This is a genomic window from Azospirillum brasilense, from assembly GCF_005222205.1.
Taxonomy (GTDB): domain Bacteria; phylum Pseudomonadota; class Alphaproteobacteria; order Azospirillales; family Azospirillaceae; genus Azospirillum; species Azospirillum brasilense_G.
The window spans coordinates 1,531,840-1,588,842 of the sequence record NZ_CP032346.1 but is presented as its reverse complement, the minus strand read 5'-3'; the positions used below and the strand labels follow the sequence as shown (position 1 = coordinate 1,588,842).

Here is a 57,003-nt window from a genome sequence, read left to right as displayed (position 1 = left end):
GTCGCCGGCCTCTGAGGCCGGACACTGTATCGTCGCCGGCCTCTGAGGCCGGACACTGTATAATGAGAGCGCAGGCGGAGACTCCCATGCACACGCCGGACGGCCTTTACGTCTTTCTCGGCCCCACCCTCCCCCGCGCCGAAGCGGCCCGGCGTCTGGACGCCACCTATCTGCCGCCGGTCGCCCAGGGCGACATCATCCGGCTGTGCGCGCGCCAGCCGCGGGCGATCGGCATCGTGGACGGCTACTTCGAGAACATCCCGTCCGTCTGGCACAAGGAGATCCTGCACGCCATCCACCTGGGGATCGCGGTGTTCGGGGCGTCCAGCATGGGCGCCCTGCGCGCCGCGGAACTGCACCCCTTCGGCATGATCGGCGTCGGCGCCGTCTTCGAAGCCTTCCGCGACGGGCGGCTGGAGGACGACGACGAGGTGGCGGTGATCCACGGGCCGGCCGAACTCGGCTATCCCGGCCTGTCCGAGGCCATGGTGAACATCCGCCGCACGCTGGCCGACGCCGCGCAGGAGGGCGTCGTCCCCGCCGCCACGGCGCGGCGGCTGGAGGCGATCGCCAAGGGCCTGCCCTACCGCGAGCGCGGCTATGGCCGCCTGCTCCGTCTGGCCGCCGCCGAGGGGCTGCCGGAGGAGGAACTCGCCGATTTCCGCCACTGGCTGCCCAACGGGCGGTGCGACCAGAAGCGGGAGGACGCGCTGGATCTGCTCCGGACCATGCGCCGCTGGGCCATGGACGGCAGGCGGGCGCCCGAGGTGCGTTTTCATTTCGAGCACACCGCCCTGTGGGACCGCGCCCTGCGGGACGGAGCGCATCGCCAGGCGGGGAATCCGCTGGACTGAACGTCCGCCGGGTGCCATCAACGGTCCAACGGAACTCAACCGGGACCGCGAGCGCCATGGCCTTACTGAAGGACGTCGCCGGCATCCTGCGGCGCAACCGAATGTTGGGCGTTCTCGACGACGCCCGGATGCAGGAGCTGGTGGCGCTGGGCCGGGTGTCGCGGTTCCACGAAAACCAGACCGTTTTCAGCAAGGGCGATCCCGGCGATTGCCTGTACGCCATCATGAAGGGGCAGATCGCCGTCTCGACGTCGTCGGAGGACGGCAAGACGATGCTGCTCAACATCCTGAACCCCGGCGACGTGCTGGGGGAAATCGCGCTGATCGACGGCAAGGACCGCACCGCCGGAGCCACCGCGCTGCGCCCGGCGGAACTGTTCCGCATCGACCGCCCGGAGTTCATCTCCTTCCTGGAACGGCACCCCTCGCTGTGCATCCGCATGATGGGCGTGCTGTGCGAGCGGCTGCGCTGGGTGTCGGAAAACATCGAGGATGCGGTTTTCCACGACGTGCCGCGCCGGCTGGCCCGGCGTATCCTGCTTCTGGCGGACACCTATGGGCAGAAGACGCCCGCCGGCGTCCGCATCAACCAGCCAGTGTCCCAGGAGGCGCTGGCGTCGATGCTGGGTGTCACACGCGAGATGGTGAACAAAAGCCTGCGTGCATTGCGCAGCGCCGGGGCGATTACCTATAACAAAGGTTTTATCGTCATCACCAATCTATACATGCTTAAGGATATGGCGGGAGAGTCGGGCGACGTGCCCTAAGGCCACTCAGCACATCCGCCGAGTTTTATCGTCGCAAATTTTTTCAATCGCGCTATATTGGCTGCACGACAGAAAACACGGCTGACAGTCGAGGAATACAGGGCTATGTCGGGTCAGGATTCACAGGCGTCCAACGCGCCATCGCCGCTGAACGCCATCCCGCTGGTGGCACGCACCGTCAAGCTGTTCGGAAACCCGACGCAGCTTCGCCTGGAGCCGTCCTACTGGGAAGCGTTGGACGACATCTGCCACCGGGAAGACCTGACCGTGGACGAGCTGTGCAGCGACCTCAAGGACCGCCTGGATTCGCAGTCCCGCCGGTCGCGCGGCAACGCGGTGTCGCTGGCCAACGCCGTCCGCGTGTTCATCGTCGGCTACTACCGCAAGGCGGCGACCGAGAAAGGTCACGACCGCGCCGGTCATGGCCGCGGCGACCCCTTCGTCAGCACGCCCTTCGACCTTCCTCCGGCCCAGCCCGCCAAGGAAGGCTGATTTTCCGGCGGTGTTCCCGCTGACCAGCGCGTGTCCCGAGGACAGGACGGCGGGCATGCATTCCCTGTGAGGAATCGCCGCGTCCGCTGAAGAGGCTCAACGTCCGGCTTGCACCCCGACGGGATTTGGTGTGTTGATCGGTCCAGCGGCATCGCACGGTCGACCGACCAGGCCGTCCGTGGGTCGCTTCACCCGTCCACCGCGGAGCCGACCGTTCATGAGCGGGACCCAGCCGTCCGCCATCAAACCGACCTTTACCCGCTGGCTCCGGGACCGCGCCGTCCTGTCCGGCCTTGCCGCCCTGCTGACCCTCACGGCGACGCTGGCCATACTGGCCCATCACAACTACTTGCTGTTCCATCTCTGCGTGGAGATGTTCGCCGTCGCCATCTCCATGACGATCTTCACGATCGCCTGGAACACGCGCGACACGAACCAGTCGCCCTTCCTCGCCTTCGTCGGCCTGTCCATGCCGGGCATCGCGCTGTTCGACCTGCTGCACGCCATCACGTTCCCCGGCATGAACGTCATCGGCGAGGCCGGCGCCAACCAATCCACCCAGCTCTGGATCGCCGCGCGTGGCCTTCAGGCCGCGGTCTTCCTGGCCGCCCCGCTGCTCACCGAGACTCGGCTGCGCGCGGGCGACGTGCTGCTGCTCCAGGCCGCCGTCGTGGCCTGCACCCTGCTGTCGATCTTCACCTTCGGCATCATGCCGGACAGCTTCGTGCCGGACATCGGACTGACCCCTTTCAAGATCGGAGCCGAATACACCTTCAGCGCCGCGGCGGTCGTCGCCTGTCTGCTGCTGTGCGCCAAGCGCCGGCAGTTCGAACCCAGGGTGTTCGGCCTGACCTTCGCCGGCATCGCCCTGCTGGCCCCGCAGGAGCTGATCTTCACGCTCTACAATCATCCCCACGGGGCGGTCAACGCGCTGGGGCATTTCATCAAGATCCTGTCCTTCTACCTGCTCTACCGGGCGATCATCGTCACCGCCCTGCGAAACCCCTACGACCTCGCCTTCTACCGGATGCGCCGCAGCGAGGAGGCCCTGCGCGACCATCTGAGCGGGCTGGAGTCGCTGATCGCCACCCGCACCGCCGAACTGCGCGAGAGCGAGGCGCGGTGGCGGGCGCTTCTGGAATGCTCCAACGACTGGTTCTGGGAAACCGATGAGCGCGGGCGTTTCACCGCCCTGTCGCCGCGGGCCCAGGAGTCCACCGGGCGTGGCGGGTCGGAGCTTCTGGGATTCACCCACGCCGATCTTCTGGACCGCAACCGTCCCGAGGAGGATTTCCCCGCCCTGATCGAGGCCCTGCACCGCCGGGAGCCCTTCCGCCGCCTTTCCTTCCCGCTGGCCTCGCCGGGAGGGGCCGCGCGCTGGGTGATGGTCAGCGGCACGCCGCGCTATGACGGCAACGGCACCTTCCTCGGCTACCGCGGCACCACCAGTGACATCAGCGCGCGGCGCCAGTCGGCGGAAGCGGCGCGGCAGAAGCAGACCATGGCGGCGCTCGGCAGCCTCGTCGGCGGCCTCGCCCATGAGATCAACAACCTGCTGCAACCGGTCATCAGCCTGTCCGATCTGGCCCGAGGCCGCGCCGGGGAGGATCGCAAGCTCCAGACCTACCTGAACGCCATCCACGACAGCGGAGTGAAGGCCCGCACGATCATGCGCGACGTCCTCCAGTTCGCCCGCGTCGAGGTGGCCGAGTCGCCGCCGGGCAACCTTGAGGAGGCCGTTCATTCGGCCCTGGAACTCGCCGCCCCCTCGATGCCGCCGTCCATCGGGACACGGACGCCGCTGGAACCCGACCTGAAGGCGGTGACGATCACCGCGACCGAACTGACCCAGGTCCTCCTCAACCTGATCCAGAACGCCCGCGATGCCATGCCGCAGGGCGGCACCCTGACCATCGGCGCCCGTTCCCTGAGCCTGAAGGAGCGGGACGCGTCCCGCCGCCAGCTCGGCGAGGGCGACTATGTGCGGCTGACCGTGACCGACACCGGCACCGGAATGGACGAGGCGACCCGCCAACGCGTGTTCGATCCCTTCTTCACCACCAAGCCGGTGGGCAAGGGGACGGGGCTTGGGCTTTCGGTGGTGTATGGTATCGTACGGAACGGGGGTGGCGACATTCTGGTCGAGAGCGCCCCCGGACGAGGAACGTCCTTCATCATCGACCTGCCCACCGCCCTGACCGGCGGTCCGGGCCAAACGACACATGGGATGCTGGTTCATGGCGAAGGTGCTGGTCGTTGAGGATTCGGCCGCCGTGCGGCTGGCGGTCACCGAGGTGATCGAACAGGCGGGCCATGAGGTCGTGGAGGCGGAAAACGGCCGCGTCGCCATCACCCTGCTGGAGGGCGGCGCCGTCTTCGACCTGATCGTCACCGACGTGCTGATGCCCGAAGCCGACGGGGTGGAGGTCATCAAGGCCGCCCGCACCCGCAACCCCGGCGCTCAGGTGCTCGCCATGTCGGGCGGGGCGCCGAACCTGCCCGCCGGCTATGCCCTGAAGATGGCGGAGATGTTCGCGGCGGACGCCGTGCTCTACAAGCCCTTCCTGAACGAGGAGCTGCGCAAGGCCGTCGCCCGCCTGCTGTCCGCGGCGGGAGAGTCCGCCGCCGGCTGACCGAAGACGGCGCCGTCCCGATGTGTCCTCCGATACACACTGTGTCCGGGATGCATCGCGGCGGCCATCGGTTCTCTTGACCGAAGTTATCCACAAAAAAGTGCATAAGATGGTGGATAAGGCTGTTGAACCTTCGGTTCCGCCTGCCCGCCGCGGGGGTCCTGGAAAAAGCCCCTGAAACGGCACCGATTCGGGGGACGCCACCCCGAACGGCCAGGACCGGCGCATCCCTTGCGCCCTCCGCTACCCCTAAGATGGTCTGGCCCGTTCCGCGTCGCCTCACCACTATGACACCATGCATGGCGATGGTGGAAAGGACGGCGCATGGCCCATTATCTCGTGACCGGCGGCTGCGGATTCATCGGATCGCATCTGGCCGACCGGCTGATCGGCGACGGGCACCGGGTCACCATCCTGGACGACATGAGCACCGGCCGGCTGGAGAACAAGCCGCTGCTGGCCAAGCTGGTGGTCGGCGACGTCGCCGATCCGGACGCGGTCCAACAGGCGATGCGGGGGGTGGACGGCGTGTTCCATCTGGCCGCCGTCGCGTCCGTCCAGCGCTCGCGCGAGTTGTGGGCGGAAACCCACCGCACCAACCTGTCGGGCACCGTCACCGTCTTCGAGACGGCGCGCAGCGCCCGCAACGGCAGCCCGGTCCCGGTGGTCTACGCCTCCTCCGCCGCGGTCTACGGCGACAACACCGCCACCCCGCTGCGCGAGGACGCCGCGACGCGCCCGCTGTCCGCCTACGGCGTGGACAAGCTGGGCTGCGAGCTGCACGCCAACGTCGCCTGGGCCATCCACGGGGTGCCGACGACCGGTTTCCGCTTCTTCAACGTCTACGGGCCGCGGCAGGACCCGTCTTCGCCCTATTCCGGGGTGATCTCGATCTTCGCCCGCCGGGTGGCGCAGGGCGAGGACGTGACGATCTTCGGCGACGGCGAGCAGGTCCGGGATTTCGTGTTCGTCGGCGACGTCGTGCGCTTCCTCGTCAAGGCGATGGAGCGTCAATCCCAGGGGGCGGAGGTCTTCAACCTGTGCACCGGCCGCCCGACCTCGCTCCTGATGCTGCTTGAGGTTCTGCAGGAGCTGTGCGCCAGCCGGGTGCGCCGCCTGCACCAGCCGGCGCGTGCAGGCGACATCCGCGTGTCCATCGGCGACCCGGCCCGGCTGCGCGCCACCTTCGGCGAGGGCTGCCGCTTCGGCCTGCTGCAGGGTTTGAGCGCCACCCTGACCGGGGAGATGCCACGGTAACGCTGCGGCCCCCTTCCCCTACACGTCGCGGCTTTCCAGCCGCGGCAGCCCGACCACCTTCAGGCGGCTTTCGCTGAGTTCGCCCACCTGATCGAGGATCGGCAGCGCGATGGCGGCGACATGGGCGTTGATGCGCTTCAGGTCGCGCAGGATGTCCAGCACGAGGGCGCTCGTCTCGATGCTGGCGGCGTCGCCGCGGCGCACGCGGTCGAGGTGGCGGGCGGTGGCGGTGCGCTCCAGCGCCCGCACCGCGTCCTTGCCGGCGATGAGCTGCCGGGCCAGCCGCCGGTCCTCCCCGATCAGGATGCCGAGCGCCGTGCGCAAATTCTCCACCGTGCGGCGGTGCAGTTCCTCGACCTCCCGAAAATCCTCCGGGGCGAAATGCAGGTGGTGGCGGATGCGCTTGGCGGCGAGTTCCATCAGGCTTTTGTCGATGATGTCGCCGATGTGCTCCAGGTTGATGGCGAAGGCCATCAGGTCGTCGACCCGCCGGGTCTCCTCGGCGTCGAGATGGCGGCGCCCCAGCTTGGCGAGGTAGAGCTTGAGCGCGGTGTGCAGCCGGTCCACCCGGTCGTCGGCGCGGCTGACCTCGGCGATCGGGCGTTCGTCGTTCTGACGCAGGGCGGTCAGGCTGCGGCGCAGCATGTCCTCCACCAGATCGCCCAGCCGCAGCGTCTCGCGCACCGCACCGGCGATGGCGACGGAGGGCGTCTCCAGAGCCGATTCATCGAGATGCCGGGGCGTCGCCGCATCCTCCCCCGCGTCCTCCGGCTGGGGCAGCAGCCCTTCTGTCAGCCGGGCCAGCGGCGTCACCAGCGGCAGGAAGAGCAAGGCCAGCGCCGCGTTGAAGGCGACATGCGCGCTGACCACCGCCGTCAGCGGGGCCATTCCGGCCAGGAGGGCCGCCGCCATCGGCACCAGCGGCAGGGCCAGCAGCGATCCGGTCACCCGGACCAGCAGATTGCCCAGCGGCACCCGCCGCGCCGCAGCACCATCCGCCGAGGTCGCCAGCACGGCCGGCACCGCACCGCCCAGGTTGGCGCCCAGGACCAGGGCCACCGCCGTCTCGGTCCCGATCACCCCCGCCCCGGCCAGCGACCCCGCCAGCATCACCGTGGCGAGGCTGGAATGCACCGCCGCGGTCAGCGCCGCGGCGACGATCAGGGCGAACAGCGGCTCGCCGCCCAGCGCCTCCAGCATCGCCTGGACCAGCGCCGACTCCCGGACCGGCAGGGTGGCCGCGCCGAGCAGCTTCAGGGCGAGCAGCATCAGCCCGATGCCGACCAGGATGCGGGCCAGCGCCCGCCGCCCGCGATGCTCGCCGCCCAGCGCGTGCAGCGCCCCGCCGAGCAGCAGCAGGCTGGGCGACAGCCAGTGCAGGTCGATGGCGAGCAGCCGGGCGACGAGGCTGGTCCCGACGTCGGCGCCCAGCATCACCGCCAGCGCCATGGGGGTGGTCATGAAGCCCTGCCCGGCCATCGAGGCGGTCATCAGGGCGGTGGCCGTGCTGCTCTGCACCGCGATGGTGGCGGCGACCCCGGCCAGGAAGGCGGCCAGACGGTTGCGCGTGCCGTAGCCGACCCAGCGGCGGACCGCCGCGCCGCCCCACCGGAAGACGCCCGTCCGCACCAGCCGCAGCGCCCACAGCAGCAGCGCCACGGCGCCGAGGATGTCGATCAGGACCAGGGTGGGCGAGACGGCGATGGTCGAGATGGTGGGCCTCCCGGCGTGTGGGCCTCAACAACAGGACGATGGAGAGTGGGGCGTCATGAAAACGTAACAATCGCAGGGCGCAACCTGATCCCCCGCGAAAGGCGTATCCCTTTTGCCGGGATGCGGCCCTTACCCCCGCGTCACCAGCCGGATGCCCAGCGCCACCGGCAGGATGCCCAGCAGGTCCCAGGGCTGCACCGTTTCGCCGAGCAGCGCCCAGCCGAACAGCATCCCGAGGGGCGGCATCAGGAAATGATAGGCGCTGGCCTCCGTGGCGCTCGTCCGTTGCAGCAGGCGGAACCACAGCAGATAGCCGCCGATCGACACCACCAGCGCCTGATAGACCAGCGACCCGGCGAAGCCGGCGGTCAGCCGGATCGACCCGGCGTCCTCCAGCAGCAGCCCGAGGGGCAACAGCGCCAGCCCCGCCGCCAGCACCTGCACCCCGGTGCCGGCGAGCAGCCCGGTTCGCGGCGCCAGCCGCTTGAACAGCAAGGTCCCCGCCGACAGCGCCACCAGAGCGCCGACCGCGAGCGCGATGCCCAGCGGCGCGTCGGTCCCGCTGCCCAGCCGTCCGCGCACCACCAGCGCCACCCCGGCCACCCCCAGCGCCAACCCCACCGCCTTGCGCCGGGTCATCGCCTCGCCCAGCAGCAGGGCGGCCAGCGCCGCGGTCAGCACCGGGTTCGCGCTGACGATCAGCGCCGTCAGGCCGGAGGACACGTGGGTCATGCCGCTGTAGCTCAGCCCCAGATAGAGCGCGTGGTTGAGCAGGCCGAGCAGCGCCAGCAGGCCGAGGGTTCGCCCGCCCATCCCCCGGTACTCGCCCCGCCACGCCGCAACGGCGGCCAGCAGCGCCCCGGCGATCAGGAAGCGGAAGGCCAGCAGCAGCAGCGGCGGGCAGTCGGCCAGCCCGATCTTCCCGGCGGCGAAGGCCGAACTCCAGGCGAGGCAGAAGGGAACGACCAGGGCGAGCGGCGCCGCCCGCGGGTCGGTCAGGGGTAAGGAATGCGTGGCGGCGTGCGTGGCGGCGTTCGTGACGGCGTTCGTCATGGCCGGTCCTCTCCCATGCGGAAGGCTGTGCGTCGGAGAGAGGATGGCGCGGAGCCTTTCCATTTGGAAATTGGATGATATCATCCATTGCATTCGAAATCTGAATGGTTGGTCCGATGCGCGAAATGGATCTGGGCCTGCTGCGCACCTTCGTATCGGTGGTGGATGCCGGTGGCTTCACGCGGGCCGGGGAACGGGTGCACAAGACGCAATCGACGGTCAGCCAGCAGATCCGCCGGCTGGAGGAGCAGGTCGGCCGGCCGCTCCTCGACCGCAACAGCCGCGCCGTCGCGCTGACCGACGACGGGGAGCGGCTGCTCGGCTACGCCCGCCGGCTGCTGGCGCTGAACGACGAGGCGAACGCCGTGCTGTCCGGACGCCCGGCGGCGGAGGTGGTGCGGCTCGGCGTGCCGGAGGATTACGCGGTGGAGCGGCTGCCCCGCCTGCTCGCCGACTTCGCGCGGGCGAACCGGCGGCTGCGGCTGGACGTGCGCTGCGACCTGTCGGTGCGGCTGCGCGCCGACGTGGACTGCGGCGACCTCGACATCGCCCTGGTCAAGCAGGAACCCGGCCACCCCGGCGCGCTGCGCGCGTGGCGGGAGCCGCTCTGCTGGGTCGGCCCGGCGGCGGAGGACCTGCACCGCGAGGACCCGCTGCCGCTGGTGCTGTTCCCCCAGGGCTGCGTCTACCGCAACCGCGCGGTGCATGAGCTGGAGCGCGCCGGACGGCGCTGGCGGGTGGCCTATTCCAGCCCCAACCACGCCGGGGTGCGCGCCGCGGTGTCCGGGGGGCTGGGCGTCAGCGTGCTTCCCCACAGCGCCCTGCCACCCGGCGCGCGCTTCCTCGGCGTGGCAGACGGCCTGCCCGCGCTGCCGGAGACGGAGCTGGCCCTGCTGACCGGAGGCGCGGCGCGGAGCGCGGGGGTGGAGATGGTCACCGCGCTGCTGACGGAAAGCCTTCCCGAACCGGTGTGGGCATGACGGGCCGGCGGGACGGGGCCAGGGACGGGTTACCTCTTTCACGCACCCCAAAAAGGTCACGCCCCTAGCGGCGGTCGGATGGATGAAGACGTCGCCCCCGGATGTTCATTCGGGTGAGACGTATCCTGGAGCCATCATGACGCACATTCGCTTCACCCCCAAAACCCTCGCCATCGCGCTGCTGGCCGGTGTGGCGGCCTTGGGCGCTGGAGCGTCCCCGGTCCTCGCCGACCCGCCGGACTGGGCGCCGGCACACGGCTGGCGCGCCAAGCAGGAGCGCCATCACGAGCGCGACCGCCATGACCGCGACCGGCACGAGCGGGCCCGCTATTACGAGCATGGCTACATCGACGGCGGTTATGGCGACGGGCGCGTGGTGATCGTCCGCCGGCCCCCGCCGGTGGTGGTCTACGAGGAGCCGCCGGTCGTGCATTACGCCCCGGCCCCCGTCTACATCGAGGAGCCGCCGCCGGTGATCGTCCAGCAGCGCCCGCGCGTGGTCCGCGCGGCGCCGCAGGTGGTGGAGTGCGGGCCGCTCGACGGCGACCTGATCGGCGTGCTGGGCGGTGCGGCGGTCGGCGGGCTGGTCGGCTCGCAGTTCGGGCGCGGCGACGGCAAGCTGGCGGCGACCGCCGCCGGCACGCTGGGCGGCGCCATGCTGGGTGGCGCGATGACGCGCGGCGGCGGCTGCTAAAGCGAACTTCCGTTCGCTTTAGACTCACATCGCCTCATTCGCCGGCGGGCTCCGGTCGCATGCGCGACCGGGACCGCCGTCGCGGTCCAAAGCGGATTGCAATCCGCTTTAAGCCCTTACAGAGGTCAACCGACGCCCCAGCCACCGGTGTCCGGGAAGGGGACCGGCGGCGGCGGGGCCGTGCTCGTCGCTGAGGGCGCCACCAACCCCGTGGGCAGCGGCGGCGCGTCCGCCGGGGTCGGCAGCAGGCGGGCGGCCCTCGTCCACCAGCGCGGCTGCGCCGCCTGGATCGACCGGGCGGCGGCGGCGGCGCGCTCCGCATCGGCGTAGAGGCCGAAGCAGGTCGCCCCGCTGCCCGACAGGCGGGCCAGCAGGCAGCCGTCCGTGCCGTCCAGCGCCTCCAGCACCGCGGCGATCACCGGAGCGACGGTCAGCGCCGGCTCGGTCAGGTCGTTGCGCCGTTCCTTCAGCAGCGCGGCCAGCGCCGCGGCGTCGGCGGGCGCTTCGGTGAAGCGGGCCGGGGCGGAGAAGCCCCCCCGGCGTGCCTTGAACACGGCGGGGGTCGGCACCGGCACGCCGGGGTTGACCAGCACCGCGAAGGTCTCCGGCAGGGCCGGCGCCTCCTCCAGCACCTCCCCCACGCCGCTGAAATAGCAGCTCCGCCCGGCGACGCAGACCGGCACGTCGGCGCCCAGCGACGCCGCGACCTCGTAGAGGCGCTGGTCGGCCACCGGCATGTCCCACAGCCGGGCCAGGGCGCGCAGCGTCGCCGCGGCGTCCGCCGAGCCGCCGCCGATTCCGGAGGCGATGGGCAGCATTTTCTCCAGCGCGATCATCGCGTCGGCCTCACGCCCCAGCCGGGCGGCCAGCGCGTAAGCGGCGCGGATGACGAGGTTCTGTGCCGGATTCTCGCCCATCAGCGCCGGGCCGAAGGGGCCGGAGATGGCCAGCCTCGGCCCGACCGGCGGCAGGTCGGCCCCGCGCAGCGCGATCCGCGCCACGCCCGGCTGCACCGTGACCCGGTCCGCCACGTCGGCGAAGGCGACGAGGCTGTCCAGCTCGTGATAGCCGTCGTCGCGGCGGCCCACCACATGCAGATAGAGGTTCAGCTTGGCCGGCGCGGCTTCGGCGATGGCGCTCATGGTCGGGTCCCCGCAAACGAAAAACCCTTCCTCCCGACAGGGGGAAGACGGGCTTTATGCGGCATGGGTGCGGCGAGCGCCAGACCCCACATGGCCGGCCACCGGACAAAGGATCGGCACCGGCGCGTCATCCACCCTTGACGCCTCGCCCCCGCGCGCCTAGCTTTCCGGCCATGACGACGCGCACGCACCATTCCAGCCGCTATTATCCGCTGCTCCCATAGGGCGGCGCGTTCAGTCTTGACCATATGAACCATGCCGCCGCGGACCGGCGGCATGTGCTTCGACAGATGATCTCCGGGACGCGGCCCTTCCCTTCCGGAGATCAGCACCATGGCGACCCCCGCCGCTTCCAGCCCCTTCCAGTCCGACTTCCTGCGCGTGCTCGACGAGCGCGGATTCCTGCACCAGGGCAGCGACCTGTCGGGCCTCGACGCCCTGCTGCGCCGGGGGCCGGTTGGCGCCTACATTGGCTTCGACGCCACGGCGGACAGCCTGCATGTCGGGCATCTCGTGTCGATCATGGTGCTGCGCTGGTTCCAGAAGACCGGCAACCGGCCCGTCGTGCTGATCGGCGGCGGCACCACGCGCATCGGCGACCCCAGCTTCCGCGACACCAGCCGCCCCATGCTGGACGACGCGCAGATCGCCGCCAACATGGGTGGCATCGGCCGGGCCTTCACGCAGTACCTGTCCTTTGGCGAGGAAGCGAACGGCGCGGAGATGGTCGACAACGCCGACTGGCTGGACGAGCTGCGCTACATCCCGATGCTGCGCGACATCGGGCGGCATTTCACCGTCAACCGGATGCTGAGCTTCGACTCCGTCAAGCTGCGGCTCGACCGCGAGCAGCCGCTGACCTTCCTGGAGTTCAACTATATGATTCTCCAGGCCTTCGACTTCCTGGAGCTGTCGCGCCGCCACGGCTGCCGGCTGCAGATGGGCGGGTCGGACCAGTGGGGCAACATCGTCAACGGGATCGAGCTGGCCCGCCGCGTCGACGGGACGGAGCTGTTCGGCCTGACCACGCCGCTGCTGACCACTGCGTCGGGCGCCAAGATGGGCAAGACGGCGGCGGGGGCGGTGTGGCTGAACGCCGACCGGCGCAGCCCGCACGATTTCTGGCAGTTCTGGCGCAACACGGAGGACGCCGACGTCGGCCGCTTCCTGCGCCTGTTCACCGAACTTCCGCTGGACGAGATCGCCCGGCTGGAAGCCCTCCGGGGCTCAGAGATCAACGAGGCCAAGAAGATCCTCGCCCATGAGGCGACATCCCTCTGCCACGGCGCGGCCGCGGCGGCCGAGGCCGGGGAGACCGCCCGCCGCGTCTTCGAGGAGGCCGGGGCCGGCGATGGCCTGCCGACGGTGGAGGCCGCCCGCGCCGACCTCGCCGCCGGCGTCCGTCTGGCCGACCTGCTGGCCGCCGCCGGGCTCGCCGAATCCAAGGGCGCGGCACGGCGGCTGATCCGCGACGGCGGGGCGCGGGTGAACGGCACCCCCGTCACCGACGAGGCGGCGCTTCTGACCCTGGCGGACCTCAACGGCGAGGGGCTGATCCGCCTGTCCGCCGGCCGCAAGCGCCACGCGTTGGCCCGGGTTCGGTGAGCGGAGCCGAAGCCGGGCGCCCTCAGCGGCCCCCGGCTTCGGCCACCACCTGCTTCAGGTGATGGGACGACACCGGCTTGTGCAGGATGGCGAAGCCGCTGCGCTGGGCCTCGACGATGCGTTCGGGGGCGGTGTCGCCGGTCAGGATGATGCTGGGGATCGCCGCCCGGCAGTGGGCGTGGATGGCGCGCAGCGCCTCCGGCCCGGTCTTGCCGTGGCGCAGCCGGTAGTCGGCCAGGATGACGTCCGGCCGCCGCCCGGCCTCGTCGAGCAGGCGGATCGCCTCGTCCCCGGCGGTGGCGGCGATGACCTCGTAGCCCCAGCCCTCCAGCATGGCGCGCAGTCCCATCAGGATGATCACCTCGTCGTCGATGATCAGGACGAGCCGGCTCCCACCGCCCTCCGTCCGGCCGACCGCGGGAACGGTCGTCACCGGGGGGCGGGGCGGCTCGGCGGCGGGAACCGTGACCAGGAAGGACGACCCGCTGCCCGGCCGCGACCGCAGGGTGACGGAATGGCCGAGCAGAGCGCACAGCCGCCGCACGATGGCCAGACCGAGGCCCAGCCCCTTCTCGCGGTCGCGCTCCGGGTTGCCGAGCTGGGTGAACTCCTCGAAGATGTCCTCCTGGCGGTCCGGCGGGATGCCGGCGCCGCTGTCGCACACGGCGATGTGGAAGCGGCGGCGCGACCGCCGCACGCCCAGAACCACCCCGCCCCGCCCGGTGTAGCGCAGCGCGTTGTCCAGCAGGTTGCGCACGACGCGCTCCAGCAGCATGGGATCGCTGCGCGCGTGGAGCGTGGTCGGGGCGACGCGCAGGGTCAGGCCGCGCCGCGCCGCCTCCGGCGCGTATTCGGCGGCGAGGCGTTCGAAGAGGGGCTGGATCGCCACGGTGGTGATCACCGGCTCGACCACCCCGGCGTCGAGCTTGGAGATGTCCAGCAAGCCGTCGAGCAGACGCTTCAGCGCCTCCAGCGCCTGCTGCATGGTCTTCAGCGTGCCGTGGGCCGGGGTGCCCAGCGTCTGCTCGCCCAGCGCGGAGGTGAGGAAGAACAGCGACTGCACCGGCTGGCGAAGGTCGTGGCTGGCCGCGGCGAGGAAGCGCGACTTCGCCCGGTTGGCCCGCTCCGCCTGCTCCTTGGCGCGGCGCAGCGCCGATTCGGTGCGCTTGCGCTCGGTGATGTCGCGCAGGATGGCGGTGAAGAAGCGGTCGCCGCCGTCGCTCCAGGCCGACAGCGACAGCTCCAGCGGCACCGCCAGCCCGTCGCGCCGCCGCCCCTCGACCTCGCGCGCGACGCCGCCGGCCAGCCGGTCCGTGCTGAGAGGCTCCGAAACGAGGCCGTCCGGGATCAACCGGCGCACGTCCGTCCCGACCGCGTCGGCCGGGCGATGGCCGAAGATGCGCTCCGCGCCGCGGTTGTAGGTGTGCACCGTGCCCCTGGCGTCCACCAGAAGGATCGCGTCGGCGGCGGTTTCCAGCAGGGAGCGGTGGCGCTCCACGGCCCGCCGGATCGCCCGTTCGTCCTCCTTGCGGCGGGTCACGTCCTGGGCGTAGACGGCCAGCCGGTCGCCGGTGGCGAACAGGCGCAGGGCGTACCAGTCGCCACCGCTCCCTTCCTCACCGCCTTGCCGTTCGACGCCGCCCAGCCGGATTTCGAATTCCTCCGGCTCTCCCCGGTCCAGCGCGTCGCGGAAGCGCGCGGTGAAGGGCTCGGCCACGCCGGGCGGCAGCAGAGCCACGAAGACATGGCCCACGAGGTCCCCGCCGTCGCCGAACAGGCGCGCCGCCTTCTCATTGGCGAAGGTCACGCGGCCCTCATGGTCCAATTCCACCACCGCGTCGGTCGAGGCGGCGAGGATCGCGGCCATGCGGTGTTCCGCGGCGTGGGCGGCGTCGCGGGCCAGTTCCCGCGCCTGAAGCTCCTGCGCCATGGAGTCGAAGGCGCGGCCCAAGGCACCGATCTCCGACCGGTCGGCCGGCCGGCCGATCCGCGCGCTCCGGTCCCCGGCGCTCCAGCGCTCCACCACCCGCTTCAGCCGGGCCACCGGGCGCAGCACGAACAGGCGCGCGCCGACCCAGGCGGCGGCCAGGGACAGCGCCGCCGCCAGCGCCAGCAGGAAGGCGCTCCGCTCGGCCGCGGCGGTGACGGGGCGCAGCGCCTCCGTCCGGTCCAGCCCGACCGCCAGGAACAGCTCGCGGACCTTCTGGTCCACCGGCGCGTAGGCCATGATCCGCGGCTCGCCATCCAGGCCGGCGACCTCCGCCACGCCGTCGGACGGCGCCCGCAGCAGAGCCATCAGCGGCTCGGGCAGCGGCTTGCCCACCCGCTGGTCGTCGCTGCCGGGGAAGCGGCCCAGCACGGTGCCGTTGCGGTCGGCCAGCACCAGCATGGCGTTCGGCGGCAGCGGCTTTTCCGCCAGATACTCGCGCAGCCATCCGGCGTCGAGCGCGATGGACACCACCCCCGCCATGCGGCCCGTCCCGTCGGCGTAGGGGGCGGCGAAGGGCAGCACGGGACGCCCGTCCGTCCGCCGCACCGCGTAGTCGCCGACGACGAAGCCCTGCCCGTAGAGCGCCATGCGGATGTGCGGCAGCGCCGCCACCATCAGGCCGTTCAGCTTGGCGTCGCTGGCGCAGCGGACCGCGCCGTCGAGGTCGGTCAGCGCGATTCCCTTCACCCGCGGCAGCCGGTCGCGCAGGCGGTTCAGGGTGGAGGAGCATTGCTGCGGGTCGACGGCCAGCCGCGGCGCCAATTCGGCCACCGTCACCAGCACGCCGCGCATGCCCTCCACGACCCGCTGCTGCTCGTCCTGGATCAGGGTCAGCAAGCGGCGGGCCTCCGCCTCGGCCTGCCGCTCCCCCGCCTCGATGGCGGTCAGGCTGTTGTGGGCCAGGATGCCGATGGCCGGCAGGCTGGCGAGAAGAACGAGCAGGACAAGGCGTGTGAGAATGCTCATCGGCGGCCCGGGAACAGCACGGCGGAAGGGAACGGCAAAACCCTGCACTTCCCAAGGGACGAACGGCACCCCGGGTCCGATGCACGCCGTCATACCCGCGGCAACGGTGTCCCGCTACCCCGCCGGCCACATCCTTACCTTGCGTTTACCAAAAGGAGGGGCCGCGCTCAACCGACTATTTCGCATACGAATTATAGAGGCGCCGGAGGAACGGGCGTCCGACACCCCGGCGCCACGGGATTGTCCGCCCGTCCTCAGGCGGAGTCGGCGATGGATTCGACGCTGCCGTCGAGCGCCATCAACAGCAGTTCCACCTTCAGGTCGGGGTGCCGTTCCTTGATCGCGGCGCCCAGCGCCCGGAGCTGTTCGGCGTGGACGGCGGTCTCCTTTTCCGGGTCCGCCATCAAGTCCGCCGCCAGATCCGTCCCCAGGAAGACGCGGTAGGCGCCGCAGTCGCGGTGGTCCATGACCATGACGCGCCTGATCCGGTGCAACTGCCTGGCGACCGCCACCTGGTCCCAGAACGCCTCGCCCCACGCCTTCTTCCGGTCGGTCAGGGCGCCCAGCGACGCGCCGGCCAGGATCACATGGTCGTAGCGGTTGGTCAGCCCGCGCCCGTCCATGTAGCGGCCGATGTCGTCGATCAGCCGGTAATCCATGCAGGAGAGCAGAAGCGCCTCCACCTCGCCGGTGGGCTGGGCGGCGCGCGCGGCGCCGGCGGTCAGGGGCGCCATCAGCGCGGCCCCGGCGCCCAGCGCGGCGATCTTCAGGAAGGTCCGGCGGGAGTCGTGCCGAAGGCCGCCGCAGCAGGTCGAGCCGAAGTCGATTCCGGAGCTTTGTCGGTGTTGCATGAGGTCTCCACGTCGTTGAGGTTTCGTGGGGCCGAACGCCCATGGAGACCGCAGTACAGCACCGCTTCCGAGACAGCATTATTCGTGAACGAATCTTTCATGGACCAGAAGGGCACAACATGATGACAGGACGATCTGGATAAATTGGAACGAGAACCTTCGGTCCGTCCACTGGACGCCAAAAAGAAACGGGCCGCTTCCCGGATGGGAAACGGCCCGTTCGGCATGGTGCTGCCGGTGTTGCGTTGCTGGTATCAGCCGCGGGTGCTGCCCGAAGCCCGGTCGCCCGTGGCGACCGTGTCGCTGGCAGGCTTCTGCGTGCCGGCGCTGGCGCTGTGGCTGGAGGAGCAGTCCGCGCTGGCGACCCCCGCCGTCAGGAGGGCGGCGAGACCGAACAGAACGGCTACCGGCTTGGCTCCATGAGACATTGGATCACCTCCTTTCAAATCTGTTGAACACCGCAACAGCATGTGAGGACGATCCGACGCGAGTCAACGCCTTATACCGCCCGTACAGGGTGCGGCGCGCGACGGAGACCGCCTCAGTTCGCCGTCTCCAGCGCCTCCCGCATGGTACGGAACAGCTCCGCCTTGTCCTCGAAGCCGATGCCCGGCAGCTCCGGCAGGCGGACGCGCCCGTCCTCGACCGCGATGCTGTCGGCGAAGCCGCAGAAGGGCTTGAACACGTCCGGATAGGACTCGTTGCCGCCCAGATGCAGGCCGGCGGCGATGTTCAGCGACATCTGGTGGCCGCCATGCGGCACCACGCGGCGGCTCGACCAGCCGTTCTCCGCCAGCATGTCCAGCGTGCGCATGTACTCGACGAGGCCGTAGCTGAGCGCGCAGTCGAACTGCAGCCAGTCGCGGTCCGGGCGCATGCCGCCGTGGCGGATCAGGTTGCGGGCGTCCTGGTGGCTGAACAGGTTCTCGCCCGTCGCCATGGGACCGTCATAGTGGTTGGCCAACTCGGCCTGGAGCGCGTAGTCGAGCGGGTCGCCGGCCTCCTCGTACCAGAAGAGATTGTAGGGCTTCAGCGCCTCGGCGTAGGCGATGGCGGTCTTCAGGTCGAAGCGGCCGTTGGCGTCGACGCAGAGGTTCCGACCGTCGCCGACCACCTCCAGCACCGCCTCGATGCGGCGCAGGTCGTCCTCCAGCGAGGTGGCGCCGATCTTCATCTTCACGACCTTGTAGCCGCGGTCGCGGTAGCTGCGCATCTCGTCCTGGAGCGCCTCCACCCCCTTGCCGGGGTAGTAGTAGCCGCCCGCGGCGTAGACCCAGACCGACTCGTCGGCCACGCCGCCGCGGTAGCGGTCGGCGAGCAGGCGGTAGAGCGGCTTGCCGGCGATCTTCGCCACGGCGTCCCACACCGCCATGTCGATGGTGCCCACCGCGACCGAGCGTTCGCCGTGGCCGCCCGGCTTCTCGTTGGTCATCAGCCGCGCCCAGATCTTGAACGGGTCCAGGTTGCCGTTCGCCTCGTCGATCAGGCTGTCGGGCGTGGCCGAGGTCAGGCGGGGGATGAAGCGCTCGCGCATCAGGCCGCCGGCGCCGTAGCGTCCGTTGGAGTTGAAGCCGTAGCCGATCACCGGCTTGCCGTCGCGCACCACGTCGGTGATGACCGCCACGGTGGAGCAGGTCATCTGGCTGAAGTCGATGTAGGCGTTGGCGATGTCGGACTTGATGCCGACGGTCTTTTCCCGGATCTCCACGATGCGCATGGCGCTGCTTCCCTTTGGCTTTTCCGATGCCCTGGGCCGCAGGATAGGGATGGACGGGACCGCCGGGCCAATGCCAGTTTCCAATCGCGTGATGCGCGTCCGGCATGGGCTGATGAGTCACCGATGGAACTGAACTGGCTCGAGGACTTCCTCGCCCTCGCGGAGTGCGGCAACTTCTCCCGCGCGGCGCAGCGGCGCAACCTGACCCAGCCGGCCTTCAGCCGCCGCATCCGTGCGCTGGAGGACTGGACCGGCACGCCTCTGTTCGACCGCAGCACCCAGCCGGTCGGGCTGACCGAGGCCGGGCGCCGCTTCCGCCCCTTCGCCGACGAAACGGTGCGCCGCCTTCTGCAAGGGCGGGAGGAGGCGCGGCTGGCCGGCGGGGCGGCGGCCACGGCGCTGCGCTTCGCGGCGACCCACGCGCTGTCGCTGACCTTCTTCCCGACTTGGCTGAGCCGGCTGGAGGGACAGGCGCGGCTGGGCGCCATCCATCTGCTGTCCGACAGCATGCAGGCCTGCGAGCAGGTCATGACCCAGGGGCAGGCGCAGTTCCTGCTGTGCCACGCCCATGCGGCGGCCCCCTCCCGGCTGGAGGGCGGGGCCTTCCGCTCGGCCGCGGTGGGGAGCGACCGCTTGGTGCCGGTCTGCGCACCGGACGAGGCGGGCGCGCCGCGCTATCCCTTGTCCGGCGGTGGGTCCGCCCTGCCCCATCTCGCCTACAGCCCGGAATCGGGCATGGGACGCATCGTCACGGCGGCGCGCGGCGGCTTTCCGGCGCCTCTGGCGCTCGATACCGTTTTCACCTCGCACCTCGCCGCGGTGCTGCGCACACTGGCCCGCGACGGGCGCGGCGTGGCGTGGCTGCCGGACAGCCTGATCGGTGACGACGTGGCGCAGGGACGGCTGGTGCGGGCCGGCGGGACGGGTTGGGAAATCCCGGTGGAGGTCCGCCTCTACCGCCCGCGCGCGCGCCAGAGCCCGGCGGCGGAAGCCTTTTGGGCTTTGGCGGCGGAACAGGCACCCCAGGATGGGAGGGATCGGGAATGAGCGGAGCGGGCTACAGGCTTTACGGCGCCCCCGGCTGGGGGTCCGTCCTGGCCGAAGCGATGCTGGTCCAGTGCGGCGCGCCCTTCGTCTTCAAAAATGTCGAGGGCTTCGACGCGCCGGGCGAGGCGCGGCAGACGCTGCTGGCGCTGAACCCGCTGGGGCAGATTCCCACCCTGGTCCTGCCGGACGGGACGGTGATGACGGAAAGCGCGGCCATCGCGCTGCTGCTGGCCGAACGGCATCCGGAATCCGGACTGGCCCCGCCGCCGGACTCGCCGGAGCGCGCGGCCTTCCTGCGGCTGCTGGTCTGGCTGGTGGCCAACGTCTACCCGACCTTCACCTACGGCGATTACCCGGAGCGCTGGGTGACGGAGACCCCGGAGGCGCTCGGTGCGGCGATGGTGGAGCACCGCAAGACGCTGTGGCTCTGGCTGGAATCGCAGTTGGGCGAAGGCCCGTGGGTGTTGGGGGAGCGCTTCAGCGCGCTCGACATCTACGTCGGGGCAATGGTGCATTGGCGCCCCCGCCGCGCCTGGTTCACAGAGCATTGCCCGAAGCTCTCGGGCGTGGCGGAGCGGGTCCTGGCCCTGCCGACCCTGGAACCGGTCTGGAACCGGAACTTCACGCCGGCGTCCTGAACCGGGACGCACCGCGTTGATACAGCACGGGGGCGACCGCTGGGCCGCCCCCGTTCAACATTCAGCGTTCGTGACCCGGCGCTCGCCAATCAACGCTCGTTGATGGAGCGATACACGATGTAGGCCGGCGTCGCGCGCAGCCAGGCGGCGAGGAACTCGCGGACGGCCTGGAGGGCGGAGGACGGGGCGCGGTCGCTGCCGATGTGGGTGTAGGTCGAGCTGTTCATGATGGTCTCCAATCGTTGGGAGGCGTTATCGGGGGCGTTGTTCGTTGAGACCAATATGCTCTGGTATACCTAATACCACACGCGCGCTTATTGCAGGGCAGACCCCAAAAAACGCAACGCTTTCAATGCTTTAAATAACTGACGTTCAGGTTTGCGAACTGTTTCGCTGACGAACGCCGCGTTCCTGCCGCATCGCGGAAGACGGCGGTCTAGCCAAAGCCGCCGCACCACCCCACTTCTCGTGTCATGCCGCGCGACGACAGCCAGCCCCGCTTTCCCGCCGTTCCGTCCGATCACTGGGACGGGCGCCGTTTCTTCAACCCGCACGCCGACACGGACAAGGGCCCGCGCGATCTGTGGCGGCTCTACAAGGCGCGCGGCCCGCGCTGGACGCCGCCGGACCCGGAGCCGCCCCGCCCCTTCCGCCCTGTCACACCGGCGCGCGGCGAGGTCGCGGTCACCTTCATCGGGCAGGCGACCTTCCTGATCCAGATCGGCGGAGCCGCCTTCCTGACCGATCCCGTCTATTCCGACCATGCCGGTCCCTTCGGGCGGCTGGGGCCGAAGCGGGTGCGCCCGCCCGCGGTGCGGATGGAGGATCTGCCGGCCATCGACGCGGTGCTGCTCAGCCACAACCACTACGACCATCTCGACGCCCCGACGCTCCGCCATCTGGCGCGGCGGCGCGGCGTGCCGCAGGTGATGACGGGGCTCGGCAACGGCCCGATGATGCGCCGCGCCGGCTTCGACGCGGTGCATGAGCTGGACTGGTGGGACAGCCTGCCCGGCCCGCACGGCACCCGCATCACCTTCGTCCCGGCGCAGCACTGGTCCGCCCGCAGCCCCTTCGACCGGCGCAAGACCCTGTGGGGCGGCTTCGTGGTGGAGACGCCGGAGTCCGCCGTCTATTTCGCGGGCGACAGCGGCTATTGCCCGCATTTCCGGGAGATCGGGCGGCGGTTCGGCGCGATCGACGTCGCCCTGCTGCCGATCGGCGCCTACGAGCCGCGCTGGTTCATGGCCGCCCAGCACATGAACCCGGCCGACGCCGTGCGGGCGCACCGCGACCTGGGGGCGCGGCACAGCGTCGCCATGCATTTCGGCACCTTCCAGCTCACCGCCGAGGGCATCGACGCCCCGATCCGGGCGCTGCACCACGCGCTGGCCGAGCAGGCGGTCGATCCCGCCCGTTTCGCCGTCCCCGGCTTCGGCGAACCCCTGCGCTTCCGCCGCCCTCCGACCTAGTTCCCTGCCGAGTGGATGGGGGGATTCGCCCTGCGGCCTATGGCGCAAGCGTCATGGACGGGACCGCGCGGATCGGAGTAACGCCTTCAGGGGCAGCACCCACCACACAGGCGGAGCCGGGCGCAAATGCAGTTGGAAATCAGTGCCTTCGTCAGTTCTCTCGACAGCGAATCGGACCATGGTCCCGACGCGCTGGAGCGGGTGCGGGACAGCATGCGATCCTTGGTGGACACGCTCGCCGCGCTGAACCTGGGCATCGTTCTGGAAGTGCGCGACGTGCAGCGTCTGCAAACCGTCGCACGCATCGTGCAGGCCGAGGCGCCGAACCGCTGACCGCCCGGTTATCGCCGCAGCGGGCAGGCCCGGCGGGCCAGCCGGGCGTTCAGGTCGCCGGTGTCCACCACCGGCTCGCCCTGGCTGCGCATCACGAAACCGAAGGTGTCCATCACGCGGTCCAGGACGATCTCCTGGTCGTCCGGGCGGCGGCTGACCATCACCACGGCGTAGCCGGCGGAGCGGGCCACCGCCGGCTCGCCGCGCAGGCCGCGCACGCCCCAGCCGGCCAGCGCGCTCTTGCAGCGGAACAGCTCCACCGACAGGCCGGCGCCGCCGGTCGCCCCGGCCACCACATAGCCGGCGGCCACCGCCAGCGGGGCCAGCAGCCCATCCCAGTCCAGGCAGTCCTCCCGCGACACCCACATGCCGCCGACCGAGCAGGGGGCGGCGCCGATGGCCTCGCCCAGCCCGGCGCGGAAGGCGCGCAGCACCTCGACCGCCTCCGTTGCGGGCATCGGCTCCACCCGGTCGCCGTCCGGCATCAGCATCAGGCGCCCGGCCCATTCGGTGGAGGGGGGAAGCTGCTCGGTGAGGCGGGCGAGAAGGGCTTCGCGCGCCTGGGCGAAGGGAACGACCTTGGACATGGCGGACGGGGACCAGCGGCAGGGGATGGAGACGGGAACCGGCGCCGGAAGGAAGCGAAAGCCGCGCCCCCTGTCAACCGGCGCGCGAGGCTTTCGCCACATTTCCGCCCCATTGTCACGGCCCTGCATCGCCGCCGCGGGCGTCGCTCGAAAAATTCTGCCGACAGTCCGTTTTCCCCTTGCCAGCCCCCGGAAAGGGGCTTATAAGCCGGCCTCCGTTCCGGATTAGCTCAGTCGGTAGAGCAGCGGACTGTTAATCCGCGTGTCGCTGGTTCGAGTCCAGCATCCGGAGCCATATTGCGGGTGTAGCTCAGTTGGTTAGAGCGCCGGCCTGTCACGCCGGAGGCCGCGGGTTCAAGTCCCGTCACTCGCGCCACCTTCCCTCCTCGGTGGCTTTCTCCTCTTCCCTCATCGCATCACGGTGACCGTGGCAGCCTCCGTCCGGCTGATGACCACCTCGTCGCCGGGCTTCACCGTCTCCAGCCCCTGCACGTCCGGCGGCACCGGAACCGTGCGCGTGCGGCCCTGCGGCCCGCGCAGCGTGACCGTCCGCCGGTTGAGGTCGATGGCCTCGACGACCTCGGTCACCTGGGTCGTGGTGATCGCCGACGCGCGCGGCATCTCGCCGACCGCGGCGCGGTCCGTGCTGCTCCGCTGAACGGCGCCCGGCCCGCCGCCCGGCGGCTGGGTGACGATGTTGGTCAGGCGGGCGTACTCGATCTGCACGGTGTCGCCGACCTTGATGCGGTCGAAGTTCCGCACCCCGCTTCCGGCGGTCACCGCCTCCTCCCGCCCGTCCTGGAATTGCAGGATCACCGTCCGCGCCGCCTTGTCGACGCCGCGGACCTTGGCGGTGGAGCGGACATTCTCGACCATGGACAGGCGCGGCGTGGGATCGGCGCTCGCCGGGGCCATGGCGGCGGACGGCGGCGCGGTTTCGGAGGCCGGCGCGCAGCCGGCCAGGACCGCGCCGGTCAGGAACACCGCAAGGATGGCACGGACTCGGCGCTTCATGGATCGTCTCCGCCTGTGTTTGGGTCGCTTGGATGGTTGGGTCGTCCGGACGGCAACGTTACACGGGCGCCCGGCGTTCCCGACACGGCAGCGGGCGTAAGTTACCGTATCCCTCCGCAACCGTCGCAGCGGATGGCGGCGCCCCGCCGGCCGCGGCACGCTTCAGGGGCGGATGCGTTGCCGGAAGGCCAGGAGTTCCTGCCGGTCGAGCGTGGAATCGCGGTTGGTGTCGGCGATGAGGAACGCCTCGTCGATGACCGTGATGAACTCCAAGCTGTCGATCCGCCCGTCCGGCCCGGCGGCGGCGGTGAACACCTCGGGCCTCAGCGGTGTCTCATCGGGTGTCAGCACGAGGTCCCGGTTCCGGTCCCAGACATAGAAGACCAGAATCTTGTTGTTCTGAAACTCCGCGTTCGAAATCCGCCCGTCGTGATTTTCGTCGAACAGGTCGAACACATCGGCCCCCTGCGCCGCCCGATCCGGCATCTCGGCGGCCATGGCCGGCGCCTGCAACCCAACCGGCAAGGCGAGAATTGCGAGGAGGAAGGCCGGACCGGTGCTGCGGAACATGCTGCTGCGCCCCTGTGCATCATGACATTCGCAACCATGCCGCCAAAGGAGGGGGCCGGCGCAGGTACCGTACCGAAACATACCCATGGCCCATCAGAACTTGAACACCGCCTCCATCCCGACGAAGTGGATCGTCTTCGCGGGGCCGGTGTCCTGAAGGAAGGAGCCGGGCCGGAACAGCGAGTAGGACAGCAGCCCCTCGACCGTGCGCCCGGCGGCGTAGGACAGCACAAGCTCCCCCTGCGTGCCGATGTAACGCGACCGCGATTCGGCGCCGGAGCGGAGCAGGTTTCCGGACAGGTCGTAGACGCCGTCCTCCAGGCTCATCCGCCAATAGGCGATGGCCGAGGCGGAGAGGCTAAAGTCGTCCGACAGCGCCACATCCACGGACGGATGCAGGTTCATCAGGTTCAGCGGCCCGACCGGGGTCAGCTCCCCGAAATACTTCGCGCGGGGGAAGAGGGGGTTGAAGGTGCCGAGCCGCCCGTCGCCGGGATCGCGGTCGCCGCTGGCGATGTTGGCCTTCAGCCCGAGCCGCGGGCGCAGCGGCAGGCCATCCCAGCGGTGACCGGTGTCGCTGGCGACCGACCATGCGGCGATGGTATCGCCGTCGATCCGGCCGGTCTGGAGCATGGCCTCCCAGTTCCAATCCCAGCCGTCGGCCTTTCCGAACAGGCGGGTGCCCAGCGTGTGCCGCTCCTCCCGCCCCTCCCCGCCCTCGAAGGACGCCGCCCGGTTGCCGTAGCCGATGTAGTAGGCGTCCAGTCCGGTACCCCAGCCCTCGCCCGCGCCGCGCGTGGCGTACAGCCCCCAGGCGGAGCGCCCGCCGTCGCGCCGGTCGTCGAACAGGTCCGGCGCCGCGCGGACCGGGCGGCCGAGGAAGCCGTCCACCCGCCAGGGGCCGGCGTTCACGATCCCCGTCACCGCGTCGAAGGCGCGGGGCACGTTGGCGCCGTAGCGCAGGCTGATCAGCCGCTCCGACCCGTAGGCGAGCATCTGGCGCCCGGCCCGCAGCGTGCCCTGCGCGCTCCCCAGCGGGACGGACAGATCGGCGAAGCCCTGCAGCAGGTCGGCGCGGTCGACGTCCGGCGCCCCCTCCGGCCCGAGCTTGCCCGCCGAACCGGCCATGATCAGTTGCCCGAAGACGCGCAGGGCCGACCCGGCGCGCAGGTCGGCATAGGGCAGCAGCCGCCACAGGCCGTAGGCGTCGTTCCTCGGCTCGTCCTGCCCCCAGCCGCTGTTGCGCACGGCCTCACCGCGCAGCCGCGCCTCCAGCCCGGTGGACAGGGAGACGGTGCCGCCGGGGGTGAGCGGGATCGCCTTGAAGCGCTCCCAGAAGGCGCCGCTGCCCGCCGCGGGGTCGAGGAGGTAGCGGTAGTCCTCGTCGTAGCGGCTGTTGGTCAGGGGCGGCGGCGTCTCCGCGAGGGTCTCCGCAGGGGCCGGGGCGGATTGGAGCAGCAGAGCCGCGACCAACGCCCCGCGCCACCGCCTCACGACGCCTTTCCCGCGCCGTGCTCCAGCGCCAGGAAATGCGACACCCGCGGCGGCCCGTCGCCGCGGTGGAAGGCCAGCGCCTCCTTCTGCACGTCCGCGTCGGCGTGCGACACCCGGCGGTGCTGGCGCTGATGCTCCGCCCAGGATTCGACGAAGAACCACTCCAGCACCCGCTCCGGATCGCCGGAATCCTGGCTGACGCCCCAGGCGTAGGCGCCGTCCCGCCGCCGCGCCTCCGACAGACGGCGGAGCGCGGCGTGGAAGGCGTGCTGGTCGGCGGCGGCCACCCGGTACTCGATGGTGATGAGGACCGGACCACGGTCGTTGCGCACCGGCTCGGCGGTCAGCGGCTCCGGCCAGTGGTTGGACGGGGTGAGGTCGGCCTCGCCCTCCGGCAGCGGCACCGCGCGGGACAGCACCGCGACGGCCAGCAGCCCGGCGGCGCTGACCCACAGGGTGGCCGGCACGCCGATCGCGTCGGCCAGAGCCCCCCAGCCGAGACTGCCCGCCGTCAGGGCGCCGTTGAACACGGTTAGGTAGAGCGCCAGCCCGCGCCCGCGCACCCAGTTGGGCAGGATCGCCTGGGTCGTCGCGCTCAGCGTCGTCAGCACGGCGATCCAGGCCGCCCCGGCGCCCAGCAGCACCGGCAGCGCCAGCCAGCGCGGCGGGGCCAGGGCCAGGATGCCCATGACGACGGCGGTGACCAGCGCCGCCGCCAGCATGAGGCCGTCCGCGCCCAGGCGCTCGCGCAGGCGCGGCAGGACGGTCGCCCCGCCGATGGCCCCCGCCCCCACGGCGCCGAGCAGCAGGCCGTAGAAGCCCGGTCCACCGCCCAGCATCGGCCCGGCGACGATGGGCAGCAGAGCCCACAGGGCGCTGGCGCAGGCGAAGAACAGGCCGGCGCGCAGGAAGACGCGGTGCAGCTCCTTGCTGGCGCGGGCGTAGCGCAGCCCGGCGCGCAGCGCGCCGCCGAACTGCTCCGACAGATCGTCGCGGGTGTCGGGGGTGCGCCGCCACCACAGCAGGGCGGCGATGACGATGATGTAGGAGGAGACGTCCACCGCGTAGGTGGCGGCGGCCCCGGCGGCGGCCAGGATCGCGCCGCCCGCCGCCGGGCCGATGGCGCGGGCGATGTTGATGCCAAGGCTGTTCAGCGCGACGGCGCCCTTCAGCTCGCCGCGCGGCACCAGCTCCGGCACGATGGACTGCCAGACCGGCGCCATCAGCGCCGCCCCGACACCGCCCAGGAAGGTCAGCCCGGCGATGGAGGCCACGCTGGCGACGCCCAGCGCCGCCTGGATCATCAGCGCGGCGCTGACGCAGGCGAGCAGGCACTGGATGACGATCAGCATCCGCCGCCGGTCCATGATGTCCGACAGCACGCCCGCCGGGATCGCCAGCAGGAAGATGGGCAGCGAGCCCGCCGCTTGGATCAGCGCGACGGTGGACGGCGATCCAGACAGGTCGAGGACCAGCCACGCGCTCGCCACGTCGCGCATGAAGGTGCCGACGTTGCCCAGAACCGCCGCCACCCACAGCACGGCGAACAGACGGTTGCGCAGCGGCGCGAAGGCCCCGGCCGGCTTGGTCCCGGGGGAGGGCACGGTCTCGGCGGTCATGCGGACCCTCCCCGGCGGTGGGAGTCGCGGTGGGTGAGCGCCGCCGCCGCGGCGAAGCCGCCGACGATGGCGAGATGCTCCAGGAAGGTGGCGGTCTGGCGGGCGCGGTCCGGCCCCTCATAGGTCCAGAAGGCGTGGGCGAGCAGCGTGGCGACCACCGTGAAGCCGGCGAGAATCCCGGCGCCGAGCCAGCACCAGCGCCGTGTCAGAAACAGCGCCGACCCGCCGAGCTGGGTGACGATCACCGCCACCGCGACGAGGACCGGCAGGCCGAGCCCCAGCCCCGCCGCCTCGGCCACCGCACCGTTGAAGTCCGTCAGCTTGACCAGCCCGCTGACCAGGAAAGGCGCCGCCAGCGCGAGGCGGGCGAGCCAGGCGGTCCCCGGCCAGTCGAGCAGGGCGGCGACCGGCGCGGCGGCGGCGTCCTTGCGCGTGTAAAGGCTGTCGGCCATCGTTCCGCTCCCCCTCACACCGCCCAGCAGCCGCAGCCGAACACGCCCCAGAAGCTGCGCGCGTCGGACGAGGGCACGTCGGCGCCCAGCGCCGCCGCGTGATCGTGGCCGTGCACGGCGCAGCCGGAATGGCAACCGCACTCCGCCGCCTGCTTCTGCACCGTCTTGGGATCGCGGTAATAGCCGCCGACCGTGGCGACCGGCGACCAGTCGGGCATCGGCTTGGGCAGCGGCGGGGCGAGCTTGCCGAAATCGCCCTCGCCATGCACCACGGCGCCGCCCAGCAGGGTCAGGACGGAGCGGATGTGGGGGATGCGGTCCTCCGGCACCGCCATGTAGTCGTCGCTGAGCAGCGCCGCGTCGGCGAGCTGCCCGGCTTCGATCCTGCCCTTCTTGCCCTGCTCGTTGGAGAACCAGGTGTTGGCCTCCGTCCACAGGCGCAGCGCCGTCTCGCGGTCCAGCCGGTTGGCCATCGGGTAGAGCGACAGCCCACCCACCGTCTTGCCGGTGACCAGCCAGGACAGCGAGACCCAGGGGTTGTAGCTGGCGACACGGGTGGCGTCCGTCCCGGCGCCCACCGGCACCCCGGCGGCCATCATCTTCGCGATGGGCGGCGTGGCCTCGGCGGCCTTGGCGCCGTAGCGCTCCACGAAATACTCGCCCTGATAGGCCATGCGGTGCTGCACGGCGATGCCGCCGCCGAGCGCCGCGATGCGGTCGATGTTGCGCTCGCTGATCGTCTCGGCGTGATCGAAGAACCAGTTCAGCCCCTGCAGCGGGATGTCGCGGTTGACCTTCTCGAAGACGTCGAGCGCCCGGCCGATGGTCTCGTCGTAGGTGGCGTGCAGCCGCCAGGGCCAGCGCCGCTCGGCGAGCAGGCGGACCACCGGCTCCAGGTCCGTTTCCATGTTCGGCGGCATCTCGGGCCGGGCGACGCGGAAGTCCTCGAAGTCGGCGGCGGAATAGACCAGCATCTCCCCCGCCCCGTTCAGGCGATAGCGGTCGTCGCCGTCGCCCGGCTTGACCTTGTCCGACCAGGTGGCGAAGTCCTTCAACTCCTCCTTCGGCTTCTGGGTGAACAGGTTGTAGGCGATGCGCAGCGTCATCTCGCCGTCGGCGTGCAGCTTCTCGATGATCGCGTAGTCGTCGGGGTAGTTCTGGAAGCCGCCGCCGGCGTCGATCACGCTGGTGACGCCCAGCCCGTTCAGCTCCCGCATGAAATGGCGGGTCGAGTTGACCTGATACTCCTCCGGCAGCTTCGGCCCCTTGGCGAGGGTGGAGTACAGGATCATCGCGTTGGGCAGGGCGAGCAGCAGGCCGGTCGGGTTGCCCGCGGCGTCGCGCTGGATCTCGCCGCCCGGCGGGTTGGGCGTGTCCTTGCCGTAGCCCACCGCCCGCAGCGCAGCGCCGTTCAGCAGCGCGCGGTCGTAGAGGTGCAGGATGAAGACCGGCGTGTCGGGGGCGGCGGCGTTGAGCTCCTCCAGCGTCGGCAGGCGCTTCTCGGCGAACTGGTGCTCGGTGAAGCCGCCGACGACGCGCACCCACTGCGGGGCCGGCGTGCGGGCCACCTGGGCGCGCAGCATCGCCATGGCGTCGGCCAGCGTCGGCACGCCGTCCCAGCGCAACTCCATGTTGTAGTTCAGGCCGCCACGGATGACGTGGATGTGGCTGTCGATCAGGCCTGGGATCAGGCGGCGTCCCTTGGCGTCGATCACCGCGGCGTCGGGAGATGCTGCGGCGCGCACCTCGGCCTCCCGCCCCACGGCGAGGAAGCGCCCGTCGCGGATCGCCACGGCGTCGGCCTGCGGGTTGGCGCGGTCGAGCGTCGTGATCTTGGCGTTGACGATCAGAAGGTCGGAAGACGGCATGGCGGCATTCCCAAGGCGGGTGAGCAGGGGCGAGGCGAGCAGGGCGGCGGCGGCGCTTCCGGCGATGGCGCCGCGGCGACCGATTCCGGTCCCGGTCATGCCCGGCCCCGCGGGGGTGCGTCGGCGGCCGGGGCCGGCGGAGTCGCGGCATCGGGAGCGGCGCCGGCCTGCGGCCCCAGGATGTGGCGGGCGCAGTCGTTCTGGATGAAGGCCAGCACCGGCTGCCCGGCGATCAGCCGCTTGACCACCGGCACGGCCTGCTCGCCGACCAGCATGCCGAGCAGGCCGATCAGGGCGATGGTGGGCGGTGCTGGGGAGCGGACGCCGAGCAGCGCGTAGAGGACGCCGACCAGGATGCCGGCGCCGAGGGAAAGCAGATAGGGCATCATGGCGTGCCTGTTCTTCGTCCGGATGGGCGGGAAAAGGCGGACCGGCCCCGGGGAGGGTCGGGACCGGTCCGCCGCGGCGCGGGGCATCGCGCGCCGCAAGCTGAGCGCTGCGGCTCAGCGCCGCAATCAGGCGGCGGCGCTGTGGCCGCCTTCCGACGCGCCGAACATCGTCTTGGCGTAGATGATGCCCAGGCCATAGGCGCCGCCGTACTTCTTGGCGATGCCGGTGGTCATCTCGTAGGTCTCGGTGCGCGCCCAGTCGCGCTGCAGCTCCAGCATGTACTGGAGCGAGGTCATCGGGCGGACGCCGGCCTGAACCATGCGGTCCATGGCGCGCTGGTGCGCCTCGACCGAGACGTCGCCGCAGGCGTCGGCGATGACGTAGACCTCGAAGCCCTGGTCGAGCGCCGACAGGGTCGGGCCGACGATGCAGACCGAGGTCCACAGGCCGCAGAAGACCAGCCGGGTCTTGCCCAGGCCGTTGACCCGCTTGATGACGTTGGCGTCCTCCCAGGTGTTCATGGAGGTGCGGTCGGTGACCTCCGCCCCCGGGAAGGCCTCGGTGATCTCGGAGAAGATCGGGCCGGAGAAGCTCTTTTCCGCAACCGTGGTCAGGATGGTCGAAACGCCGAAGCCGGCGGCGGCGTGGGCGACCAGCGCGGTGTTGGTGCGCAGCGTCGTGGCGTCGATCGAATGGGTCGCGAAGGCCATCTGCGACTGATGATCGATCATGATCAGCGCGTGGTCCTTCGGCGAAACAAGCAGTTTGCCAGGAGTCGCGGTGGCGGTGATGGTCATGTCTCTATCCCCGTTGTTTTTGGCGCCGGTGCCAATGGCGATGGCCGTGTGGCGATGGCCGTGGCGAAACACGTGACGATGTCTGTGGCCCGGCGGTGTGTCGAAGCATCGGTCAGGGACGGAGGACGGCGACATTGAACTTGCGTTTGCGGGCCCTATACCTTGGTATATCAGGCCAAGGCGCCGCTCGCCGCCGGTGCCGGACAGGATAAAGGACAGGGTTCGAGGCTTGAGGGTTGAGGGCGGACGTGACCGGACGGGCGGGCGAGCGACGGTGATGCGCACGAGCGATGACCCCGGAGACCAACGGTTTCTTCTGGCGACCCTGCCCCCGCGGGCCGGTCAGACGCGGCTGGCCGTCGGCACGGTGGCCGGGCTGCTGGTCGCTCTGGCCATCGCGGCGCCCTTCGCCCGCCTGACGCTGGACGGGACGGCGGTCCTGCTGCCCGCCTACGCCACCGCGGTGCTGCTGACCGAGCTGATGACCGCCGTCCTGCTCTTCGCTCTCTACGCCACGCAACGCTCGCCGGCCCTGCTGGCGCTGGCCGCCGGCTATCTGGTCACGGCGCTGCTGATCGTTCCCTGGGCGCTGACCTTCCCCGGCGTCTTCGCGCCGACCGGGCTGCTCGGCGCCGGCCTGCAGAGCACGGCCATCGTCGCCGCAGGGCGCCGCCTCGGGCTGCCGCTGTTCATCCTGGCCTACGCGCTGCTCAAGGTCATGGAGGCCGGCCCGCGCGAGGCGCACCGCCCGGTCCTGCCCGCAATCGCCGGCGGCATGGCGCTGGCGACGGCGCTGGCCGGGGGCCTCACCGCCCTCGCGCTGGCCGACGACGCCCTGCTGCCGCGGCTGATGGTCGACACCATGCGGGAAACGCCGCTGTGGCGGGTCGTGCCGGTGACGGCGCTGGCGCTCTGCGCCGCGGCGCTGGCCGTCCTGTGGCGGCAACGCCTCTCGGTCCTCGACCTCTGGCTGATGGTCGTGCTGGCCGCCTGGGCCATCGAGACCTGCCTGCTGAGCTTCATCAGCGGCGGGCGCTTCAGCGCCGGCTGGTGGTCGGGACGGCTGTTCGGGCTCGCCGCCTCCAGCGTCGTCCTGCTGGTCCTGCTGGCCGAGATGACGACTCTCTACGGGCGGCTGGTCCGCTCGGTGGCGGCGGAGCGGCGGGTGCGCGACGCGCGGCTGGCCAGCCTGGAAGCGCTCTCCGCCTCCATCGCGCACGAGGTCAACCAGCCGCTGGCGAGCATGGTCACCAACGCGGGCGCCGGGCTGCGCTGGCTGGACCGCCCGTCGCCCGACCTGGTGGAGGTGCGGGCCGCGCTGAAGCGGATTTCCGAAGACGGGCACCGCGCCGCGCGGGTGATCGCCTGCATCCGGGATTCCTTCCGCAAGGCGCCGCCCCAGCGCCGCCGGCTGGACATCAACGGCGTGATCCGCAGCGCGCTGGACCGCACGGAGGGCGAGCGGCGCCTGAACCGCATCGCCGTGCGCACCGACCTTCAGCAGCGCCTGCCGCCGGTCAACGGCAGCACGGTGCAGCTCGAACAGGTCCTGCTGAACCTGATCGCCAACGCCGACGATGCGATGAGCGTGGTCGCCGACCGCCCGCGCGTTCTGAGCATCCGCTCGCGCCGCCGCGGGCTCACGGACGTCGTCGTGTCGGTGGAGGACACCGGCACCGGCCTGCAGGCGTCCCAGGAGGAGCGGCTGTTCGAGCCTTTCTTCACCACCAAGGAGCATGGGATCGGCATGGGGCTGACCATTTGCCAGTCGATCATCGAGGCCCATGGCGGCCGGCTGTGGGCGGCCGCCAACCAGCCCCACGGCGCCGTCTTCCGCTTCACCCTGCCCGTTGACGACGAGCCGGAGCGGTCGGAGGGCGGGGCGGCGCTGGAGCGGACGCGATGAGCGACCGGCCCGCCTCCGACCGCTCCGCCACGGCCGTGGACGCGCCCTTCGTCGCCATCATCGACGACGACCCGTCGATCCGGGACTCGCTGGTCAGCCTGCTGCGCTCCGTCGGGCTGACCGCCCTGCCCTTCGCCTCGGCGCAGGAGTTCCTGCAGCAACGCCTGCCCGACGCGCCGGGCTGCCTCGTGCTGGACGTCCGGCTGCCCGGCCAGAGCGGCCTGGAGTTCCAGCGCGAGCTGAACGGGACGGACATCCACCTGCCGGTCGTCTTCATCACCGGCCACGGCGACATTCCCATGTCGGTGACGGCGATGAAGGCCGGCGCCGTCGAGTTCCTGGCCAAGCCCTTCCGCGACCAGGACCTGATCGACGCCGTCCACACCGGCATCGAGCGCGACCGCGACCGCCGGCGCGCCCTGGACGCGCTGTACGACCTGCGCGAGCGGTTCCGCAGCCTGACCCCGCGCGAGCGGGAGGTGATGCGGCTCGTCGCCGCCGGCCAGCTCAACAAGCAGATCGCCGCCGAGCTGCAGCTCAGCGAGATCACCGTGAAGGTCCACCGCGCCAACGTGATGCGCAAGATGCAGGCGCGGTCCCTGCCCGATCTGGTGCGCATCGCCGACAAGGTGACCCTCGCCGGCGATGCCTGACCGGCCCCCCGCTTACGCCCCCTTGATGAAGGCCAGCACGTCGGCGTTGAAGCGGTCCTGGTGGGTGGCCGTCAGGCCGTGCGGCGCCCCCTCGTAGACCGTCAGCGTCGCCTGCGGCGCGATCTCCACGGCGCGGCGGGCGGCCGCGTCGATGGGCACGATCTGGTCGTCGTCGCCGTGGATGAGCAGCGTCGGGACGGCCATTTTCTTCAGGTCCTCGGTGAAGTCGGTTTCCGAGAACTGCTGGATGCAGTCGTAGGCGCCCTTGATCCCGGCCATCATGCCCTGAAGCCAGAAGGACTGCCGCAGCCCCTCCGACACCTTGGCGCCGTCGCGGTTGAAGCCGTAGAAGGGCATGCTGAGGTCCAGGAAGAACTGCGACCGGTCGTCGTAGGTGCCCTTGCGGATGCCGTCGAAGACCTCCATCGGCAGGCCGCCGGGGTTGGCCGCCGTCTTCAGCATGATCGGCGGCACCGCCCCGACCAGAACGGCCTTGGCGACCCGCCCGGTGCCGTGGCGCCCGATGTAGCGGGCGACCTCGCCGCCGCCGGTGGAATGGCCGATCATCACCGCGTCGCGCACGTCCAGCGCGTCGAGCAGTTCGGCCAGGTCGTCGGCGTACTGGTCCATGTGGTTGCCGGTCCAGGTCTGGTCGGACCGGCCGTGGCTGCGCCGGTCGTGGGCGATGACCCGGTAGCCCTGCTGGCCGAAGAACAGCATCTGCCCGTCCCAGGCGTCGGCGCTGAGCGGCCATCCATGCGAGAAGACCAGCGGCTGTCCGCTGCCCCAGTCCTTGTAGAAGATGCGGGTGCCGTCCTTGGTCGCGATCGTGCTCAAAACCCCCTCCATTTTTGGACGCGCGAAAGAGCCGCGGCGCGGGGGGAAGGCCGACATCGGCCTTTCCATGGGCGTCGCGGAACCTCCTCTTCGCCACAACTGTGCCGGAGGCGGGCCGGCCTGAACACTATACGGAGGTATCGGTGGCCTGAGGGGGTGTATGGGAAGGGGCCGGACATCCGTCGGCCAGCACGCCAGCCAGCACGGCGGCCAGCACGGCGGAAAGGATGCGCTCCAGCGACAGCCGGTCGAACACCCAATCCCGATGGGCGGCCCGCAGCCGCGCCCGGCGGTCCGGATCGTCCCGCAGCGACGCCAGCCGCTTCACGGCCTCCTCGCCGTCGCCGAAGGTCAGGTCCGCCTCGACGGGGCCGAACAGCTGGCCGCTGTCGGCGTGCCGCCAGCTCACCAGCAGGCCGTCGCGCTTCATGATCTCCAGGGTGCGCGGGAAGATGGCCGTGTCGTAGGCGAGGCTTCCGAAATCCAGGCAGGCCGCGGCCTCGTGATAGAGGGCCCGCGGCTGCGGGGAGACCGGGTGCGCCGCGATGCCGTACCGGTCCCAGCCGTCCCCCCACAGGGCGAAATCATCCCCGAAGGCGTCGCGCAGGGCGGTGGCGAAACGCCGGCGGTTCTCCACCGCGAAGACCGCGGCGAAGGCCCGGTTGAACGCCAGCGTCCAGGCGGGATCGGCGGACGGCCCGGCCAGACCGCACAGGTCCATCGCCGCCGTCCGGTGCAGCGCCGGCCGGGCGCGCATCGCCTCGGCGACGGCCTCGGCGGCGCGCCGGACCGCGGGATCGCCAGGCTCCGCCGGCGGGCAGCCCTGGCCGAGATAGACGAAGCGCCCGGCGACCAGCGGCGTCTCGTCCCGGTCCCCCGCCTCCCCCGTCATGGCGCGGTAGGGATGGCGGACCAGACCGGGATCGCCCTGGGACATCCAGCGCTTGTAGAGATGCAGCGTGCCGTCGCCATCCCGCAGGGCGCAGATCCAGGGATGCACCCCCAGCGGGGCGTGGAACACCCGCGTCAGGCCCAGCCGCCCGCACTGCTCCGCCACGCTGGGGCACATGCACCACATCCGGACGTTCCAGCGTTCCATCCATCGATCCGCCTCCGCCACCGCGGCGGGGGTGGCGGCGCCGATCTCCTCCAACGGGTGCTTCAGGCAGATGTGGACCAGCGCCGGACGCGTGCCGAAGGACGCCACATAGGTGGTCAGCATCTCCACCGTGTCGCGCGGGATCTCGAACAGGTTCAGCGCGAGGATGGCGTCGATGGGCCGGTCGATCACCTCCCGCGAGATGTCGGGAAGCGCCAGCACCGATTCGTGCCCCAGCGCGATCAGGGCGGCGTGGATGGACCAGAGGATTTCCGAGGTTCCCTGCCCGCAGAGAAGCACGCGCATCGCCGTCCTCACGCCCTCTGCCGGTGCAGGGCGACCGCCTCGTCCAGCAGCGCGGCGAGACGGGCGGCGTCCCCGCCCTCCCCCTGGACCGCCGCGAAGCGCGCGCGGGCGGCGGCGCGGGTCTGCTCCAGCCGCTCCGGACAATCCGCCAGCGCCACCGCCCGCGCGATGAAGGCCTCCTCGTCCGTCACCAGGAAATCCGGCCCGGCGACGCTCGCCACGTCACCGCCGGGAAAGGACAGGATCGGCACGCCCGCGGCCAGCGCCTGCGCCGCGCTCGCCCCGCCGCCGGTGCGGCGCGGGTTCAGGCAGAGGCCGCACAGCCCCAGCAACCCGTCCATCCGCTCCACCCAGCCCAGGCTGCGCAGCCGTCCGGCGTGGCGGGACGCGGCGAGCCGTCCGGGCAACGTCCCGGCGTCCCCGGCAAAGAGCACGACGGCGCGCGGGATCGCGTCGAGAAGCCGCTCCAGAAGGGCGAGGAACCCCGCCCCCACCTCGGCGTCCAGACGGTTGCCGATCACCACGCAGGGAAAGGCGTCCTCGGGAAGGCCGAAATCCGCGCGGGCGGCGGGAGACGCGCCGTCGTCCGGACGCAGCGACAGGCACAGGCGGAACGGCCGCCACGCCCGGGCGAAGCGTCCCCCTTCCGGCGGCGGGGTGGTGCCGCCGAAGTCCAGCGCGATGTCCGCCAGGGTGACCGGCGTGCCGGTGGTCGTCGGGATGCACAGCAGCGGCCGCACCGCCCCCAGCAGGTCGGCCAGCAGCACGGAACCGCCGAAGCCGATCACCACGTCCGGGTCGAACGCCTCGACCGCCGCCAGGAAACCCTTGAGCTTGCCCGCCGTCAGGCCCGGCTCGACCGAGGAGATCAGGCGGAAGCGCTGCTCCTCGAAGGCGATGAGCTGCTCGCCGTCCAACTGCGCCTCGATGGCCGCGGCGAAGGGCGGGACGAACGGGCTGTGGTAGCGGTCCGGCATCATGTTGGTGTTGAGGATCAGCACCTCCCGCCCGGCGCCCCCCTGCAGAAGGGCCGCCTGCCGCAGCAGGTCGCGGGACGGCTGATGATAGGCCGACAGGAGCTGGTTGGTGACCATCACCACCCGTCCGTTGGCCGGCGCCCCGGCGGGCCGTGGAGCCGGGTGGAGGTCCAGGCGCCGCGCCACCTCGCCCAGAAAGCGTTCATAGAAGGGGAAGAGCCGGGCGGTGAAGAAGCCGGGCATGGTCGCGGCGTCCATGCGCGCCAGGAAGATCTGCCGCTGCATCGACCAGTAGATCTGGTTGATGCCGTCCAGCGGCGCCAGGTCCAGCACATGCTCGACCATGTCCAGGATGCGGGCGAAGCGCCGCAGATCGCCCGAGATGTGGGCCAGCGCGGATTCCCGCAGGATCGGGTCGGCGCCCGCGGCGGCGGTTTCCAGCGCGGCCATCAGCGCCGCATCGGCGCCCAACCCCGCGGCCCGCGCCTCCTCGCAGACATCGGCGATGGCCTTCAGCTCCTCCCCCGTTCCAGCGGAGCCGCACAGGCGCGCCGCAACCGAGGGCAGAAGATCGGAGGCTCGGCTGGAGTCGTTCGGCATCTCGGCGCTCCGGATCGGACAGGGACCATGAAGGGCGGGGTGGCGGGAGGCCGGACACCGGCCCGGCGCATCGTCGCGCCATGGGCTTTGTTATCACCAACGCGGAAAAGACGCGAGACACCATGGGCCCTCTTCGCTCAGCGGTGGAAATATTTCGTTTTTTCAATCAGTTCCGGTGCATTTGTCGAGAATTTCGGGCCCTTTCCGTCTTCCGGACAGGCGTGGCATCGTTTATCTTTGGCCGGCGGTGGGCAGAAAGCCTAGCCATCTGGGAAATAAAAAGACGGTTTCTTGGAGGAGTAGAGCTTGCAGATGCTCATCGCCGCGACCGATGGACTGCGACGGCAATGCCGCAGCGTCATCATCCGTCTTATGCTGTTTGGACTAATTCTGGTCTTCGTCGGTGCCTGTGCGCGCATCTGGGTCCTGTCTTCCTTCTTGGAGGGCAAGATCAACAACCTTACCTCGTCCCAGCAGCAATCGACGGCGTCCTACGTCGCCCACGACATCGACGAGAAGATCAAGGCGCGGCTCGATCTCCTGCGCCGCGCCGCCGGAAGCCTCCCATCGGCGGCGCTCGACGATCCCATGGTCCTGCGGGACTGGCTGAAACGGCATCAGGAGATCGCGCCCCTGTTCTCACGCGGGCTGATGGTCGTCCGGCTGGACGGCCGGGGGGCCATCGCCGATTATCCGGAATGGCGTCGGTCGCCGGATTTCGACGTCTCGGATCGCGACTGGTTCCGGGCGGCGCTGGAATCCCGCGAACCGGTGATCGGGCGTCCCGCCCGCTCCTCCATCGACGGGGAGCCGATGGTGGTGATGGCGATGGCGGTCACCGGTCCCGCCGGAACCCCGATCGCGGTCCTGGCCGGTGCCACGGCCCTCTCGTCGCCCGGCTTCCTCAACCTGGTCCAGGGAAACCGCATCGGGCGCAGCGGTGGGTTTCTCCTGGTCTCCCCCCGCGACAGGCTGTTCGTGTCGGCCAGCGATCACGGCATGATCCTGACCGCCACCCCGCCGGAAGGGGTGAATCCGCTGCACGACCGGGCCATGGCCGGCTACCGCGGCACCGGGATCACCGTCAATGCGGCGGGGGTGGAGGAGTTGTCCGCCATCGCCTCCGTCCCGACGGCGGGCTGGTTCCTGGTCGCCCGGCTGCCCACCGCGGAGGCCTTCGAGGGGGTGCGCGACCTCCAGACCTTCATCGCCACGAACAGCCTGATGATCGCCGCCTTCGCCGCGATCGTTCTGTTCTTCGGGATGCGCCGCTTCTTCCGCCCGCTGACCGAAGCGGCGCGGCGGATGCACCAGATGGCCGACGGGCACGTCGAACTGTCGCCCCTGCCGGTCCGGCGCATGGACGAGGTCGGGGAACTGGCGCAGGGTTTCAATTACCTGCTGGGCAAGCTGCGGGAGCAGGAGGCCGCCCTGCGGGCGAGCGAGGCGCGCATGGCCCACATGGCCCATCACGACGCGCTGACCGGCCTGCCCAACCGCACCATGTTCCACAACCGGCTGCAGCAGGCCATCGACCGGGCCGAGCGCGGCGGCACCCCGTTCGCCCTGCTCTACATCGACCTCGACGGCTTCAAGCCGATCAACGACACCCACGGCCACAGCCGGGGCGACGAGGTGCTGCGCGAGGTGGCGCGCCGTCTGTCCGGCCTGCTGCGCAAGTCCGACCTGATCGCCCGCATCGGCGGCGACGAGTTCGCCGTCATCCTGGAAGTGGAGGTGACTCCCGCCGGGGCGGAGACGGTGGCCGACAAGTGCCGGGCGGCGCTGGAGGCCCCCATCCTGATCGACGGGCTGCGGCTGCCGCTCGCCCTGTCGATCGGCGTTGCGGTCTACCCAAAGGACGGGCGGGATGCCCAGCAGCTCATCGTCCACGCCGATCAGGCGATGTACGCGGTCAAAAGGGGCGCCGTCCGGGTTCCGGCCCTCTAGCAGGGTGCGGAAAAACGAACATATTCCGGCCTTTTTCCTCCGCTGAGGCTGAGAATGCGGGTTTCAGCGGGCGATTTGGTCGGGACGGAGCGTTTTTCCTCGCTCCGAGGCTCCCAGAACCGCCGTTCAGGCGGATTGCGGGCGTGATTATGCCGCAGCCAGCAGCTTGGGCAGGCGGATCAGGTTGTAAGCGGTGGCGGTTAGGGTGAACATCCAACCGACACGGGCTGCTCCGCAATGGCGCGTCTTGCGCAAGCCGGCTCCCTTGATCCAGCCAAAGACCTCTTCGATCCGCTTGCGGACCCGCAGGCTGACGGCGTAGCCGGGATGGCGGGTGGTCCGGCCGTCGATCGCCGAGCGGCGGTTGCTGGTATTTCGGGCAACATGCGGAGCCACGCCCAAGTCGCGCATGTCCGCCACGAAATCCTTGGTGTCGTAGGCCTTGTCAGCGCCGACCGTGATGCGGTGGCGGCCGGGGATGGCCTCGATCATGGCCACCGCCGCCGCACGTTCGGCCAGGCCGCTGGCCGCGGTGAGCCGCACGTCCACCACCAGGGCGTGGCGGTTCTCCATCAGCGCGTGGCCCATGAAGGCCAGCTTCGCCGGCTGGCCGTTGCCCTTGCGATAGAGCCGCGCCTCGGGATCGCTGGTCGAGGCATGCGTCTCGTTGGACCGCTTCTCGCCATGGAAGTCGCGCTCGCCGTTGCGCCCCGGCCCCGGCGGCTCGCCGCTGCCGTCTTTGGGCCGGAAGCTCTTCACCGACGCCCAGGCTTCGATCAGCGTGCCGTCCACCGAGAAATGCTCGTCCGACAGCAGCGCCTTGACCTTCGGCTGACCCAGCACGGTCGCCAGGAACTTGGCCGCCACATCGCCGGCCAGAAGACGCTCGCGGTTCTTGGTGAACACGGTGACGTCCCACACCGGGGCGTCCATGGACAGGCCGACGAACCAGCGGAACAGCAGGTTGTAATCGAGCTGCTCCATCAACTGGCGTTCCGAGCGCACCGAGTAGAAGGCCTGGAGCAGCAGCGCCCGCAGCAGCTTCTCCGGCGGGATCGAGGGGCGCCCGATCTTGGAGTACAGCCCCTCGAACGCCGGCGACATCACCTCCAGCGCCTCGTCCACGATGGCCCGGATCGCTCGCAGCGGGTGGTTGGCTGGAACCCGCGCCTCGCAGCTCACGTAGCTGAACAGACCCTCGCTGCGTTCGTCCGAACCCCGCATCGTCCCCTCGTCGGTCGCGTTCTTCTCAACCGAAAAGAATCACGACCAACCGCCCGTGCACAGCCCTTTTTCCGCACCCTGCTAGACGCCCCCGCTCAGTGGCAGCCTGAGCCGCCGCCGGCCGGGCCGCAGCCCTTGCACCCGCCGCCGCAGCCAGAACCCCTCGGCGCGGTCCTGCCCAGCAGGCGGGCGCGCAGCCCGGCCGGCAGGATCACCCGCCACACCGTCCACGCCGCGGCCAGCGCCACCACCACCGCGACCAGCAGATCCTGCCACATGGCCGTGCCCTCCCCTTCCCTTACAGCAACGCCGAGGCGACGCGGTAGGTGATGAAGCTCGCCCCGTAGGCCAGCGTGATCATGTAGGCGAACATCACCGCCGGCCAGAACCAGCCGTTGGTCTCCCGCTTCACCACCGACAGGGTGGCGACGCATTGCGGGGCGAAGACATACCAGGCGAGCAGCGACAGGGCGGTCGGCAGGCTCCAGGAGGCGGCGAGCGCCCCGGCCAGCGAGGATTGCAGCGCGTCGCCGCTCTCGCTCAGCGCGTAGATGGTGCCCAGCACGCCGACCGCCACCTCGCGCGCCGCGATGCCCGGCACCAGCGCCACGGCGATCTGCCAGGTGAAGCCGATGGGCGCCAGCAGCGGTTCCAGCGCGTGGCCGATCATGCCGGCGATGGAATACTGGATGGCCGGCTCGGTCGCCCCCTCCGGCGCGCCGGGGAAGCTCGCCAGGAACCACATGACGATCATCAGCGCGAAGATCGTCGTGCCGGCCCGCGCCAGGAAGACCTTCGCCCGCTCGAACAGGCCCAGCGCGATGTCGCGCGGGTTGGGCAGGCGGTAGGCCGGCAACTCCATCAGCAGCGGCTCACGCGCACCCTTGAACACCGTGCCCTTCAAAACGAAGGCGACGGCCAGCGCCGACAGGATGCCGGCGGCGTAGAGCGCGAACATCACCAGCCCCGGCAGCCCGACCAGACCGCCCAGCAACGGACGGTCCGGCACGAAGGCCGCGATCAGCAGCGTGTAGACCGGCAGCCGGGCCGAGCAGGTCATCAGCGGGGCGATCATGATGGTCGCCAGCCGGTCGGCCCGGTTCTCGATGGTGCGCGCCGCCATGACGCCGGGCACCGCGCAGGCGAAGCTGGACAGCAGCGGGATGAAGGCCCGCCCGTGCAGACCCACCCCGCCCATCAGCCGGTCCAGCAGGAAGGCGGCGCGGGCGAGATAGCCGGTCGCCTCCAGCACCAGGATGAAGAAGAACAGCACGAGGATCTGCGGCAGGAAGATGACCACGCTGCCCACCCCGGCGATGATCCCGTCGGTCAGCAGGCTGCGCAGCGCGCCGTCCGGCAGGGTGGCGGCCACCCAGTCCTTGAGCCCGCTGACCGCGCCGTCGATCAGGTTCATCGGCGCCTCGGCCCAGGCGAACACCGCCTGGAACATCAGGAACAGCACGAGGAACAGGAAGGCCAGCCCGAACACCGGGTGCAGCAGCACGGCGTCCACCCGCCGGGTCGCCAGCGGCGGCAGGCCGGCGTCGGCCACGCAGCCGGCCAGCAGCCCCTCGACCTCCTGGTGGTAGGCGCGCAGGTCGCGCGAGGAGGGCTCGCTCCAGCCGCAGGGGGCGGCGTTGTCCGCCGCGTCCGCCGCCGCATCGGACGCCATGGCCATGGCGCCGTCAATCTGCTCCAGCAGCGGCTGGACGCCGCCGCGGCGGATGGCGACGGTCGGCACCACCGGCACGCCGAGCGCGGCCGACAGGGCCGCCGCGTCGATGCGGCAGCCGCGCTTCTCCGCCGCGTCCATCATGTTCAGCGCCAGGATGATCGGGCGGCCCAGCCGCTTCAGCTCCACCACCAGCCGCAGGTTCAGGCGCAGGTTGGTGGCGTCGGCGACGCAGACCAGCAGGTCGGGGCTGTCCTCGTGCGAGAAGCGGCCGAGCACGACGTCGCGGGTCACCTCCTCGTCGGGGGAGCGGGCGCGCAGGCTGTAGGTGCCCGGCAGGTCGATCACCTGAACGCGGCGGCCGAGCGGGCTGACGAAATGCCCGATCTTCCGTTCCACGGTGACGCCGGGATAATTCGCCACCTTCTGGCGGGAACCGGTGAGCGCGTTGAACAGGGCGGTCTTGCCACAGTTCGGGTTGCCGACCAGCGCGATGCGCGGCGGCAGGGCGGAGTCCAGGACCGACATGGCCGGATGTCCTTGCAGGGGGTCGTTCTGAAAAAGGAAGCGGCGCCTCGCGTCAGGCGGCGGGCGCCACCAGCACGGCGCGCGCCTCGGCGCGGCGGAGCGCCAGCGTGTGCTCGTTCACGCGGATGGCGATGGGGTCGCGGCCCGGAAAGGCTTCGTGCAGGACCTCGACATGGGAGCCCTCGACCAGCCCCATCTCGATCATGCGCCGCTCCAGCTCCCCTTCGGGAAGGGTGGTGACGACCCCCCGCTCATCGACGCCGGTCACGCGGGCGCGCTCGCCCTTCTTCAACTCGCCCAAATGCCGTCCGCCGGGCGACGAGCCCGTTTCGGGGGTGGGATGACCGCTCATGGCTGCACCTGATCGCACCGGGAGGTGGGGGGCGCGCGTTGCTGTCCGCCCCTCTTCGACGCGAATGATCCTGCGAAGCGTTCGCATCCGTCCAGCCGGCCAAATGTCGCAGGAGCCTTGTGAAATGAGCGTAACGACCCAACAGAAACTAGGGCTTTGCGGGGGCCGCCGCGCCCTTCGCGTCGCCCTTGGCGGCGGGAGCCGGCGCCCTGGCGGAGCGGTCAAGGTTGGCCTGCGCCGTCTTCGCCGCCGCGCTGTTCGGCGTGTTGCGGACGATCTGGCTCCAATCCTCCCGCGCGCCCGGCAGATTGCCGGCCTGCGCCTTGATGTTGGCACGCAGCAGCAGGGCGTCGGGATCGCCGGGGCGCAGTTCCAGCGCGCGGTCGATGTCGGCGACGGCCTGCCGGTCGTTGGCCAGGGCCTTGTGGGCGGCGGCGCGGTAGAGATAGGCCTCGGCCCGCCGCGGGTCCTTCGCCAGCGCCGCGTCCAGGTCGGCCACGGCGTCCCAGAAGCGCTCCGTCTCGGCCCGCGCGATGGCGCGGTCGATCAGCAGGTCCACGTCGTCCGGCTGGAGCGCCAGGGCGCGGCTGTAGGCCCGCTCCGCCCGCGCGTTGTCACCGGCGCGCAGCCATGCCCACCCCGCCCGCCCGAGGATGGAGGCCCCGGCCTTCGGGTCATCCTTGCCCAGCACCGGGGCCAGTTCCTCCAGCCGCGCCCCGGCAGTGGTGAAGTCACCCTTGTGGAACAGCGCCAGCGCCTGGCACAGCCGGGCATGGTCGCCGCCGCCGCGGTTCAGCCAGGTCTGCGCGCTCTCCAGCGCTTCGGTCGGGCGCTTCTCGGCGAGCGTCAGGCAGGCCTGGAACTCCCGGTTGTGATCGACGGCGGGAGCGGCCAAGGCGGGGCCGGCGGAAAGGAGCGCCAGCGCGGCCGTGATGAGGTAAGCGTTGCGTCGGTTCATGGCGGCCTTACACTCCGTCATTGCCGCTTCCGACGCAAGGACCCCGCAAGACATGGCTTCACCCCGTCTGTTCGTCTTCGGCCTGGGCTTCACCGCCCGCGTGTTCGCCGACCGGCTGAAGGCCGAGGGCTGGCGGGTCGCCGCCACCTGCCGCGGCGAGGACAAGCGCGCCGCGCTGGAGGCGCAGGGCATCGAGGCGTTCCTGTTCGACCGGGGCCGCCCGCTGGACGACGCCCGCGCGGCACTGGCCGGCACCACCCATCTGCTGGTCAGCGTCCCGCCCGACGAGCGGGGCGACCCGGTGCTCGACCAGCACGCCATGGATCTGGCGGACCTGCGGACTCTCGACTGGGCCGGCTATCTTTCCACCACCGGGGTCTACGGCGACACCAAGGGCGAATGGGTGGGCGAGGCGGCGTGGCTGCGCCCCACCGGCGAGCGGCAGAAGCGCCGCGTCGAGGCGGAGCGCGGCTGGCTGAACCTCTACCGGCAGTACGGCGTGCCGATGCATCTCTTCCGGCTGGCCGGCATCTACGGGCCGGGGCGCAGCGCGCTGGACAACGTGCGCGACGGCACCGCCCGGCGGGTGGACAAGCCCGGGCAGGTGTTCAGCCGCATCCATGTCGAGGACATCGCGGCGACGCTGCGCGCCTCGATGGACAAGCCGACGCTGGGCGCGGTCTACAACGTCGCCGACGACCTGCCCTCCCCCTCCCACGAGGTGGTGAGCTACGCCTGCGGCCTGCTGGGGGTCGAGCCGCCGCCATTGGTGCCCTTCGAGGAGGCCGGGCTGTCGCCGATGGCCGCCAGCTTCTACGCCGACTGCCGCCGGGTGAAGAACGACCGCATCAAGCGCCAGCTCGGCGTGGATCTGGCGTACCCGGACTACCGCGCCGGCCTGGACGCCCAGTTCGCGGCGGAAGGCGGGCGGCAGAGTCGCTGAGACGCGGTCGCCGCGGCGCGAATCGAGGCCCTCCCGTCCCCGCCGCATCCCCCTACGGCGGCACCCCGCGGAGGCGTCACGGGCCTCCGGATGGGCCGGAATCGTCGTTTCCGGCGACCCTCCGGCCGCGCCGAACGAATTTGGTTCGGCAAAACCGACGTTGTGGTATCATGCGCCCCCGTTCCGGCCCGCTGGACTGTGGCCGGACCGGCATGGGTACACCTGCGAATCGCAAAAAAACACGACCTGCCGAGACGACGACCAGCATGAACATCATCATCGAACGCGCCGCCCTTCTCCGGTCCCTTGGTCATGTGCAGAGCGTGGTGGAGCGCAGGAACACCATCCCCATCCTGTCCAACGTGCTGCTGCGGGCGAGCGACGGCGAGCTGTCGCTGGCCGCCACCGACATGGACCTGGAGATCGTCGAAACGGTCCCGGCCACGGTGACCCGTGCCGGCGGCACCACCGCCCCGGCCCACACGCTGTACGACATCGTGCGCAAGCTGCCCGACGGCAGCCAGGTGGAGCTGGACATCGGCGGCGACGGCACGATCCTGACGCTGCGCGCCGGCCGCTCGCAGTTCAAGCTGTCCTGCCTGCCGGTCGACGATTTCCCGCAGCTCTCCGGCGGCGACCTGCCGCACCGCTTCGACCTGACGGCGGGCGATTTGCGGGCGCTGGTCGACCGCACCCGTTTCGCCATCTCGACCGAAGAGACGCGCTACTATCTCAACGGCATCTACCTGCACGCCGCCAAGGCCAAGGCCGGCGGGGCCGAGTTGCCGGTGCTGCGCGCCGTGGCGACCGACGGCCACCGTCTGGCGCGGGTCGAGATGCCGCTGCCGGAGGGGGCCGCCGGCATCCCCGGCGTCATCGTTCCGCGCAAGACCGTGAACGAGATCCGCAAGCTGATCGACGAGGCCGCCGACCGCATCGAGCTGTCGCTGTCCGACAACAAGATCCGCTTCGCCTTCGATTCGGTGGTGGTGACCTCCAAGCTGATCGACGGCACCTTCCCGGATTACGAGCGGGTGATCCCGGTCGGCAACGACAAGACGATGGAGGTGGACGCCAAGCTGTTCGCCGCCGCCGTGGACCGCGTCGCCACCATCTCCACCGAGAAGAGCCGGGCCGTGAAGCTGTCGCTGACCCGCGGCACGCTGACCCTGTCGGCCACCAGCCCCGAGGCCGGCAGCGCCACCGAGGAGCTGGAGGTCAATTACCAGGAAGGCCCCCTGGAAATCGGCTTCAACTCTCGCTATCTGCTCGACATCACGCAGCAGATCGAGGGCGAGGGCGCGCGCTTCTCGCTGGCCGACGCCGCCTCGCCGACCATCGTGCGCGACGTCGCCGACTCCACGGCTCTTTACGTGTTGATGCCGATGCGTGTGTGACCGGTCCGGACGGATCGGCGCTTTTCGGGCCGGCGCGCTCCGGACCCCGTGTTTGACGGGGTGCGGCGGCCCGGTCCCCGCATCCCGGATCGGACGCTTTGCTCGACGCCAGACAGACTTCGCCCTATCCCATCCCTGCGATGGACAGTCCGGCCGCTTTGGCGGTGACGCGCCTGACCCTGACCCGCTTCCGCGGTTATGACAGCGCGCGGCTGGAGCCGGACCGCCGCCCGGTGGTGCTGACCGGGCCGAACGGCGCCGGCAAGACCAACCTGCTCGAAGCGGTCAGTTTCCTCGCCCCCGGACGCGGCCTGCGCGGCGCCAAGCTGTCGGAGGTCGAGCGGATCGGCGGCAGCGCTGGCGATGGCGCGGGCGCCGGCTGGGCGGTCGCCGCCGTTCTGGACACCCCCACCGGCCCCGTGGAGATCGGCACCGGCCGCGAGATCGGCCCCCAGGCGGCGTCGGGCGCCGAGCGCGACCGCCGCGTCGTCCGGGTGGACGGCCACCCCGCCAAGGGCCAGACCGTGCTGGCCGAGCATGTCGCCGTCGTCTGGCTGACCCCGCAGATGGACCGGCTGTTCCTGGAGGGCTCCAGCGGGCGCCGCCGCTTCCTCGACCGCCTTGTCTTCGGATTCGACCCCGCCCACGCCGGGCGGCTCAGCCGCTACGAGCACGCCCTGCGCGAGCGCGCCCGCCTGCTGCGCGAGGGCCACCGCGGCTGGAACGGCGACGAGGGCTGGCTGGGCGGATTGGAGGACCAGATGGCGACCACCGGAGTCGCCGTGGCCGCCGCCCGCCGCGACGTGGTGCAGCGGCTGCGCGCCGCCTGCGGGCGGGCCGTCGGCCCCTTCCCCGGCGCCGACCTGACGGTCCAGGGCACGGTGGAGCGCTGGCTCGACGAGGGCCCGGCGCTGGCCGCCGAGGACGCGCTGCGCCGCTCGCTGCGCGACAGCCGGCGCGCCGATTCGGACAGCGGCGGGGCCACGCTGGGGCCGCACAAGAGCGACCTCGCGGTGCGCCACGCCCAGAAGGACATGCCGGCGGCGCTCTGCTCCACCGGGGAACAGAAGGCGCTGCTGATCGCCATCATGCTGGCCAACGCCCGCCTTCTGGCGGCGGAGCGCGGGGCCGCCCCGCTGCTGCTGCTGGACGAGGTGGCCGCCCATCTGGACCCGCAGCGGCGCGAGGCGCTGTTCGACGAGATCCTGGCGCTGGGCGCCCAGGCCTGGATGACCGGCACCGACGATTCGGTCTTCGGGCCGCTCGGCAGTGCCGCCAAACGCTTCCACATCGAGGATGCGACCGTGACCCCGGCCTAGCTCCTGAAAAAGGGCTCAAAAGCCCAGAAAATCACCCACCGAAGTACGGTATTCCGCCGAAACCCAACGCAGTCTGCTATAGTCGAACCATGGCACAGGAAGCACTGAAGAACGACCTCCCGCAGCAGGATTACGGCGCGGAATCGATCACCGTCTTGCGCGGGCTGGACGCCGTGCGCAAGCGTCCGGGCATGTACATCGGCGACACCGATGACGGCTCCGGACTGCACCACATGGTCTACGAGGTCGTGGACAACGCGATCGACGAGGCGCTGGCCGGCTACTGCGACGCGGTCGTGGTGCAGCTCAACGCCGACGGTTCGGTCACGGTGCGCGACAACGGCCGCGGCATCCCCACCGACATCCACTCCGAAGAGGGCGTGTCGGCGGCGGAGGTCGTGATGACCCAGCTCCACGCCGGCGGCAAGTTCAACCAGAACTCCTACAAGGTGTCGGGCGGTCTGCACGGCGTGGGCGTGTCGGTGGTGAACGCCCTGTCGGAGACGCTGGAGCTGCGCATCTGGCGCAACGGCCGCGAATGGTTCATGCGCTTCCGCCACGGCGTCGCCGACGAGCGGCTGGCCGACATCGGCGCGGCCCCGATGGTCGACGACGGCAACGGCGGGCAGAAGCCGCTCTCCGGCACCGAGGTCACCTTCCTGCCGTCCAAGGACACCTTCACCAACACCGAATTCGACTTCGCGACGCTGGAGCACCGGCTGCGCGAGCTGGCCTTCCTGAACTCCGGCGTGCGGCTGGTGCTGACCGACGCCCGCGGGGTGGAGCCGAAGGTCCAGGACCTGCACTATGAAGGCGGGCTGGAAGCCTTCGTGAACTGGCTCGACCGCTCCAAGGTGCCGCTGCACAAGCCGGCGATCTCGATCAAGGCGGAGCGCCCGACCGAGCATGGCGGCGTGGTTACCGTGGAATGCTCGCTCCAGTGGAACGACAGCTACCACGAGACAACCCTCTGCTTCACCAACAACATCCCGCAGAAGGACGGCGGCACCCACCTCGCCGGCTTCCGCGCGGCGCTGACGCGGGCGATCAACAACTACGCCAACGAGTCGGGCATCGCGAAGAAGGAGAAGGTCAACCTCTCCGGCGACGACGCGCGCGAGGGGCTGACCTGCGTCCTGTCGGTGAAGGTGCCCGACCCGAAATTCTCCAGCCAGACCAAGGACAAGCTGGTCTCCTCCGAAGTCCGCCCGGTGGTCGAGGCGGTGGTGGGCGAATGCCTCGCCCAGTATTTCGAGGAGCATCCGGCGGACGCCAAGCGCGTCGTCCAGAAGGTGGTCGAGGCCGCCGCCGCCCGTGAGGCCGCCCGCAAGGCGCGCGAGCTGACCCGGCGCAAGGGTGCGCTCGACATCGCCTCCCTGCCCGGCAAGCTGGCCGACTGCCAGGAGCGCGACCCGGCGCTCTCCGAACTCTTCATCGTGGAGGGCGATTCGGCGGGCGGCTCGGCCAAGCAGGGCCGGTCGCGCCAGTTCCAGGCCATCCTGCCGCTGCGCGGCAAGATCCTGAACGTGGAACGGGCGCGCTTCGACAAGATGCTGTCCTCGGCGGAGATCGGCACGCTGATCGCCGCGCTGGGCACCGGCATCGGGCGCGACGAGTTCAACCCGGACAAGACGCGCTACCACAAGATCATCATCATGACCGACGCGGACGTGGACGGCAGCCACATCCGCACGCTCCTGCTGACCTTCTTCTTCCGGCAGATGCCGGAGCTGATCGAGCGCGGCTACCTCTACATCGCCCAGCCGCCGCTCTACCGCATCAAGCGCGGCAACGCCAAGGAGCGGTACCTGAAGGACGACCGGGCGCTGGAGGAGTATCTGATCGAGGCGGCGCTGGGCGACCTGTCCGTGCGCCCCGCCGACGGCTCCCTGCTGACCGGCGAACCGTTGCGCGAGATGGTTGAGCAGGCCCGCGGCGCCCGCCTGCACATCGAGACGCTGGCCCGCAAGGCCGGCAACCTGTCGGTGGTCGAATCGGCGGCGGTGAGCGGCGCCCTGTCGGTCGCGCTGTCGCAGGACACCGCCCAGGCGCAGCAGGCGGCCGAGGCGGTGGCCGCCCGGCTGAACGCGCTGGACGTGGAAGGCGGCTGGCGCGGCGAAAGCCTGCTCCAGGGCGGCTACGCTCTGGTGCGGACGCGCCGCGGCGTCACCCACCGCCACCATCTGGACGCCGACCTGCTGAAGAGCGCCGAGGCCCGCAAGCTGGACGCCATCGCGGCGGACCTGAAGCGCGTCTACGCCGAGCCGGGCCGCGCCTTCGAAAAGCAGAAGGAGAGCCGCAGCCTGACCGGCCCCGTCGCCCTGTTCGATACGGTGATGGAGTTGGGCCGCCGCGGCGTGACGATCCAGCGCTACAAGGGCCTGGGCGAAATGAACCCCGACCAGCTCTGGGAAACCACGCTCGACCCGACCAAGCGCTCGCTGTTGCAGGTGAAGGTCAACCACGCCGATCAGGCGGAGGAAGTCTTCTCCACCCTGATGGGTGACATCGTCGAGCCACGCCGTGAGTTCATTCAGGAGAACGCCCTGAAGGTCGCCAACCTCGACGTGTAAACGGCTCTTCTGGTCGTTAACGCAAAGCCTGAGGAGCCGAACTCGATGATTGAGAAGTTTCACTCAATGATTGAGAAAGGCTGAGATCAAGCGAAGCTGGAGCTTGATCGAACAGACGCAGAAGGGGGCGGATCCAACCGGGTCCGCCCTTTTTCATGAAGCCCACGCCCCACGCATGGAACCGGGGCTGGCGCCCCGCCCCATCTGCGGCCGAGCCTAAGCATTGACAGATGGCGGCCACGGATACCTGGTGAGGGAGCGTGAACGCTCTGGTGTGGCCGTGTGGGCGTTGCAAGCGTCCACAACAGGCCTGGATGGGGGCGTTGTCGTCGTCCAGGAGCCGATGGGAAAGGAAGCGCTCACGCAGGGACAGCCAACCGCGGCGCGGGGCGGGTGAGTGGCTGGTCCACAAGCATGGGGCCGAGCGCCGGCGCGCCTGGAAGAAGCTGAGCCTGCATCTGTCCAGACTGTTCACCCCCGCTGTTCAGTGGACAGGTGCGCCGACGTCCCCGGAACGAAATTCCCTTCTGAATCAAGCATTCCCCAAATGGCCTGATTCCTGCTGAAGCACCGCCGGTCCGAAGGATGGGAAAGGGGGCTTCGCCATGCAGCGAACCTTGCGGTCGTGGCTTGTCGGGGGAATGGCCAGAGGGGTGGTCACGGTTCTGGCGGTGACGCTGGCGCTGGTGACGAGCGCTGCATCGGCACAGCACACGCTTCCGCCCATCGACATGTTCGTGTTCCTGGACAATTCCAAGACGGTGTTCACCGGCGCTCAGGACGGCCCGAACCAGCGGCTGAGCGAAATGCTCAAGACGGCTTTCGCCCTGCCCATCGACGGAACGCGGACCTTCGTCAGCAGCGGCGACCGGGTGTCGCTCTACACCTTCGGACGGCAGGTCCTGCCCTTGGCGGAGCGGGTGGACGGCGGCAATGTCAGCGCGCTGAACAGCGCTGTGGATCGCTTCCGGGACGCCATCACCCCCGACCGGGTCACCGATTTCGCCCCGCTCCTGCGGTTCATCGCCAGCATGCCCGGCCTCCAGGACCGGTCGGAAAACCGGCTCAAGATCCTGCTGATCGCCAGCGATTTCGTCCACGACCCGTCCAATCAGGCTGAAAACAACAAAAACACCGGCGTTTGCGACCTTCTGAAGCAGTATAAGACGAACCAGAAGACGGCGATCGCCCCGGACATGGACGCCGTGCGGAAATCCATCGCCGTGCCGCCCGACTCCGACCAGCTGCCGGTCCATGTCGGTCTGTTCGTGGTGCAGCCGTCCGAAACGGACTTCGCCGACACCTCCAGGATCTATCGGGACTGCGCCCTGGAGACGGTGCGCCTGCGCCCCGTGGTGCAGAGCCTTGAGAAAGACCTGAACGCCCAGACCATCGAATACGCGGACGCTTCGAAGAGTCTCGACCAGTTCGCCAAGGACTTCGTGGACGGCGTGCTGCGCGCGACGCGACCGCGGCTGGCGATCCTGAACGGCACCTGCCGTCCCCGCGGCATCGAGGGGATGACCTGCTCCGTCACCGTGCGCAATCCGGGCCGGGTGCCCACCCACCTGCGTTCCGTGGCGCTGTACGACCGCCTGGAGGGCTCCGCACTGGCGACCATTCCAGTCGACCGGAGCATCAATGCCGACGCGGCGGACACCATCGAACTGCGGGTCCCGACCAACGAGGCGCGCGCGCTTCTGGCCGCCTCCACCCTCTACGCCGGGCTGGACAGCGACGGGCGCGGCGCGGCGGTGCGGGCGAAGCTGGAGCGCACCGCCGGGGGCGGGCTCGGGATCACCGAGGCCAAGTCCGAACGGCGCACCGCCGGCCAGCCGGCCAGCCTGACCCTGTCGCTCGCCAATCCTCAATCGGACCCCCGGACCGTCCGCCGGCTCGTCTTCTACGCAGCCGCCTCCGGCGGGTCGCCGCTGGGGGAGATCGAACCGCCGCAAGCCACGGAACTGGCGCGGGGGGCGACGCACATTCTGACCGTCACGCTCACACCCGTGCTCGATGCCGCGCTCGACCGCGGAATCCTCCATGTGGCGGTGCAGTCTCGGGACGGTGAAGGCGTGAACGATCCGGAATCGGCGCGTGTGCCGGTCCAGTATGGGCGCCCGGCGCCGTTCCAGATCGCGGGCGCGCAGGCGCGTCCGCAGGATGGCCGGGTGATCCTCGACATCGACATCGTATCGCCCGGGCTGCCGGCCCGGCCCGTCCGCAACATCCTGTTTTACGACGGCGGCACGCCTCTGGCACCGGTCGAGGCAGGGCCGCCGCCGGTCGATGTTCCAGCCGGCAGCCGCCGGAAACTGTCGGTCACCCTGCCCGACAACGCCGTGCATGCCCTGAACGGCAACAGGCTGTCGGTGGCGGTGGACGACGTGGCCAGCGGCCGGGCGTCGCAGAACAGGCCGGTCACGCGCCCGGCATCGACGGCTTCCAGCCTGCGGATCGGCGGTCTGCGTTGGCCCGAGACGACGGAATCCGGCCAACTGCGCGCCCGCATCGTCGTCGTCAACGACAACTCCGTCCTGCAGGAGACCCTCTCCGCGGTGGCGCTGCTGGGTCTGAACGGGGAAAAGGTGCTGAGGCCGGTCGATCCGCCCCAACCCATCGCCCCCAACGGGTCGTCGGAAGTGTCCCTGGCCCTGGATGGCGGTGACTCCCGCATCCTTTCCATCCTGCGGCAGCCGCGTTTCGGCATGCACGCGGTCAACGACAACGAAATTCCGGGGCCGGAGACCAACGATCTTCCGACCCCGTCCTACCAACCCCTGGAACTGATGTCCGGAACCTTCAAGCCGAACGACAAGGGCTTCCTGGAACTGCATCTCGACATCAGGAATCCGTGGCTGGTCCAGAACCAGCTGAAGGAAGTGCGGATGTTCAGGAAGGGGGAGCGGCGCGAACTGGCCGAACCTCTCCAGTTTCCGTCGGCCATGTCCATCCCCGGCCTGTCCCAGGAATCCGTTCGCATTCCCTTCAACAAGGAGTTCATGGGCAAGCACAGCCCGCACCTCGATCAGAACGTCGTGCTGGTCGAAGACAGCGGCCCGGGCACCACGGGGCGCACGGCGGGACGCGATTACCCGATCATCCCGCTGCCCTCCAAACCGCTGAAGACGCTGGATGGTGGGACGTGGACGGACCGGCTGCCGCTGATTCTGACGGTCACGGTGCAGAACGAGGCGGTCTACAACCAGACGCTGAGCCGGTTCCTGCTGGTCGGGGCCAGCGGCGGCCAACCCGTGTTCCACGACCCGCCCAACGGCATCGAGATCCGTGGCGCCAACCGGGACGGCGCCAAGGATGTGGCGACGCCCCTTCATGTGGGCATTCCCATCCACGACGAATGGCCGGAAAGCCTGCTTGTCGGGCAGGACCTGAAGGTCTGCGCCCTGACCGATCTCGACAGGTCCCAGAATCCGACGGCCTGTCCCGGGGGGTGGGCGACCGTCAGCCTGCCGGTTCCCAGGAAATTCGACGTTCAAATGAACAAGGAGCGGCCCTTCGATCCGCAACACCGCGATGTCTACATCGACGTGACGAATCCCGGAATCGTTCCCAACCTGCTGACCGGCTATGCCCTGCAATCGCCGGACGGCAAGCGTGACTTCACCCAGAAGACGCTGGAAACCCCGAAAACCGTGCGCGCCGGAAAGACGGAAACCCTGCCGATCCGGCTGACCGAAAAGGAAGCGCAGGAGCTTGCGGTGTCCCAGAATCTCCGGGTCGTTCTGCGGGACAAGACGTCCCTCAACCCGTCGGGCGCCCCTTCCGACCCTTCGGTGACGGTCAGCTCCATTCCGGTCTTCGATTTCGAGCAGGTCGATTTCAAAGCCACGCGGGTGCCGGCGCGGGAGCCCTACACCGCCATCAGCGCGGACATCACGATCAGAAACACCACCTCCCTGAAGCTGGGCCGCCAGGAATTCGTGGTGGACCTGCTGGACCGGGACGGACTGCCCCTGGGCGAGGAGGCACGGATCAGCATCGCGCATGATTTCTCAACCCCCCGGTCGAGCGTCACGACGACCGTCGCCTGGGGGCTTCCGGGCGATATCGCCCAATACGCGCCGGGCGCCATCCGGATCGCCGCCAAATCAAACGAACACAACGTCAAAACATACCCGTTCTCAGAGGATGACTCGTACAATCTGTCGCTCATTCTGATACCAGCCATCGCGGCGATCCTCGGCATCATGGTCGGCAGCGTCTGGATGCTGTTCCGCCGCGTCAGGCGTCATGGTTCGCTCAAGTCTCTGGCGACCCACGGGGCCGGGTTCTTCGAGCTGCTGAAGTCAGTGGGAGAACTTCTCGGTTCAGTCGTCCTTCTCCCGGTATCAGCATCCATCGCAGGGCTGTGGTTCCTGGGAGAGTTGGATCAGAAAGCTTGGCTTTCGATCTTTGCCATCGGGGCCGCCACGTTCGCCGGCATCACCTATGCCGCGCGCCTTGTCCGCAGGACGCACGTGAACGGGATCGCCGCGAGAGGGGAACAGGCGAAGGAAATGCCGGACATCATCCACTCCGTGGATACCCGCTTCGCCTTCGGAAGTCTGTGTCTGATCGCCCTCCTGCTGTTTGTGCTGATCCCGGTTGCCGCCAGCTACATACCGGTCGACCCACGATCGGTCGAGCATCACTGGGATTTTCGCGACACGCCCATCCAGACCGCCGCCAGCCGCTAAACTCCAGCCGACGAGAAAAAAGGCCATGAGCATCGACACGCAATTCGTGAAGCGGTTTCCGGCCCTGGTGATCGGTTTGGGCGGAACCGGCGTGCGCACGCTGCGCTATCTGCGTTGGCAGGCGGAAAACGGATCGGATTCCGGACTGCGGCGCATGTACGCCGACGGGCACCTGCAGCTATTGGCCATCGACACGGACTGGAAGGCCAACCGCGAGGAGGAGCTGGACGAGCATGTCGTTCCGCGCGCGTCCTCCTTCCGCGAGGGCGGCGCGAACGCCTTCGAGCGCCGCCTGCCGACCATCGAGCCGATCATCACCATCGGCACAGACGCCATCGTGCGAAGCGTCGATGCGCTCCGCCAGTCTCCGCGCCGGTCCGCCGGCATGCCCGGCGCCGCGGAAAGCCGAGACGACGAGTCCCCGGTGCCGGCGATCACGGAATGGCTGCCGTCGCTGAACCTCGAAGCGCTCAACGAGATGTCGCTGGGGCAGGCGCGGTACGAAGGGGCCGGGCAGTGGCGACCGCTTGGCCGCATCGGTCTGTTCACCGAGGCCCGCACCATCTACGACAAGCTTCGGGACTGCCACCAGAAAGTCCGGTCGGTGACGGAGCGCGCAAAGCCCGTGCGCGTGCATCTGGTCTGCTCGCTGTCCGGAGGAACCGGGGCCGGGATCTTCTGGGACGTCGCCTTGATGATGCGAAACATCGACCCGGAGTGCGAACTGACCGGTTCCTTCCTGATGGCCGACCCGTTCATCGCCAGCGACCGGGCGGAACGGGTGGAGGTGAACGCCTATGCGGCGCTGAAGGAACTGTCGGTCTACAAGAACTGGCGCCTCCGGCCCGACGAGATCTTCAAGGTCCGCTATCCCATCGGCCGCGAGGGGATGACCGTCCAGGCGCGGCGCGGCGACAGCAGCGTCTTCAAGTTCACCTACCTCTATCAGTCGTTCATGCCCGAGGGCGAGCCGGCGGTCATTCCCGACCTCGCCGCGACGACGATCCGCATGTCCTGCTTCCGCATGGCCGAAAACATCCTGGCGCAGTTGCGCCATGACGTCCGGGCGAAGCTGGACGAGGCGGCGGACAACGATAAGACCGACGTCAAATCCGCCCTTCGGTATCGGGAGCGGGGATTCGTCTTCTCCACCTCCGCGGTGACGTCCCTGGCGTTGGCCGAAACGGGAGAGATGGCCCGCACCCTTGAGGCGGCGATCCTGAACCGGCTGATCGACGACATCGGCACCCGCCGTCCGATCCGGGAATGCCGTCCGATCAAACTCGATCTCCTTCACGCGATTCCCACCGCGTCGGGCGGTGTTCCCGGACCGGAGCTTCCCGGAACGCCGGGCGGCCAGCTTTTTGGCGAAGAACGGACTCTTCGAAGGCTGGAAACGGCGTCGTTGGTGGGGTTGTGGCGGACAGCGGCGGTGGCCGGCGGTCCCCCGCAGTCCTGCGCCCGGATCGCCGGCATGCGCAAGGCGCTCGACGCCATGCAAGGCCGCATCGCCGAGCTGACCATTCGGCAGAAGAAACCTGACGAGCTCAGGGAGAACGCTCGGGAACTCTACGATCTTGTGGACGAGGCCCTGCGCCAGCCCTGGGCCGCCGCCATCGGAATGCCGGGGTGGAGTTCGGAATTGGGCGTCGCGGCGATCAAGGCGGAGTTGGACCCCATCGACCTTTGCACGGCCGAGCTCGACGAATTCTGGACCCCGCTCGCGAGGGCTCTGGCCGCGCTTGGCGACGGGCTGGAACGCGACACCGCCGTGCTGGACGACGAAGGGCTGACGCTGCTGCGTGCCGCCGTGAAGGAACTCGATGACCGGCCTCCGCCGGACGATTGCGACGCCGTCACCCTCACGGCGCCGCCGTCGCTGATCCAGATGCGCATCGCGCTGGGCATCGTCAACGAGGGCCGCGACGCGGCTCTTATCCACCACCAGGAGACCTACGGCAGCGGGCCGCTGCACATCATCATGGGCACATTCCGCGAAAGGCTCGACGCCGGCCTG

Annotated in this window: 48 protein-coding genes and 2 tRNA genes (2 of these 50 cut by a window edge); 25 read left to right on the top strand and 25 right to left on the bottom strand. The window is 70.1% G+C overall.

The window, feature by feature from the left end:
- The 7 genes from D3869_RS21190 to D3869_RS21160 all read left to right on the top strand — a co-directional run.
- Positions 1-15: the 3' end of a YcaO-like family protein gene (locus D3869_RS21190; RefSeq protein ID WP_137141782.1), read on the top strand. The gene continues 1,248 nt to the left of window position 1, outside the view; 15 of the gene's 1,263 nt are visible here — the last part of the coding sequence; its start codon lies off the left edge, out of view; the stop codon is at positions 13-15.
- A gap of 71 nt (positions 16-86) precedes the next feature.
- A complete protein-coding gene (locus tag D3869_RS21185) occupies positions 87-854 on the top strand; it encodes a TfuA-like protein (RefSeq protein ID WP_137141781.1) in 768 nt (255 codons plus the stop codon).
- 56 nt (positions 855-910) lie between these two features.
- Positions 911-1,621 carry a Crp/Fnr family transcriptional regulator gene (locus tag D3869_RS21180; RefSeq protein WP_137141780.1) on the top strand — a complete coding sequence of 237 codons (711 nt, stop codon included), beginning with the start codon at positions 911-913 and terminating at the stop codon, positions 1,619-1,621.
- Positions 1,622-1,726: 105 nt separating this feature from the next.
- Entirely contained in the window at positions 1,727-2,113 is a 387-nt protein-coding gene (locus D3869_RS21175; protein ID WP_137141779.1) for a ribbon-helix-helix domain-containing protein, read from the top strand.
- A 217-nt stretch (positions 2,114-2,330) separates the two neighbouring features.
- The gene (locus tag D3869_RS21170) at positions 2,331-4,373 is read left to right on the top strand and encodes an MASE3 domain-containing protein (RefSeq protein ID WP_137141778.1); all 2,043 of its coding nucleotides are present in this window, start codon (positions 2,331-2,333) and stop codon (positions 4,371-4,373) included.
- Positions 4,351-4,746, top strand: a complete 396-nt coding sequence (locus D3869_RS21165) for a response regulator (protein ID WP_247895823.1) — start codon at positions 4,351-4,353, stop codon at positions 4,744-4,746. The genes D3869_RS21170 and D3869_RS21165 overlap by 23 nt, the downstream gene beginning before the upstream one ends.
- Positions 4,747-5,070: 324 nt before the next feature.
- On the top strand, positions 5,071-6,003 hold the full coding sequence (locus D3869_RS21160) for an NAD-dependent epimerase/dehydratase family protein (protein ID WP_137141776.1): 933 nt from the start codon (positions 5,071-5,073) through the stop codon (positions 6,001-6,003).
- An 18-nt stretch (positions 6,004-6,021) separates the two neighbouring features.
- Here the strand turns inward: D3869_RS21160 and D3869_RS21155 are convergent, their stop codons facing one another.
- Both D3869_RS21155 and D3869_RS21150 read right to left on the bottom strand, forming a co-directional pair.
- Entirely contained in the window at positions 6,022-7,662 is a 1,641-nt protein-coding gene (locus tag D3869_RS21155; protein ID WP_247895822.1) for a Na/Pi cotransporter family protein, read from the bottom strand.
- A gap of 183 nt (positions 7,663-7,845) precedes the next feature.
- Positions 7,846-8,769, bottom strand: a complete 924-nt coding sequence (locus D3869_RS21150; protein WP_137141774.1) for a DMT family transporter — start codon at positions 8,767-8,769, stop codon at positions 7,846-7,848.
- Positions 8,770-8,885: 116 nt separating this feature from the next.
- Between D3869_RS21150 and D3869_RS21145 the strand changes: the two genes are divergently transcribed.
- Positions 8,886-9,749 (top strand): LysR substrate-binding domain-containing protein, encoded by an 864-nt coding sequence (locus D3869_RS21145; RefSeq protein ID WP_247895821.1) that lies wholly within the window; start codon positions 8,886-8,888, stop codon positions 9,747-9,749.
- 136 nt (positions 9,750-9,885) lie between these two features.
- Entirely contained in the window at positions 9,886-10,443 is a 558-nt protein-coding gene (locus D3869_RS21140) for a glycine zipper 2TM domain-containing protein (RefSeq protein WP_137141772.1), read from the top strand.
- 125 nt (positions 10,444-10,568) lie between these two features.
- On the opposite strand, the gene D3869_RS21135 is transcribed toward D3869_RS21140, so the two are convergent.
- On the bottom strand, positions 10,569-11,585 hold the full coding sequence (locus tag D3869_RS21135; protein WP_137141771.1) for a 4-(cytidine 5'-diphospho)-2-C-methyl-D-erythritol kinase: 1,017 nt from the start codon (positions 11,583-11,585) through the stop codon (positions 10,569-10,571).
- A 333-nt stretch (positions 11,586-11,918) separates the two neighbouring features.
- Between D3869_RS21135 and tyrS the strand changes: the two genes are divergently transcribed.
- Positions 11,919-13,190, top strand: coding sequence for a tyrosine--tRNA ligase (gene tyrS / locus D3869_RS21130; RefSeq protein ID WP_137141770.1), 1,272 nt, complete (start codon positions 11,919-11,921; stop codon positions 13,188-13,190).
- A 22-nt stretch (positions 13,191-13,212) separates the two neighbouring features.
- On the opposite strand, the gene D3869_RS21125 is transcribed toward tyrS, so the two are convergent.
- From D3869_RS21125 to D3869_RS21110, 4 genes are all read right to left on the bottom strand, one after another.
- Positions 13,213-16,146 (bottom strand): PAS domain S-box protein, encoded by a 2,934-nt coding sequence (locus D3869_RS21125; protein WP_175426543.1) that lies wholly within the window; start codon positions 16,144-16,146, stop codon positions 13,213-13,215.
- 254 nt (positions 16,147-16,400) lie between these two features.
- Positions 16,401-16,997, bottom strand: a complete 597-nt coding sequence (locus D3869_RS21120; RefSeq protein WP_137141768.1) for a carbonic anhydrase — start codon at positions 16,995-16,997, stop codon at positions 16,401-16,403.
- 254 nt (positions 16,998-17,251) lie between these two features.
- The gene (locus D3869_RS33195) at positions 17,252-17,425 is read right to left on the bottom strand and encodes a hypothetical protein (RefSeq protein WP_155903579.1); all 174 of its coding nucleotides are present in this window, start codon (positions 17,423-17,425) and stop codon (positions 17,252-17,254) included.
- Positions 17,426-17,538: 113 nt separating this feature from the next.
- A complete protein-coding gene (locus D3869_RS21110) occupies positions 17,539-18,714 on the bottom strand; it encodes a mandelate racemase/muconate lactonizing enzyme family protein (protein WP_137141766.1) in 1,176 nt (391 codons plus the stop codon).
- Between the two features lie 123 nt (positions 18,715-18,837).
- Here D3869_RS21110 and D3869_RS21105 point away from each other — a divergent pair, with 123 nt between their 5' ends.
- On the top strand, positions 18,838-19,761 hold the full coding sequence (locus D3869_RS21105; RefSeq protein ID WP_137141765.1) for a LysR family transcriptional regulator: 924 nt from the start codon (positions 18,838-18,840) through the stop codon (positions 19,759-19,761).
- Entirely contained in the window at positions 19,758-20,399 is a 642-nt protein-coding gene (locus D3869_RS21100; protein WP_137141764.1) for a glutathione S-transferase family protein, read from the top strand. The genes D3869_RS21105 and D3869_RS21100 overlap by 4 nt, the downstream gene beginning before the upstream one ends.
- Before the next feature lie 89 nt (positions 20,400-20,488).
- On the opposite strand, the gene D3869_RS33190 is transcribed toward D3869_RS21100, so the two are convergent.
- Positions 20,489-20,626: a hypothetical protein gene (locus D3869_RS33190; protein WP_175426542.1), complete on the bottom strand. Its 138-nt coding sequence runs from the start codon at positions 20,624-20,626 to the stop codon at positions 20,489-20,491.
- A 246-nt stretch (positions 20,627-20,872) separates the two neighbouring features.
- Between D3869_RS33190 and D3869_RS21095 the strand changes: the two genes are divergently transcribed.
- Complete coding sequence (locus tag D3869_RS21095) at positions 20,873-21,871, top strand: MBL fold metallo-hydrolase (protein ID WP_137141763.1); 999 nt, start codon at positions 20,873-20,875, stop codon at positions 21,869-21,871.
- Between the two features lie 126 nt (positions 21,872-21,997).
- Positions 21,998-22,204 carry a hypothetical protein gene (locus D3869_RS21090; RefSeq protein ID WP_137141762.1) on the top strand — a complete coding sequence of 69 codons (207 nt, stop codon included), beginning with the start codon at positions 21,998-22,000 and terminating at the stop codon, positions 22,202-22,204.
- A gap of 8 nt (positions 22,205-22,212) precedes the next feature.
- Here D3869_RS21090 and D3869_RS21085 read toward each other — a convergent pair whose 3' ends face one another.
- On the bottom strand, positions 22,213-22,791 hold the full coding sequence (locus tag D3869_RS21085; protein ID WP_137141761.1) for a hypothetical protein: 579 nt from the start codon (positions 22,789-22,791) through the stop codon (positions 22,213-22,215).
- A 219-nt stretch (positions 22,792-23,010) separates the two neighbouring features.
- Here D3869_RS21085 and D3869_RS21080 point away from each other — a divergent pair.
- A tRNA-Asn gene (locus D3869_RS21080) sits at positions 23,011-23,086 on the top strand.
- A gap of 4 nt (positions 23,087-23,090) precedes the next feature.
- Positions 23,091-23,167: transfer RNA gene (locus tag D3869_RS21075), tRNA-Asp, on the top strand.
- Positions 23,168-23,199: 32 nt separating this feature from the next.
- On the opposite strand, the gene D3869_RS21070 is transcribed toward D3869_RS21075, so the two are convergent.
- The 8 genes from D3869_RS21070 to D3869_RS21035 all read right to left on the bottom strand — a co-directional run bounded on the left by D3869_RS21070 (position 23,200) and on the right by D3869_RS21035 (position 30,995).
- Entirely contained in the window at positions 23,200-23,805 is a 606-nt protein-coding gene (locus D3869_RS21070) for a hypothetical protein (RefSeq protein WP_137141760.1), read from the bottom strand.
- 162 nt (positions 23,806-23,967) lie between these two features.
- Entirely contained in the window at positions 23,968-24,375 is a 408-nt protein-coding gene (locus D3869_RS21065) for a hypothetical protein (RefSeq protein WP_175426541.1), read from the bottom strand.
- Positions 24,376-24,468: 93 nt separating this feature from the next.
- Positions 24,469-25,869, bottom strand: coding sequence for an alginate export family protein (locus D3869_RS21060; RefSeq protein WP_137141758.1), 1,401 nt, complete (start codon positions 25,867-25,869; stop codon positions 24,469-24,471).
- Complete coding sequence (locus tag D3869_RS21055) at positions 25,866-27,488, bottom strand: MFS transporter (protein ID WP_137141757.1); 1,623 nt, start codon at positions 27,486-27,488, stop codon at positions 25,866-25,868. Before D3869_RS21055 ends, D3869_RS21060 begins: the two co-directional genes overlap by 4 nt.
- Positions 27,485-27,940, bottom strand: a complete 456-nt coding sequence (locus tag D3869_RS21050) for a DoxX family protein (protein ID WP_175426540.1) — start codon at positions 27,938-27,940, stop codon at positions 27,485-27,487. The genes D3869_RS21055 and D3869_RS21050 overlap by 4 nt, the downstream gene beginning before the upstream one ends.
- A gap of 14 nt (positions 27,941-27,954) precedes the next feature.
- Positions 27,955-29,907, bottom strand: a complete 1,953-nt coding sequence (locus D3869_RS21045) for an amidohydrolase (protein WP_137141756.1) — start codon at positions 29,905-29,907, stop codon at positions 27,955-27,957.
- On the bottom strand, positions 29,904-30,197 hold the full coding sequence (locus D3869_RS21040) for a XapX domain-containing protein (RefSeq protein WP_137141755.1): 294 nt from the start codon (positions 30,195-30,197) through the stop codon (positions 29,904-29,906). Before D3869_RS21040 ends, D3869_RS21045 begins: the two co-directional genes overlap by 4 nt.
- 126 nt (positions 30,198-30,323) lie before the next feature.
- Positions 30,324-30,995 carry a hydrolase gene (locus D3869_RS21035; RefSeq protein ID WP_014197758.1) on the bottom strand — a complete coding sequence of 224 codons (672 nt, stop codon included), beginning with the start codon at positions 30,993-30,995 and terminating at the stop codon, positions 30,324-30,326.
- Positions 30,996-31,272: 277 nt separating this feature from the next.
- On the opposite strand from D3869_RS21035, the gene D3869_RS21030 reads away from it, so the two are divergent.
- Entirely contained in the window at positions 31,273-32,901 is a 1,629-nt protein-coding gene (locus D3869_RS21030; protein WP_137141754.1) for a sensor histidine kinase, read from the top strand.
- Complete coding sequence (locus D3869_RS21025; protein ID WP_137141753.1) at positions 32,898-33,554, top strand: response regulator transcription factor; 657 nt, start codon at positions 32,898-32,900, stop codon at positions 33,552-33,554. Before D3869_RS21030 ends, D3869_RS21025 begins: the two co-directional genes overlap by 4 nt.
- Positions 33,555-33,566: 12 nt before the next feature.
- Here D3869_RS21025 and D3869_RS21020 read toward each other — a convergent pair whose 3' ends face one another.
- The 3 genes from D3869_RS21020 to D3869_RS21010 form a co-directional block, all read right to left on the bottom strand.
- Positions 33,567-34,391 carry an alpha/beta fold hydrolase gene (locus D3869_RS21020; RefSeq protein ID WP_137141752.1) on the bottom strand — a complete coding sequence of 275 codons (825 nt, stop codon included), beginning with the start codon at positions 34,389-34,391 and terminating at the stop codon, positions 33,567-33,569.
- A 127-nt stretch (positions 34,392-34,518) separates the two neighbouring features.
- Positions 34,519-35,796 carry a glycosyltransferase family protein gene (locus D3869_RS21015; RefSeq protein WP_137141751.1) on the bottom strand — a complete coding sequence of 426 codons (1,278 nt, stop codon included), beginning with the start codon at positions 35,794-35,796 and terminating at the stop codon, positions 34,519-34,521.
- Between the two features lie 8 nt (positions 35,797-35,804).
- Positions 35,805-37,373: a glycosyltransferase gene (locus D3869_RS21010; RefSeq protein ID WP_137141750.1), complete on the bottom strand. Its 1,569-nt coding sequence runs from the start codon at positions 37,371-37,373 to the stop codon at positions 35,805-35,807.
- Between the two features lie 312 nt (positions 37,374-37,685).
- Here D3869_RS21010 and D3869_RS21005 point away from each other — a divergent pair, with 312 nt between their 5' ends.
- Positions 37,686-39,323, top strand: coding sequence for a bifunctional diguanylate cyclase/phosphodiesterase (locus D3869_RS21005; protein WP_137142039.1), 1,638 nt, complete (start codon positions 37,686-37,688; stop codon positions 39,321-39,323).
- Positions 39,324-39,470: 147 nt separating this feature from the next.
- Here the strand turns inward: D3869_RS21005 and D3869_RS21000 are convergent, their stop codons facing one another.
- The 5 genes from D3869_RS21000 to D3869_RS20980 all read right to left on the bottom strand — a co-directional run bounded on the left by D3869_RS21000 (position 39,471) and on the right by D3869_RS20980 (position 44,057).
- Positions 39,471-40,547 (bottom strand): IS5 family transposase, encoded by a 1,077-nt coding sequence (locus D3869_RS21000; protein ID WP_137141134.1) that lies wholly within the window; start codon positions 40,545-40,547, stop codon positions 39,471-39,473.
- Between the two features lie 95 nt (positions 40,548-40,642).
- The gene (locus D3869_RS20995) at positions 40,643-40,825 is read right to left on the bottom strand and encodes a hypothetical protein (protein ID WP_137141749.1); all 183 of its coding nucleotides are present in this window, start codon (positions 40,823-40,825) and stop codon (positions 40,643-40,645) included.
- Between the two features lie 20 nt (positions 40,826-40,845).
- Complete coding sequence (feoB, locus tag D3869_RS20990) at positions 40,846-42,747, bottom strand: ferrous iron transporter B (RefSeq protein WP_137141748.1); 1,902 nt, start codon at positions 42,745-42,747, stop codon at positions 40,846-40,848.
- 52 nt (positions 42,748-42,799) lie between these two features.
- Entirely contained in the window at positions 42,800-43,099 is a 300-nt protein-coding gene (locus tag D3869_RS20985; protein ID WP_137141747.1) for a FeoA family protein, read from the bottom strand.
- 148 nt (positions 43,100-43,247) lie between these two features.
- Positions 43,248-44,057 carry a tetratricopeptide repeat protein gene (locus tag D3869_RS20980; RefSeq protein WP_247895820.1) on the bottom strand — a complete coding sequence of 270 codons (810 nt, stop codon included), beginning with the start codon at positions 44,055-44,057 and terminating at the stop codon, positions 43,248-43,250.
- Positions 44,058-44,109: 52 nt separating this feature from the next.
- Here D3869_RS20980 and D3869_RS20975 point away from each other — a divergent pair, with 52 nt between their 5' ends.
- The 6 genes from D3869_RS20975 to D3869_RS20950 form a co-directional block, all read left to right on the top strand.
- Positions 44,110-45,000: an SDR family oxidoreductase gene (locus D3869_RS20975; protein WP_137141745.1), complete on the top strand. Its 891-nt coding sequence runs from the start codon at positions 44,110-44,112 to the stop codon at positions 44,998-45,000.
- A 266-nt stretch (positions 45,001-45,266) separates the two neighbouring features.
- On the top strand, positions 45,267-46,397 hold the full coding sequence (gene dnaN / locus D3869_RS20970; protein ID WP_014197767.1) for a DNA polymerase III subunit beta: 1,131 nt from the start codon (positions 45,267-45,269) through the stop codon (positions 46,395-46,397).
- 140 nt (positions 46,398-46,537) lie between these two features.
- Positions 46,538-47,716 carry a DNA replication/repair protein RecF gene (gene recF / locus D3869_RS20965; RefSeq protein ID WP_137141744.1) on the top strand — a complete coding sequence of 393 codons (1,179 nt, stop codon included), beginning with the start codon at positions 46,538-46,540 and terminating at the stop codon, positions 47,714-47,716.
- Positions 47,717-47,805: 89 nt separating this feature from the next.
- Positions 47,806-50,289: a DNA topoisomerase (ATP-hydrolyzing) subunit B gene (gene gyrB, locus D3869_RS20960; RefSeq protein ID WP_103041458.1), complete on the top strand. Its 2,484-nt coding sequence runs from the start codon at positions 47,806-47,808 to the stop codon at positions 50,287-50,289.
- Between the two features lie 605 nt (positions 50,290-50,894).
- The gene (locus tag D3869_RS20955) at positions 50,895-54,986 is read left to right on the top strand and encodes a hypothetical protein (RefSeq protein ID WP_137141743.1); all 4,092 of its coding nucleotides are present in this window, start codon (positions 50,895-50,897) and stop codon (positions 54,984-54,986) included.
- Between the two features lie 25 nt (positions 54,987-55,011).
- Positions 55,012-57,003: the 5' portion of a tubulin-like doman-containing protein gene (locus D3869_RS20950; protein ID WP_137141742.1), read on the top strand. It continues 2,652 nt past the right edge of the window; 1,992 of the gene's 4,644 nt are visible here — the first part of the coding sequence; its start codon is at positions 55,012-55,014; its stop codon lies beyond the right edge, outside the window.

Bases quoted from the DNA above. Each gene is read 5' to 3' on its own strand.
- D3869_RS21110 (WP_137141766.1), bottom strand. From the start codon at position 18,714: ATGCGCATCGTGGAGATCCGGGAAAAGACCGTCGGCATCAAGTCCGAC.
- D3869_RS21090 (WP_137141762.1), top strand. From the start codon at position 21,998: ATGCAGTTGGAAATCAGTGCCTTCGTCAGTTCTCTCGACAGCGAATCG.
- D3869_RS21150 (WP_137141774.1), bottom strand. From the start codon at position 8,769: ATGACGAACGCCGTCACGAACGCCGCCACGCACGCCGCCACGCATTCC.
- D3869_RS21050 (WP_175426540.1), bottom strand. From the start codon at position 27,940: ATGGCCGACAGCCTTTACACGCGCAAGGACGCCGCCGCCGCGCCGGTC.
- D3869_RS20995 (WP_137141749.1), bottom strand. From the start codon at position 40,825: ATGTGGCAGGATCTGCTGGTCGCGGTGGTGGTGGCGCTGGCCGCGGCG.
- D3869_RS21100 (WP_137141764.1), top strand. From the start codon at position 19,758: ATGAGCGGAGCGGGCTACAGGCTTTACGGCGCCCCCGGCTGGGGGTCC.
- D3869_RS21045 (WP_137141756.1), bottom strand. From the start codon at position 29,907: ATGACCGGGACCGGAATCGGTCGCCGCGGCGCCATCGCCGGAAGCGCC.
- D3869_RS21140 (WP_137141772.1), top strand. From the start codon at position 9,886: ATGACGCACATTCGCTTCACCCCCAAAACCCTCGCCATCGCGCTGCTG.
- D3869_RS20955 (WP_137141743.1), top strand. From the start codon at position 50,895: ATGCAGCGAACCTTGCGGTCGTGGCTTGTCGGGGGAATGGCCAGAGGG.
- D3869_RS21135 (WP_137141771.1), bottom strand. From the start codon at position 11,585: ATGAGCGCCATCGCCGAAGCCGCGCCGGCCAAGCTGAACCTCTATCTG.
- D3869_RS33195 (WP_155903579.1), bottom strand. From the start codon at position 17,425: ATGTCTCATGGAGCCAAGCCGGTAGCCGTTCTGTTCGGTCTCGCCGCC.
- D3869_RS21055 (WP_137141757.1), bottom strand. From the start codon at position 27,488: ATGACCGCCGAGACCGTGCCCTCCCCCGGGACCAAGCCGGCCGGGGCC.
- D3869_RS21070 (WP_137141760.1), bottom strand. From the start codon at position 23,805: ATGAAGCGCCGAGTCCGTGCCATCCTTGCGGTGTTCCTGACCGGCGCG.
- D3869_RS21005 (WP_137142039.1), top strand. From the start codon at position 37,686: ATGCTCATCGCCGCGACCGATGGACTGCGACGGCAATGCCGCAGCGTC.
- D3869_RS21145 (WP_247895821.1), top strand. From the start codon at position 8,886: ATGCGCGAAATGGATCTGGGCCTGCTGCGCACCTTCGTATCGGTGGTG.
- D3869_RS21125 (WP_175426543.1), bottom strand. From the start codon at position 16,146: ATGAGCATTCTCACACGCCTTGTCCTGCTCGTTCTTCTCGCCAGCCTG.
- dnaN (WP_014197767.1), top strand. From the start codon at position 45,267: ATGAACATCATCATCGAACGCGCCGCCCTTCTCCGGTCCCTTGGTCAT.
- D3869_RS21185 (WP_137141781.1), top strand. From the start codon at position 87: ATGCACACGCCGGACGGCCTTTACGTCTTTCTCGGCCCCACCCTCCCC.
- D3869_RS21175 (WP_137141779.1), top strand. From the start codon at position 1,727: ATGTCGGGTCAGGATTCACAGGCGTCCAACGCGCCATCGCCGCTGAAC.
- gyrB (WP_103041458.1), top strand. From the start codon at position 47,806: ATGGCACAGGAAGCACTGAAGAACGACCTCCCGCAGCAGGATTACGGC.
- D3869_RS21010 (WP_137141750.1), bottom strand. From the start codon at position 37,373: ATGCCGAACGACTCCAGCCGAGCCTCCGATCTTCTGCCCTCGGTTGCG.
- D3869_RS21040 (WP_137141755.1), bottom strand. From the start codon at position 30,197: ATGATGCCCTATCTGCTTTCCCTCGGCGCCGGCATCCTGGTCGGCGTC.
- D3869_RS33190 (WP_175426542.1), bottom strand. From the start codon at position 20,626: ATGAACAGCTCGACCTACACCCACATCGGCAGCGACCGCGCCCCGTCC.
- D3869_RS21120 (WP_137141768.1), bottom strand. From the start codon at position 16,997: ATGCAACACCGACAAAGCTCCGGAATCGACTTCGGCTCGACCTGCTGC.
- D3869_RS21095 (WP_137141763.1), top strand. From the start codon at position 20,873: ATGCCGCGCGACGACAGCCAGCCCCGCTTTCCCGCCGTTCCGTCCGAT.
- D3869_RS21105 (WP_137141765.1), top strand. From the start codon at position 18,838: ATGGAACTGAACTGGCTCGAGGACTTCCTCGCCCTCGCGGAGTGCGGC.
- feoB (WP_137141748.1), bottom strand. From the start codon at position 42,747: ATGTCGGTCCTGGACTCCGCCCTGCCGCCGCGCATCGCGCTGGTCGGC.
- D3869_RS20980 (WP_247895820.1), bottom strand. From the start codon at position 44,057: ATGAACCGACGCAACGCTTACCTCATCACGGCCGCGCTGGCGCTCCTT.
- tyrS (WP_137141770.1), top strand. From the start codon at position 11,919: ATGGCGACCCCCGCCGCTTCCAGCCCCTTCCAGTCCGACTTCCTGCGC.
- D3869_RS21065 (WP_175426541.1), bottom strand. From the start codon at position 24,375: ATGTTCCGCAGCACCGGTCCGGCCTTCCTCCTCGCAATTCTCGCCTTG.
- D3869_RS21035 (WP_014197758.1), bottom strand. From the start codon at position 30,995: ATGACCATCACCGCCACCGCGACTCCTGGCAAACTGCTTGTTTCGCCG.
- D3869_RS20975 (WP_137141745.1), top strand. From the start codon at position 44,110: ATGGCTTCACCCCGTCTGTTCGTCTTCGGCCTGGGCTTCACCGCCCGC.
- recF (WP_137141744.1), top strand. From the start codon at position 46,538: ATGGACAGTCCGGCCGCTTTGGCGGTGACGCGCCTGACCCTGACCCGC.
- D3869_RS20985 (WP_137141747.1), bottom strand. From the start codon at position 43,099: ATGAGCGGTCATCCCACCCCCGAAACGGGCTCGTCGCCCGGCGGACGG.
- D3869_RS21180 (WP_137141780.1), top strand. From the start codon at position 911: ATGGCCTTACTGAAGGACGTCGCCGGCATCCTGCGGCGCAACCGAATG.
- D3869_RS21085 (WP_137141761.1), bottom strand. From the start codon at position 22,791: ATGTCCAAGGTCGTTCCCTTCGCCCAGGCGCGCGAAGCCCTTCTCGCC.
- D3869_RS21170 (WP_137141778.1), top strand. From the start codon at position 2,331: ATGAGCGGGACCCAGCCGTCCGCCATCAAACCGACCTTTACCCGCTGG.
- D3869_RS21165 (WP_247895823.1), top strand. From the start codon at position 4,351: ATGGCGAAGGTGCTGGTCGTTGAGGATTCGGCCGCCGTGCGGCTGGCG.
- D3869_RS21015 (WP_137141751.1), bottom strand. From the start codon at position 35,796: ATGCGCGTGCTTCTCTGCGGGCAGGGAACCTCGGAAATCCTCTGGTCC.
- D3869_RS21030 (WP_137141754.1), top strand. From the start codon at position 31,273: ATGCGCACGAGCGATGACCCCGGAGACCAACGGTTTCTTCTGGCGACC.
- D3869_RS21000 (WP_137141134.1), bottom strand. From the start codon at position 40,547: ATGCGGGGTTCGGACGAACGCAGCGAGGGTCTGTTCAGCTACGTGAGC.
- D3869_RS21025 (WP_137141753.1), top strand. From the start codon at position 32,898: ATGAGCGACCGGCCCGCCTCCGACCGCTCCGCCACGGCCGTGGACGCG.
- D3869_RS21160 (WP_137141776.1), top strand. From the start codon at position 5,071: ATGGCCCATTATCTCGTGACCGGCGGCTGCGGATTCATCGGATCGCAT.